Origin of the sequence: Microcystis sp. 49638_E5, assembly GCF_021300285.1 — a bacterium.
In the GTDB taxonomy this organism is placed as follows: domain Bacteria; phylum Cyanobacteriota; class Cyanobacteriia; order Cyanobacteriales; family Microcystaceae; genus Microcystis; species Microcystis aeruginosa_C.
In genome coordinates, this window is sequence record NZ_JAJTDH010000040.1 from 1 (window position 1) to 57,156 (window position 57,156).

56 protein-coding genes, 1 tRNA gene and 1 pseudogene (1 of these 58 only partly in view) are annotated in these 57,156 nt (G+C 42.3%); 22 read left to right on the forward strand and 36 right to left on the reverse strand.

The window, feature by feature from the left end; translation table 11 throughout:
* Positions 1-21: 21 nt before the first annotated feature.
* The 4 genes from LW728_RS12730 to LW728_RS12745 form a co-directional block, all read right to left on the reverse strand.
* The gene (locus tag LW728_RS12730) at positions 22-909 is read right to left on the reverse strand and encodes a lipid kinase (RefSeq protein WP_287766874.1); all 888 of its coding nucleotides are present in this window, start codon (positions 907-909) and stop codon (positions 22-24) included.
* A gap of 132 nt (positions 910-1,041) precedes the next feature.
* Positions 1,042-1,113 (reverse strand) — tRNA-Thr (locus LW728_RS12735).
* 331 nt (positions 1,114-1,444) lie between these two features.
* Entirely contained in the window at positions 1,445-3,343 is a 1,899-nt protein-coding gene (locus LW728_RS12740; protein WP_287665660.1) for an NAD(P)H-quinone oxidoreductase subunit F, read from the reverse strand.
* 215 nt (positions 3,344-3,558) lie between these two features.
* Entirely contained in the window at positions 3,559-4,242 is a 684-nt protein-coding gene (locus tag LW728_RS12745; RefSeq protein WP_190723073.1) for a PHP domain-containing protein, read from the reverse strand.
* 369 nt (positions 4,243-4,611) lie between these two features.
* On the opposite strand from LW728_RS12745, the gene LW728_RS12750 reads away from it, so the two are divergent.
* Together LW728_RS12750 and LW728_RS12755 are read left to right on the forward strand one after the other, a co-directional pair.
* Positions 4,612-5,349: a PEP-CTERM sorting domain-containing protein gene (locus LW728_RS12750; RefSeq protein WP_287766876.1), complete on the forward strand. Its 738-nt coding sequence runs from the start codon at positions 4,612-4,614 to the stop codon at positions 5,347-5,349.
* Positions 5,350-5,872: 523 nt separating this feature from the next.
* Complete coding sequence (locus LW728_RS12755) at positions 5,873-6,571, forward strand: Uma2 family endonuclease (protein ID WP_287766878.1); 699 nt, start codon at positions 5,873-5,875, stop codon at positions 6,569-6,571.
* Positions 6,572-6,577: 6 nt separating this feature from the next.
* Here the strand turns inward: LW728_RS12755 and rpsF are convergent, their stop codons facing one another.
* On the reverse strand, positions 6,578-6,967 hold the full coding sequence (gene rpsF / locus LW728_RS12760) for a 30S ribosomal protein S6 (RefSeq protein WP_004163403.1): 390 nt from the start codon (positions 6,965-6,967) through the stop codon (positions 6,578-6,580).
* A gap of 145 nt (positions 6,968-7,112) precedes the next feature.
* On the opposite strand from rpsF, the gene LW728_RS12765 reads away from it, so the two are divergent.
* On the forward strand, positions 7,113-7,895 hold the full coding sequence (locus LW728_RS12765) for a fumarylacetoacetate hydrolase family protein (protein WP_043997825.1): 783 nt from the start codon (positions 7,113-7,115) through the stop codon (positions 7,893-7,895).
* Here LW728_RS12765 and tpiA read toward each other — a convergent pair.
* Positions 7,892-8,617 carry a triose-phosphate isomerase gene (tpiA, locus tag LW728_RS12770; protein WP_080506938.1) on the reverse strand — a complete coding sequence of 242 codons (726 nt, stop codon included), beginning with the start codon at positions 8,615-8,617 and terminating at the stop codon, positions 7,892-7,894. The genes LW728_RS12765 and tpiA overlap by 4 nt on opposite strands.
* Before the next feature lie 274 nt (positions 8,618-8,891).
* Between tpiA and LW728_RS12775 the strand changes: the two genes are divergently transcribed.
* Positions 8,892-9,656, forward strand: a complete 765-nt coding sequence (locus LW728_RS12775) for a metallophosphoesterase family protein (protein WP_002801964.1) — start codon at positions 8,892-8,894, stop codon at positions 9,654-9,656.
* Here the strand turns inward: LW728_RS12775 and LW728_RS12780 are convergent.
* The 3 genes from LW728_RS12780 to pgl all read right to left on the reverse strand — a co-directional run bounded on the left by LW728_RS12780 (position 9,575) and on the right by pgl (position 12,460).
* Entirely contained in the window at positions 9,575-10,822 is a 1,248-nt protein-coding gene (locus LW728_RS12780) for a site-2 protease family protein (protein WP_287766880.1), read from the reverse strand. The two genes, LW728_RS12775 and LW728_RS12780, sit on opposite strands and share 82 nt — an antisense overlap.
* Positions 10,823-10,971: 149 nt before the next feature.
* Positions 10,972-11,604, reverse strand: coding sequence for a double zinc ribbon and FHA domain-containing protein (locus tag LW728_RS12785; protein ID WP_287766882.1), 633 nt, complete (start codon positions 11,602-11,604; stop codon positions 10,972-10,974).
* A 133-nt stretch (positions 11,605-11,737) separates the two neighbouring features.
* Complete coding sequence (pgl, locus tag LW728_RS12790; RefSeq protein ID WP_002801967.1) at positions 11,738-12,460, reverse strand: 6-phosphogluconolactonase; 723 nt, start codon at positions 12,458-12,460, stop codon at positions 11,738-11,740.
* Between the two features lie 394 nt (positions 12,461-12,854).
* On the opposite strand from pgl, the gene LW728_RS12795 reads away from it, so the two are divergent.
* Together LW728_RS12795 and LW728_RS12800 are read left to right on the forward strand one after the other, a co-directional pair.
* A complete protein-coding gene (locus tag LW728_RS12795) occupies positions 12,855-13,646 on the forward strand; it encodes an HpsJ family protein (RefSeq protein ID WP_002801969.1) in 792 nt (263 codons plus the stop codon).
* Positions 13,647-14,325: 679 nt separating this feature from the next.
* Positions 14,326-15,057 carry an undecaprenyl-phosphate galactose phosphotransferase family protein gene (locus LW728_RS12800; protein WP_287766884.1) on the forward strand — a complete coding sequence of 244 codons (732 nt, stop codon included), beginning with the start codon at positions 14,326-14,328 and terminating at the stop codon, positions 15,055-15,057.
* Positions 15,058-15,932: 875 nt separating this feature from the next.
* Here the strand turns inward: LW728_RS12800 and LW728_RS12805 are convergent.
* From LW728_RS12805 to LW728_RS12820, 4 genes are all read right to left on the reverse strand, one after another.
* Complete coding sequence (locus LW728_RS12805) at positions 15,933-16,172, reverse strand: DUF2442 domain-containing protein (RefSeq protein ID WP_287766886.1); 240 nt, start codon at positions 16,170-16,172, stop codon at positions 15,933-15,935.
* Between the two features lie 560 nt (positions 16,173-16,732).
* Complete coding sequence (locus LW728_RS12810) at positions 16,733-17,140, reverse strand: ferredoxin (protein WP_190358638.1); 408 nt, start codon at positions 17,138-17,140, stop codon at positions 16,733-16,735.
* Positions 17,140-17,526, reverse strand: a complete 387-nt coding sequence (locus tag LW728_RS12815) for a DUF1257 domain-containing protein (RefSeq protein WP_002762644.1) — start codon at positions 17,524-17,526, stop codon at positions 17,140-17,142. Before LW728_RS12815 ends, LW728_RS12810 begins: the two co-directional genes overlap by 1 nt.
* A gap of 44 nt (positions 17,527-17,570) precedes the next feature.
* A complete protein-coding gene (locus LW728_RS12820) occupies positions 17,571-17,786 on the reverse strand; it encodes a DUF2997 domain-containing protein (protein ID WP_002752708.1) in 216 nt (71 codons plus the stop codon).
* A gap of 310 nt (positions 17,787-18,096) precedes the next feature.
* Between LW728_RS12820 and bioU the strand changes: the two genes are divergently transcribed.
* On the forward strand, positions 18,097-19,098 hold the full coding sequence (gene bioU, locus LW728_RS12825; RefSeq protein ID WP_287666099.1) for a (S)-8-amino-7-oxononanoate synthase BioU: 1,002 nt from the start codon (positions 18,097-18,099) through the stop codon (positions 19,096-19,098).
* Here the strand turns inward: bioU and LW728_RS12830 are convergent.
* Together LW728_RS12830 and LW728_RS12835 are read right to left on the reverse strand one after the other, a co-directional pair.
* Positions 19,095-20,021 (reverse strand): RluA family pseudouridine synthase, encoded by a 927-nt coding sequence (locus tag LW728_RS12830; protein WP_002801974.1) that lies wholly within the window; start codon positions 20,019-20,021, stop codon positions 19,095-19,097. The two genes, bioU and LW728_RS12830, sit on opposite strands and share 4 nt — an antisense overlap.
* A gap of 306 nt (positions 20,022-20,327) precedes the next feature.
* Positions 20,328-20,669 (reverse strand): phage holin family protein, encoded by a 342-nt coding sequence (locus LW728_RS12835; protein ID WP_002762655.1) that lies wholly within the window; start codon positions 20,667-20,669, stop codon positions 20,328-20,330.
* A 294-nt stretch (positions 20,670-20,963) separates the two neighbouring features.
* Between LW728_RS12835 and LW728_RS12840 the strand changes: the two genes are divergently transcribed.
* From LW728_RS12840 to LW728_RS12855, 4 genes are all read left to right on the forward strand, one after another.
* On the forward strand, positions 20,964-21,353 hold the full coding sequence (locus LW728_RS12840) for a DUF8738 domain-containing protein (RefSeq protein WP_002801976.1): 390 nt from the start codon (positions 20,964-20,966) through the stop codon (positions 21,351-21,353).
* A 300-nt stretch (positions 21,354-21,653) separates the two neighbouring features.
* Positions 21,654-22,010, forward strand: coding sequence for an iron-sulfur cluster assembly accessory protein (locus LW728_RS12845; RefSeq protein WP_002747572.1), 357 nt, complete (start codon positions 21,654-21,656; stop codon positions 22,008-22,010).
* Positions 22,011-22,183: 173 nt separating this feature from the next.
* Positions 22,184-26,176, forward strand: a complete 3,993-nt coding sequence (locus tag LW728_RS12850) for an Eco57I restriction-modification methylase domain-containing protein (protein WP_287766888.1) — start codon at positions 22,184-22,186, stop codon at positions 26,174-26,176.
* 253 nt (positions 26,177-26,429) lie between these two features.
* Positions 26,430-26,771: a type II toxin-antitoxin system HicB family antitoxin gene (locus tag LW728_RS12855; protein WP_002767352.1), complete on the forward strand. Its 342-nt coding sequence runs from the start codon at positions 26,430-26,432 to the stop codon at positions 26,769-26,771.
* 137 nt (positions 26,772-26,908) lie between these two features.
* Here LW728_RS12855 and LW728_RS12860 read toward each other — a convergent pair whose 3' ends face one another.
* On the reverse strand, positions 26,909-27,829 hold the full coding sequence (locus LW728_RS12860; protein WP_287688612.1) for a LysR substrate-binding domain-containing protein: 921 nt from the start codon (positions 27,827-27,829) through the stop codon (positions 26,909-26,911).
* 146 nt (positions 27,830-27,975) lie between these two features.
* Between LW728_RS12860 and LW728_RS12865 the strand changes: the two genes are divergently transcribed.
* Together LW728_RS12865 and LW728_RS12870 are read left to right on the forward strand one after the other, a co-directional pair.
* Positions 27,976-28,659, forward strand: coding sequence for a cadmium resistance transporter (locus LW728_RS12865; protein ID WP_002801979.1), 684 nt, complete (start codon positions 27,976-27,978; stop codon positions 28,657-28,659).
* A gap of 330 nt (positions 28,660-28,989) precedes the next feature.
* On the forward strand, positions 28,990-29,424 hold the full coding sequence (locus LW728_RS12870) for a YidH family protein (protein WP_061432697.1): 435 nt from the start codon (positions 28,990-28,992) through the stop codon (positions 29,422-29,424).
* A 10-nt stretch (positions 29,425-29,434) separates the two neighbouring features.
* Here LW728_RS12870 and LW728_RS12875 read toward each other — a convergent pair whose 3' ends face one another.
* Positions 29,435-30,232 (reverse strand): sulfite exporter TauE/SafE family protein, encoded by a 798-nt coding sequence (locus LW728_RS12875; RefSeq protein ID WP_287666109.1) that lies wholly within the window; start codon positions 30,230-30,232, stop codon positions 29,435-29,437.
* A gap of 285 nt (positions 30,233-30,517) precedes the next feature.
* On the opposite strand from LW728_RS12875, the gene LW728_RS12880 reads away from it, so the two are divergent.
* On the forward strand, positions 30,518-31,522 hold the full coding sequence (locus LW728_RS12880) for a sulfate/molybdate ABC transporter ATP-binding protein (protein WP_287666111.1): 1,005 nt from the start codon (positions 30,518-30,520) through the stop codon (positions 31,520-31,522).
* A gap of 109 nt (positions 31,523-31,631) precedes the next feature.
* Here LW728_RS12880 and LW728_RS12885 read toward each other — a convergent pair whose 3' ends face one another.
* The 5 genes and pseudogenes from LW728_RS12885 to hypE form a co-directional block, all read right to left on the reverse strand.
* Positions 31,632-31,865, reverse strand: coding sequence for a DNA adenine methylase (locus tag LW728_RS12885; RefSeq protein WP_287766890.1), 234 nt, complete (start codon positions 31,863-31,865; stop codon positions 31,632-31,634).
* A gap of 17 nt (positions 31,866-31,882) precedes the next feature.
* Positions 31,883-32,116, reverse strand: a pseudogene (locus LW728_RS12890) (helix-turn-helix domain-containing protein); the annotation flags it as partial.
* Positions 32,117-32,416: 300 nt separating this feature from the next.
* Positions 32,417-33,229 carry a hydrogenase nickel incorporation protein HypB gene (hypB, locus tag LW728_RS12895; RefSeq protein ID WP_287766892.1) on the reverse strand — a complete coding sequence of 271 codons (813 nt, stop codon included), beginning with the start codon at positions 33,227-33,229 and terminating at the stop codon, positions 32,417-32,419.
* Positions 33,220-33,564, reverse strand: a complete 345-nt coding sequence (locus tag LW728_RS12900) for a hydrogenase maturation nickel metallochaperone HypA/HybF (protein WP_002801994.1) — start codon at positions 33,562-33,564, stop codon at positions 33,220-33,222. The genes hypB and LW728_RS12900 overlap by 10 nt, the downstream gene beginning before the upstream one ends.
* Positions 33,565-33,702: 138 nt before the next feature.
* Positions 33,703-34,773, reverse strand: coding sequence for a hydrogenase expression/formation protein HypE (hypE, locus tag LW728_RS12905; protein WP_287766894.1), 1,071 nt, complete (start codon positions 34,771-34,773; stop codon positions 33,703-33,705).
* Positions 34,774-35,122: 349 nt separating this feature from the next.
* On the opposite strand from hypE, the gene LW728_RS12910 reads away from it, so the two are divergent.
* Together LW728_RS12910 and recG are read left to right on the forward strand one after the other, a co-directional pair.
* Positions 35,123-36,022 carry a hypothetical protein gene (locus tag LW728_RS12910; RefSeq protein ID WP_287766896.1) on the forward strand — a complete coding sequence of 300 codons (900 nt, stop codon included), beginning with the start codon at positions 35,123-35,125 and terminating at the stop codon, positions 36,020-36,022.
* 67 nt (positions 36,023-36,089) lie between these two features.
* On the forward strand, positions 36,090-38,558 hold the full coding sequence (gene recG, locus LW728_RS12915) for an ATP-dependent DNA helicase RecG (protein WP_287766898.1): 2,469 nt from the start codon (positions 36,090-36,092) through the stop codon (positions 38,556-38,558).
* Positions 38,559-39,038: 480 nt separating this feature from the next.
* Here recG and LW728_RS12920 read toward each other — a convergent pair whose 3' ends face one another.
* The 11 genes from LW728_RS12920 to LW728_RS12970 form a co-directional block, all read right to left on the reverse strand.
* Complete coding sequence (locus LW728_RS12920) at positions 39,039-39,587, reverse strand: NADH-quinone oxidoreductase subunit B family protein (RefSeq protein WP_002740992.1); 549 nt, start codon at positions 39,585-39,587, stop codon at positions 39,039-39,041.
* A 77-nt stretch (positions 39,588-39,664) separates the two neighbouring features.
* On the reverse strand, positions 39,665-40,126 hold the full coding sequence (locus LW728_RS12925) for a hypothetical protein (protein WP_287766900.1): 462 nt from the start codon (positions 40,124-40,126) through the stop codon (positions 39,665-39,667).
* Positions 40,127-40,128: 2 nt separating this feature from the next.
* A complete protein-coding gene (locus LW728_RS12930; protein WP_287670775.1) occupies positions 40,129-40,524 on the reverse strand; it encodes a hypothetical protein in 396 nt (131 codons plus the stop codon).
* An 8-nt stretch (positions 40,525-40,532) separates the two neighbouring features.
* Positions 40,533-41,249, reverse strand: a complete 717-nt coding sequence (gene hoxU / locus LW728_RS12935) for a bidirectional hydrogenase complex protein HoxU (RefSeq protein WP_287766902.1) — start codon at positions 41,247-41,249, stop codon at positions 40,533-40,535.
* Between the two features lie 85 nt (positions 41,250-41,334).
* Entirely contained in the window at positions 41,335-42,963 is a 1,629-nt protein-coding gene (gene hcp / locus LW728_RS12940) for a hydroxylamine reductase (RefSeq protein ID WP_287766904.1), read from the reverse strand.
* 874 nt (positions 42,964-43,837) lie between these two features.
* A complete protein-coding gene (locus LW728_RS12945) occupies positions 43,838-44,224 on the reverse strand; it encodes a type II toxin-antitoxin system VapC family toxin (RefSeq protein ID WP_287766906.1) in 387 nt (128 codons plus the stop codon).
* Complete coding sequence (locus tag LW728_RS12950; protein ID WP_002796475.1) at positions 44,221-44,484, reverse strand: type II toxin-antitoxin system Phd/YefM family antitoxin; 264 nt, start codon at positions 44,482-44,484, stop codon at positions 44,221-44,223. The genes LW728_RS12945 and LW728_RS12950 overlap by 4 nt, the downstream gene beginning before the upstream one ends.
* A gap of 305 nt (positions 44,485-44,789) precedes the next feature.
* Entirely contained in the window at positions 44,790-45,002 is a 213-nt protein-coding gene (locus LW728_RS12955; RefSeq protein ID WP_104396960.1) for a hypothetical protein, read from the reverse strand.
* A 36-nt stretch (positions 45,003-45,038) separates the two neighbouring features.
* Positions 45,039-46,967 carry a tetratricopeptide repeat protein gene (locus LW728_RS12960; RefSeq protein WP_287766908.1) on the reverse strand — a complete coding sequence of 643 codons (1,929 nt, stop codon included), beginning with the start codon at positions 46,965-46,967 and terminating at the stop codon, positions 45,039-45,041.
* Between the two features lie 2 nt (positions 46,968-46,969).
* Positions 46,970-48,313, reverse strand: coding sequence for a P-loop NTPase fold protein (locus LW728_RS12965; RefSeq protein WP_287766909.1), 1,344 nt, complete (start codon positions 48,311-48,313; stop codon positions 46,970-46,972).
* A 192-nt stretch (positions 48,314-48,505) separates the two neighbouring features.
* Entirely contained in the window at positions 48,506-49,501 is a 996-nt protein-coding gene (locus LW728_RS12970; protein ID WP_287766910.1) for a hypothetical protein, read from the reverse strand.
* Between the two features lie 159 nt (positions 49,502-49,660).
* Between LW728_RS12970 and LW728_RS12975 the strand changes: the two genes are divergently transcribed.
* The 5 genes from LW728_RS12975 to LW728_RS12995 all read left to right on the forward strand — a co-directional run bounded on the left by LW728_RS12975 (position 49,661) and on the right by LW728_RS12995 (position 53,560).
* Positions 49,661-49,951, forward strand: a complete 291-nt coding sequence (locus LW728_RS12975; protein ID WP_149978304.1) for a YiaA/YiaB family inner membrane protein — start codon at positions 49,661-49,663, stop codon at positions 49,949-49,951.
* 70 nt (positions 49,952-50,021) lie between these two features.
* The gene (locus LW728_RS12980; protein WP_287766912.1) at positions 50,022-50,675 is read left to right on the forward strand and encodes a Coq4 family protein; all 654 of its coding nucleotides are present in this window, start codon (positions 50,022-50,024) and stop codon (positions 50,673-50,675) included.
* 401 nt (positions 50,676-51,076) lie between these two features.
* A complete protein-coding gene (locus LW728_RS12985; protein ID WP_002802011.1) occupies positions 51,077-52,216 on the forward strand; it encodes a SpoIID/LytB domain-containing protein in 1,140 nt (379 codons plus the stop codon).
* A 93-nt stretch (positions 52,217-52,309) separates the two neighbouring features.
* Positions 52,310-52,789: a 3-hydroxyacyl-ACP dehydratase FabZ gene (gene fabZ / locus LW728_RS12990; RefSeq protein ID WP_002734156.1), complete on the forward strand. Its 480-nt coding sequence runs from the start codon at positions 52,310-52,312 to the stop codon at positions 52,787-52,789.
* 3 nt (positions 52,790-52,792) lie between these two features.
* Entirely contained in the window at positions 52,793-53,560 is a 768-nt protein-coding gene (locus tag LW728_RS12995) for a TspO-related membrane protein (RefSeq protein ID WP_002802021.1), read from the forward strand.
* Here the strand turns inward: LW728_RS12995 and LW728_RS13000 are convergent.
* From LW728_RS13000 to LW728_RS13010, 3 genes are all read right to left on the reverse strand, one after another.
* A complete protein-coding gene (locus LW728_RS13000; RefSeq protein WP_002802022.1) occupies positions 53,557-54,021 on the reverse strand; it encodes a VOC family protein in 465 nt (154 codons plus the stop codon). The genes LW728_RS12995 and LW728_RS13000 overlap by 4 nt on opposite strands.
* An 87-nt stretch (positions 54,022-54,108) precedes the next feature.
* The gene (locus LW728_RS13005; protein ID WP_287664429.1) at positions 54,109-54,927 is read right to left on the reverse strand and encodes a SirB1 family protein; all 819 of its coding nucleotides are present in this window, start codon (positions 54,925-54,927) and stop codon (positions 54,109-54,111) included.
* A gap of 78 nt (positions 54,928-55,005) precedes the next feature.
* Positions 55,006-55,800, reverse strand: coding sequence for a metallophosphoesterase family protein (locus tag LW728_RS13010; protein ID WP_287664427.1), 795 nt, complete (start codon positions 55,798-55,800; stop codon positions 55,006-55,008).
* 364 nt (positions 55,801-56,164) lie between these two features.
* Here LW728_RS13010 and nagA point away from each other — a divergent pair, with 364 nt between their 5' ends.
* Positions 56,165-57,156, forward strand: the 5' portion of a protein-coding gene (nagA, locus tag LW728_RS13015) for an N-acetylglucosamine-6-phosphate deacetylase (RefSeq protein ID WP_287664425.1). The gene runs 160 nt beyond the window's last position; only the first 992 of its 1,152 coding nucleotides appear in the window; it begins with the start codon at positions 56,165-56,167; its stop codon lies off the right edge, out of view.

A 57,156-nucleotide genomic window follows, 5' to 3' on the forward strand; every position in this document is an offset into this window, starting at 1 on the left:
TTCTCCTCCTTTTCGTTAATTTTAAAATTGTGTTTCCTGACGGGGAATATAGACTCCTAAGGCGGCCGGAATAACTCGAAACATGGCGGGAGTAGTGCTAGTAATTTCGCCATCTGTGTTAATACTATGGGGTTTACGAGTCTGAATTTGAATTTCTTTCCCCTTAAGAGTTCTCACCCAAGATAATAAACCCTGTTGTCCTCGCGGTAATGTCCATAAAAGCGGGAAAATTTGCCACCAGTGTTCAATTTCTAGGCTATATAAATCTAATCTTTGATCGTCGATTTGGGCATCATGAGCGATCGGCATTCCTCCCCCATAATAACGACCATTTCCGATCGCTATTTGTAGGGTTTTAACTTTGATATTTTGGCCATCAATACCGATCATAGCGGTAAAAGGACGAGTTTTACTTAATACCTGTAAAGCTGTCCAAGCGTAGGCCAAAATCCCCAAACGTCGCTTTAAACCCTTGTTCAGTTTTTGGGTAATTTTCACACTTAATCCTAAACTAGCCACGTTGAAAAAGTATTTATTATTTACCCAACCTAGATCGATATATTTTAAATTACCTTCCGCAATAATTCGACAGGCTTCGGCAATAGAATTCGGTATCCCTAAAGTCCTGGCTAAATCATTAGCCGTTCCCAAAGGTATAATGCCTAGGGGCAGTTGAGTTTCTACCAACACATCCACCATAGCATTAAGAGTCCCATCGCCACCACCGACGATAACTAAATCAATATTAGAGCGATATTTTTCCATCAAAAAAGGTATATCTTCTACCTTTTTCAAAGGGACGCTGATAATTTCAAAATCCCAATGATTGAGCAGATCGACAGTTTGAGCAAAGTTTTCTTTACCCTTGCGCGAGTGACGATTGATTAGCAGTAAAGCTCTTTTAGTCATAGGTAAGTTTCTCAGTAGCATCAATATCTGAAGATAGACCAACACCAGCTTTTTGAGAGATTGTATATAGACTTGGCCGCAACCCGAGCCACCAAAGCCTTGTAGGGACTGAAAACAGTTGGTTTTCCCACAAGCTGGTGATGGGATTTGAACCCGCGACCGGCTGATTACAAATCAGCTGCTCTACCACTGAGCTACACCAGCATTTTTTACCAACCCATTATAACATAAATAGGGTCTGCTGAAAAAGTTTTTCGTGGGGGCAGGGTGTGGGGTGTAGGGTTTTACCCATTTTCAGGGAAAAAGTGCCTAAATTTCCCCCCCGATCACCCCAAAGTCTGGCACTTTTTGATGGGAAAAAAGTCTAAAATTCTTATCCAACAAGGTTTTTAGATTTATTCAGCAGACCCTAAATAGACCAAGTGGTCACTGAGCCTTGTCGAAGTGTGGATATTTTTTCTTGTCGAGCATATTCATCACCCTGCTTTCCTTCCCCAGTCAGCTGCCCGGAGACTAGGGACCGATACACAGACATTCAATGAGTCAAAAGGGATGACCAATAATTAGTTATCACTGACCATTGACCGTTTAATAAGAGCCAGATTAATCCCCCTATTCCGAAGAGAATAGTCAAGACATAAAATTGTGATTGACCGGAAACATTATACTTTAAGGCACTGCCGCTAAAAATCGTCGCTAAACTGACCAAATTAACCAGACCATCAATAATATAACGATCGAGCCAAGCGGTAATTTTGGACAGGCTGCCCACCGCCAAAACCACGGTAAACTGATAGATGCGATCGAGATAAAAGTCATAAGCGAACAAATCTTGCAGGAATCGCAGTATTAACCCGGTTGGTCTGGCCCAAGCTCGTCTTAACTCTACCATTGACCCGATAACTAGGCCAATTACTCCAGAGGCCATCAGTAAGGGAAAACCCCAGACAATAGTGAAACTCCGGTTATTAAGGAGGGGATTGGTGAAAGATAGCCAAAAATCCCAACGTAGGGGAATAATCGGGGCCAATAAAACGATTAAAATCAATGATACCATGGGCAAAGCCATTGGCCAAGCCACTTCCGGGGTGCGATGGGTTTTACTTTGGGTTTGTCCCAAAAAGACTAAACGAAAGACCCGAGTAAGATTGACGATGCTAAGACAATTAACAAAGATTAAAACCGCTAATAACCACCAAGGAATCGCCCATTCGCCACTTAACCACCGTTTTAACGTCCAAAACATCCCTAGGGGCATTAAAACCGTCATCCCCGCGGAACCTCCTAAAAAAGCCGTGGTCGTGGCTGGCATTCTTGACCAAATTCCCCCCATTTCCGTGATATTTTGGTTACTGGTGGTGAGAATTAATGCTCCTGCGCTCATAAACAATAAGGCTTTTGCCACCGCATGGGAGAATAAAATTAGTAAAGCGATATCCACATGACCTAATCCCACCGCCACAAAGACCAAACCGAGATAGGCACTGGTGGAGTGGGATAAAGCGCGTTTAATATCAATTTGGGACAAGGCCATCAGAGAAGTCCCAATGGCCGTCATTGTCCCCAACACTATTAAAACATTGGCAGCGATCGGAGATAGGGTAAACACCGGCTGCAGCTTAATTAAAACATAGGCCCCCGCCGAAACCACGATCGAATTCCGCAGGATTCCGGCTGGATTTGGTCCCTCCATCGCCTCATCTAGCCACAAATTCAGGGGAAATTGGGCGCATTTACCCGTTGGACCAGCAATAAGGGCTAATCCTAACAAAGTCGCCGTCAGAGGCGGTACAGGGTTATTTACCGCCCAATTTTCTAACTGAGAAAAACTCAATCCCTCTCCGTAACTGGACAGAGCCACCAAACCCATCAATAAAATAATATCGCCGACGCGCTTGGTTAAAAAGGCATCTCGGGCTGCGGTTACTACCAAAGGTTGGGCATACCAAAAACCGACGAGGAGATAGGTAGAGACTGTTAACATCTCTAGGAAAGCGTAACTGAATAGTAGGGAGTCACTCAGGGCAATTCCCCCCAAAGCTGCCTCAAAAAAGCCCATTAAGCCATAAAATCTCGCCAAAGACCAATCCTTTTCCATGTAGCCAAGGGCATAGATTTGGGCCAAGAGACTGACGAGGGTAATCACTTCCAGCGTCCCCAAACTGACGGGAGAAAGTTCGATCGAAAGAGATAAACTAAGATCGGCCACTTTTACCCATTCAAAAGCCAGTTTAATCGTCTCTCGATGCCAAATTTGATTAAAAGCGATCGTTCCGTGTATTAACCCTAAGACGGTCATCAATAGATTAATATAAGCCGCCGGCCGCGGACCGGTGCGACTAATAATGCCTAAAGACCAAGGTAGGGTTAAAATCGAACCAATTAAGCCATAAATGGGAATTAACCAGCAAGTGTCAAGGAATAAATCTTTCATTCGGGGGGTTATTCAGTTATCAGTTATCAGTTATCAGTGATCAGGTTTAAGTTTTAAGTTATCAGGTTTAGGTTTTCAATTTTCAACAAATTTAGGCTCTTTCACTGGTTACTGATTACTGATCACTGATCAACGGCCATAAAAAACCAATACTCGATCGAGAAGGGAGCGAGTTTAGTCAATTTAGTTATTTTACAGTTAATCCCGCGATCAGGCTAAATGCGCTGTAATAAAGATTTACCGTGGGAATCGGTGCTACAGGTGGCGAATAATTGATATTGACGACTAAGAGCGAGTGCTTGTTCGGTTTCCCGTTGACTCGGTAGCCAGGGTTTGGGATTGCCGTAGGCATAAAAGGCCTCAATACCATCAATACCCAATTCTACCGCCGCCGCTACTAAATCGGCTGCGGGGCGATGGTAACGAAAGGGATGGGCGAGAACCACTAGGGCCCCCGCTTGCTGTAAACTGTTAATGACTCTAGAGGCCAAAGCTAGATCTCCTTCCGGTTTGGCTCTTTGCAGATAGGGAGTCAAAACGGTATGAGTAGGATCGAAACCATAGCCAAGAATATGCACTTCTGTCTCTAAGAGATTCGCCGTAATTTCTACCCCTGTCCAGAGATGGGGTAGAGAACTCTTTAAATGCTGATTTTCCAGCCAAATTTGGGCTTGTCGATAACCTTCGATCGAGTGATGATCAGTAATTGCTAATCCTTTTAGTCCGATATCTAACGCTTGTCTCATCAAGTCTTGGGGACTCATTTGACCATCGGAACAATGGGTGTGGAGATGGAAATTGTAATGGTAGGGACAACTATCATAGCCGACATTTGCCCACACCGCTTTCAGGGCGAGGGTATCTTGAGCTAGGGGTGGAATTGTAGCAGAAACGACCATGCAGTATTGAGGAAATTTCCCAAAGATTACAAATTGTTAACAATCAGCATAGCAAATACCAAAAAAAATTGGGTAGCTGCTGTTACCACTAATACTAAATCCTCTTTCAAAGGTGTGGGGAAGTGGGGAAGTAGGGAAGTGGGGAAATGGGGAAATTAGCCGAACGTGCAGAGATGATGCCCAATCCCGTCATACTTGATCATTACCTGCTGGAAAAAGCTGTATCTATCGGTTGTTAGGAAATCTTTAGGAGATTTGGCTTGAATTTAGACGTCAATAACTTGACATTTCATCTGGCCGAGGTTATAACTAAACTAGAGTGCGTAGTCTACGTACTTTGCCCTAATAAAAAGTAACAAACCACTTAAAATGATCACAAACATCTCTAGACGACTAACCACTGGCGCTCTTGCTATCGCTGGCAGCGTTGCCGCTTTCGGCTTTGCCGGTGCTGCCCCCGCCCAAGCGCAGGCGGAGTGTTCTCTACCATTAGGACAATTGTTTTCTAGTTTCAAGAGTACTCCTTGCCGGGTGGGAGACAAGTTGTTTACATTCATAGACGCATCTCCAGCGTCTGGTCCCATAAATAACGGGGTTCTTCTCATAGATCAACTCGTGTCATCGACGGTAGACAGACACACCTTCAACTATAGACCAACTCCTGCTCTAATGCAATCTTCAGGTACTTTCATCATAGACTACACGATCGAGATCGTTGATGACCCCGCCACTCCCGGCGAAAATGAACTTTTGACGAAGATGTTCAAAGAATTCAGTATTGGCTATGATGCAACTGGCGCAGGTAACTTTGGTATCTCTACGGAGAAGAAAGTTTGGTCAGATAGTATCAATGGGGCGGGTTTGATCGGAAGTTCGATGGCTTCGACCGCGTTGGGTTCTTCTGGTAACGTAGTTACAGTTCCGTCAAACCTCAAGAAACTTTTCGTCAGAGACACTTTCAGTGTCTCTGATACCAGGGGTTCCCTTAACAGTGTCACCAACGACTTCACACAAACAACAAAATCAATTGACATCCCCGAACCCTCTGCTATCCTCGGTATCTTAGCCGTTGCTGGTGTTGGTGCTTTCGCTCGTCGCAAGATCTAGTCACTGCCATTAGAGCAAAAATAATGGAAAAAATAAGCGTTAAAGTCAAACTTAACGCATTTTTTCTTGTCTAGAGACGGGAGTGGGGAGTCTGAGCATTTGTATTAAAATATCCATTGACATCCTCCCCGACGTAAACGAGCGGTGATTCCTCACCACGCCACCTTTTTAGGATGGTCGTTGAATGGGGTTGACGCTTCACAGGATACTGCTACCTTAGCGGTAGTCTTACGCTTTCCGACCCGTCCGTTTTGATTGTCCGAATGCCGGACGGCCACTTTGAACAAGTCGAGAAAATCTCCTGTTCAACCTTATTTCCTAGAAAGTTTTACTCGTTCAAGGCCGAATTTGACTTCTTTTCTGAACGAAACCCCCTACTATCTGTGGTCAAGGTTCAGTTTTTAGCTTGGTTATCGCTTTTTCCATTGTAGCTTAAAGCCGTCCTAAAAGGACGGGGTTTCAATCCGAGGATTTGCGATGATACAATAAAGTTAGGCCAAAATGCGATCGCAAGAGATAAAGCATGGTTCAAGCACCCATCGAACCCCAACTTTTCTATCCTGACTCCGACGGTAAACCTATGGCCGACAACACAGTTCAATATCGCTGGATTGTTCGCTTGGTTGCCAATCTCAGGTATTTATTTAAGGAGCAAACCGTCTTTGTCGCCGGAGATTTGCTCTGGTATCCCCAGCAGGTAACTGTACCACCCGCTCCCCGTCAAGCTCCCGATGCCATGGTAGTTTTCGGCCGTCCACCTGGTGAGCGCGGCAGCTATAAACAATGGGAAGAAGACAATATTGCCCCCCAGGTAGTGTTTGAAATCCTCTCTCCGAGCAATAGTGCCAGGGAAATGCTCAAAAAGCAGTCTTTCTATCGGGAGCATGGGGTATTAGAAATGTTTTTCTATGACCCAGACTCCCATGATTTCTGGGGATTGGTACGGGCCAATCAGCAAGAGGATTTTTTCCCAGTAACGGCCTTGAATTTTCCTTGGACTTCCCCAATCCTAGGGATTCGGTTTGAGATGTTTGAAGAGGGTTTAGAGGTCTTTTATCCCAATGGGGAACGATTTAAAGACCCTGAAACCCTCTTTGAGGAACGCAACCAAGCACAACAAGAACGCAACCAAGCACAACAAGAACGCGACCAAGCACAACAAGAACGCGATCGCGCTTTTGCCCGATTACGCGAATTGGGCATTGATCCGACACAGTTGTGACTATAATTAATCTTCAGCGGAGATGCCGTCATCTTCCACCACCGCTTCGGTGATAGGAGAGGGGGGAATTTCCGTTAAGGGAGATAAATCGGCAGGGGGGGCCACCACGCGATCGAGTTTTAGGGTTAAATAACGAATAACCTCATCACTTAAACGCATGGCCCGTTCCATGGGGGCGACTTGTTTGCCGCTGGCCTGATAATTCATCTGCACATAGACACCATCATTGAGTTTTTTGATGGGATAGGCCAGACGTTTTTTACCCCACACCTTAACTTGAATGTCTGTGGCGCTGTGTTCGGTAATCAGAGTCCGATAACGTTCCACTTGTTGCTGAACGACTTCTTCCCCTAAATCGGGACGGAGAATGTAAAGAGTTTCGTAGTTATTGCTCATCTCAGAATCCTTATGGACTAGAAGGCTTCTTTGTCAAGGCCAAGAGTCAATTGATTTTAATAACTCTCTAGCTTTTAATAAAGAAGCAAGGATATATGATCATACTACTATCCGAGAGTCGATCGCTAGTCATTCCCAGAAAAATATGGCGCAACGCTATGTACGAGTGAAACATCGTCAAGGACAAATCTTCTACGGACTGTTACAGTTAAACCGTAGCGTTGCCGTCTTTGATGCCCCTCCCTGGCAAGGAGGGCAACTAACCAAGCTAGAATTAGAACCTGATAGCTACCAACTATTAGCCCCCTGTTTCCCGTCGAAAATTATTGCCGTGGGCAAAAATTACCGCGCCCACGCCGCCGAGATGGGAACACCTGTACCGGAAGAACCGCTTTTATTTCTCAAGCCACCGACGACAATTATCGCCGACGGTGAAACTATTTTTTATCCGCCCCAATCGGAAAGAGTGGATTATGAGGGAGAATTGGCATTAATTATGGGAGAAACCGCCAAAAACTGCACCACAGCCCAGGCCAGAAGTAAAATCTGGGGTTATACTATTGCTAACGATGTCACCGCTAGGGATTTACAGAAAAAAGATAGCCAATGGACGCGGGCGAAAGGATTTGACAGTTTTTGTCCCCTCGGCCCCTGGATTGTCCGGGAATTGAGTATCGGGGCCCAATTAACCACTTTTCTCAATGATGGCAGCGAACCCAAACAAAGCAGTTATCTCAGTGATATGGTCTTTCCCCCCGATGTCTTGGTGGCTTATATCTCCCAAGTGATGACCCTGCTGCCGGGGGATGTAATTTTAACGGGAACTCCCGAAGGAATCGGACCGCTGCAGGTGGGGGATAAGGTTCGGGTGGAAATAGAAGGCATCGGGGTTTTGGAAAATAGCGTCATGGCAGCAGAAATCGATTAACGATAATTAACAATCCTAGCGAATACGGCGGGGTCTAGACTCGCCCCACCGACTAAAGCCCCGTTTATCTGCGATTGAGCCATAATTTCATCGATATTATCGGGTTTTACCGAACCACCGTACTGAATGGTTACTTCGGGATTGTCTAATTGTTGCCGAATCAAACCGATAACCCGATTAGCTTCCTCGCTTTCGCAGGTTTCCCCGGTGCCAATCGCCCAGATGGGTTCGTAGGCGATAACGAGGTTTTTTTGGTCAACATTGACTAAACCTGCTTGAATTTGCTTGATAATTACCTTTTCCGTTTCTCCAGCATCTCTTTGGGCTTTACTTTCTCCCACACAGATAATCGGGATTAAACCTTGTTTTTGGGCAGATATGACCCTTAAATTGACGGTTTCATCGGTTTCGCCGAAATATTGCCGGCGTTCACTGTGACCGATAACCACATAGTGAACCCCAATTTCGGTTAACATATCCGCCGAGATTTCGCCCGTATAAGCCCCCGATTTTTCCCAGTGGACATTTTGCGCCCCTAAGCGAATACGACCACCGTGGAGGGTTTTAGAGAGGACAGCTAAAGCTGTGAAAGGCGCACAAAGAACTACTTCTCGGTCGTCCGGGGTTTCCTCTAGATGGGATTTAAAATCTTGCAAAAACTCCAGAGCTTCTCTCTGGGTTTTGTGCATTTTCCAGTTACCTGCAATAACAACTTTCGGCACAGCTTAATTAATTTAGTAGATTTGATAATTTATGGTACATTTTACTGTAAGCCTTTTTGTTACCCTAAGCAAGATCACCGATAATCGCTGTTTGTCGTGAACAGATTTCTTGAATACTTTTACCTCTACCTAGGGTTTGCTGAATAAATCTAAAAACTTTGTTTGATAAGGCTTTTAGACTTTTTTGACCTCAAAAAGTGCCTACCATTGGAGGGATCGGGGGTAAAATTCCTGGACTTTTTCCACCTATGCCCTAATCCCCTACCAAATCCTCATGCGAACCTTAGCGATCGGCGATATTCATGGTTGCTCGAAAGCTCTAGATCACTTGCTAGAGATCGTCAATCCCAAACCGCAAGATACTTTAATCACCCTCGGTGATTACGTTAATAAGGGCAGAGACTCGAAAGGGGTGATCGATCGCCTGATTTCCCTACACAAACAGGGAAATTTGATTCCCCTCAAGGGTAATCACGAGATTATCATGCTGCAAGCCCGTAACAACCCCCTCAAACAGCGTCTCTGGTTAGAAAAAGGCGGTAAAGCTACTCTAAAATCCTATAGCGAAGGCCAACTGATTAAAATTCCCGAATCTCACTGGGATTTTTTAGGAAAAGTCTGTATAAATAGCTACGAAACTGCAAATCATTTATTTGTTCACGCTGGTCTCGATCCCAATCTACCCCTAGCCAGACAACCAGAATACAAACTCTTTTGGGAGAAATTTCAATATCCCGCCGCCCATAGTTCGGGAAAAACCATGATTTGCGGCCATACCAGCCAAAAAAGCGGGAAACCGATTAATCTCGGCCATGCCATTTGTATTGATACTTGGGCCTACGGCCAAGGCTGGTTAAGTTGTTTAGATGTGGAAACGGGGAAATTGTGGCAGACTAACCAGCGAGGAAATTTTCGGATTAGCCATATTCAAGATTATTACCGTCCATCCTCTCTAGGTCAGGACATTAAGGACGGTTCGCCGATTTTTGGCGGTTCGCTTTTGTCGAGAGCGGCAGCAATGACATTCAAGGGCAAATAACTGGGATAAACTCCCTCGCGAGCGCGTTCAATATCCGTTTCCTCTAGGGGAATTTGGTATTTAATCGCAATTGCCTTGAGGATATCGCCGCGATCGATCACTCCCGCTAAGGCGGAGGCTGGTGTTAACACCGTGATCATTCGGTCCGGGATGGTTTCCAATTTTTGCACCACTGTCACTAAGGGGGTTTTTTCCTCAACACTGGGAATTTCCGTGAGGGGATGGGCAATATCAAGCAGGTGTTTTTCTGACCAGAAACTCCGCTCGATCGCCTGTAAATCTTCCACCCGAATTAATCCCCGATAACGTCCCTCGGAAGCGGCAAAATAAGCAGTATTGGCAGCCGCTCGGTCTAAAACGTATTCTTGGGCGAATTCCTGTAGGGTTTGATGGGCGTTTAAAACCCGCAAATTTCTGCTCATCACCTCTCCCGCTGTAAAATTGAGGAGACTTTCCTGTAAATTAGTCAAATTATCGTAGGCGCTGGCATTTCTGAGGATAAACCAGCCCATTAATCCTAACCAGGCACCCCCCACATCTGCCGTCAAGAGAACCAAGAAAATCCCTAAAATAATCCCCAACCAACCGATGAATTGACCACTGATCGCAGCCCAATGTAAACCCTTCCAGCGATCGCCGGTCGCTTGCCAGACCATTGCTTTTAAAATTTGACCCCCATCGAGGGGTAAACCGGGGATAAGATTAAATAGAGCCAAAAACAGGTTAATTATCGCTAAATGCCCGCATATATAAGTTAAATTGGCGTTTAAATAGGGTAAGTGACTGGCTAGGGATAAGAGACAAAACAGGAGAAAACTAACGACCGGTCCAGCGATCGCTACTTGCAGGGCCTCTGGAGGAGTCCGCGATTCTCGCTCGATCGAGGCCATACCCCCAAAAAGAAACAGGGTAATGGAATTGACCTCGATGCCTTGGCAACGAGCCACTAAACTATGACCTAATTCGTGGAGTAAAACCGAGATAAACAGCAATAAAGCCATGATTAAACCAAGTAACCACGCTAAACCGAAACTCTGGGCGGCCAGAGACTGAATTTCTGCATCGGTGGCATTGATCAGGGTGACAAAAGCCAGAATCAAAAACCACGAGGAATCAATATAGAGAGGAATGCCCAATAAAGAGCCGAGTCGCCAATTTGTACGCATAATTTTCAGTGGGGAAGTGGGAATTATGAATTATGAATTATGAATTATGAATTATGAATTGGGGAGTGGGGAGTGGGAAGTGGGAAGTGGGGTAGTGGGGGAATTCAACTAAAACCCTAAAACCCTAAAACCCTAAAACCTGTCTCCTTTTAAGACATTTGCCAAATAAAAGTCATTTTGTCGCCTTTACCGAGGGAAATGCGATCGCCAGCCCGGAGACGATGACGATTGCCGGGGGGTAGGGGAGTGTGATTAACGTAGGTTCCGTTAGCGCTGCCGCTGTCTTCGAGGTAATAGATGCCCCCTTCGACGCGGATATCGGCATGAACCCGGGAGACGATATCAGAATCGGGAAAACCGGAAACATCGATATCGGGGGGAATGCGATCGTTAGGTTTGCCGACATGAATTACCGATAGATGTAGGGGTAATTCAATTTTGCTATCGGTTTGCAGGTGCTGCAGACTAGCTATTTCCGTCTGTAAGCGGGTGGCAGCCGGAACCGGTGGAGGAGCAACAGGAGGAGGTGCGATCGAGGCGACAGTGGGTGTCGAGACTGGTGAGACGGGTTCAGGTTCCGATTCCGATTCGGCCTCGGCTGCCACCATGGGGGCAGAATTAGGCTGTAAATTGTAGCCACACTGACCGCAAAAGGTGGCATCAGTTTGGATGGTTGCCCCACAACTAGGACAGGAAGACATCCTCGGTAAGGGGGTATAACAGGCCTCGCATTGACTGGCCTCATCGGGGTTAATATGTTCGCAATTAGGACAAACGATCATTTTTAAGGAAAAAGTAAAAAGGAAAAAGTAAAAAAGCAGATCAGGGGTTGGGTGTTAGGGTGTTAGGGTTTTGGGGTGTTAGGGTTTTAGTTGAAATTCCCCATTACCCCTATTCCCCAATTCCCCCTATTCTCTAGACAAACGAGGAACCGGCCGCCGCATCGAGTAACCAATATAATTCCCCGGCCGGGGGGTGGATGAGACGGGAAGGATAGGAGAAAGAGTCACCATAGGCAGAGAAAATCTCATGTAAAGCGGGGCGTTTACTTTCGCCGGCAGCGATAAAGATCACACAACGGGCCTGATTGATCAGGGGAACGGTAAAAGTTAAGCGGGGATTGCCGTCTTTCTCGCCGACGGTGATACAGCGATCGCTCACCGTTAAAGCTGCCGTGTGGGGAAAGAGAGAGGCGGTGTGACCATCATCGCCCATTCCCAATAAAATCAGGTCAAAAACGGGAAAATCGGGAGAATTGACCCCAAACCATTGGCGGAGATGATCATCGTATTTTTGGGCGGCCAGCTGGGGATCGGGGTCATCCGTGGGCATAGGATGAATATTAGCGGCCGGGATCGGTATGCGATCGAGCCATGCTAATCGGGCCATGCGTTGATTACTGTCAGGATGATCGGGACTAACGTAGCGTTCATCTCCCCAGAAAACGTGAATTTTTGACCAATCGAGGGGTTGAGAGGATAAGGCTTCGTAGAGAGGTTTCGGAGTACTACCGCCGGACAGAGCGATGGTAAAATAGTCCTGTTGGTCGAGGCTGGTTGTGATTTTTTCGAGAACCAGCGCCAGAGATTTTGCGATCAGAGCTTGTTTATCAGCTAAAACTTCCACCAATTTCTGCATGGGTTTTGTTATCAACTCAGGGGGCTGTCTTTACTATAGGCTAACCATTCAGGACTCATCTGAGAGCTTGGGAAAATTTTATTCTTTGAGAGTCTCTGTCTTAGGTAAGAGATCCGGGGGAAAACCTCGTCTGAGAGCTTGGGAAAATTTTATTCTTTGACAGGGATAGGTTTACCGATGCCATATTGAGGTAATATTTCTAGAGTCGATTCTCGAGGGGGGTTGACAAGCAGAACGATTTAACGTAGGGTTTAGCGGGGGGGCTGAGCGAAAGTTAATTAGAAATTGCAGTTTGTCAGATTGCCTCTCGGCAAAATCCTTCCGCGAATCCCCAGCGAGAACTTTTAAACAGACTAATGAATCTATTCATTGACATACCATTACAGAAACAGCGATGAACAGCTTTACTTCTTTGTGCCTGAAATTAACGGGATTGGTTTTCATTCTTTCCTTCCTTTTGGATGGGTTTATCCTGCCGCTGCCCTATCAATTCAATCAATCCCAATGGCAGGTAGGGTTCGTCACCACCTTTGTTGATCGAGGAATTGTCCCTCTCCTCGGTATCATTCTCGTTTTAATCGCTTACTGGATTGACGCTAACAATAAAGATGTCATTCCTAGAAAATCCCGCTTTGAATTGCGTTGGCCGATCTTTATTTTTTCCACCCTGTTAGGTTTAGTTTTTCTGTTGATGATTCCCGTTCACATCAATAATATCAACCAGATTAAAAACAACGCTTTGACTCAAATTGAACAGGGTGTTGACCAGGGGGAGGGACAAATTCAAGCTTTCTTAGCCCAGGTAAATACTCTATCGCAAAATCCCCAACGATTAGACCAGGAGATCTCTCAGAGAACTCAAGTGATTGAAACTGGTCGTTTCCAAGGACAACCGATCAACACGGAACAGTTACAGACCCTCCGTCAACAAAGAGAGCAATTAACTAATTTACGCGATTTATCCAAAAGCCCGAAGGAATTTAAACAGAAATTAGATGAGATCAAAAATCAGCTACAAACTCAGCTGCAAGAGCGGCGAAAACAGGCAGAAAGCCAAGCCAACTTGGAGGCTTTGAAACAGTGGTTAAGAATTGGTATTCAAAGTATGTTGCTATCGATTTCCTATAGTTTGATCGGTTGGTTAGGCATTCGAGAACTAGGTAGTATGAAAAAACGCACCGCCTAAGTATGGGATTTATCTTAAATGATGAAGTATAAAGTTTTCGTTTTCGGGAGCCAGAATTCAGGACTGATGAGACGAGCGCACACAAGAGCATACTTCATCCTTAGGATCAAAGCTGTAACTACTTAAATATTCAGTCACCAAGAGCATCAGCAAATGATGCTCTTTTATTTTTTATTAAACCTCTTGCATAATTAATTTTTGGTGGTTCAAAAGCGTCCTATACTACTAAATCCTGTTTAAAAGGCATAGGAGAGCAGGGAAGCGGGAAGCAGGGGAGCGGGAATTATGAATTAGGAATTATGAATTAGGAAGTGGCAAGAATAAATAAAAGCGGTTCTTCGGTTTGTCTTATGCAACGTACAGGGTTATAAGGAATGAAACTCTTATAGAGAAAGACATTTGGCGATTTTTGTTAATTGTTTTCGATCTAGAGCGAACTAATCAATTAAGTAACGAAGAACCATAAAAGCAATCTCCTGACTCCTGAATACCGACTCCTGAATTCTAACTACTGACTCCTAACCCCAGCAACAAACTTTTTCAGTAAACCCTAATTAGAGATTTTTCAGTACAAAGGCTCTAAAATGACCAGTGCCAGTTATTAGCCCAAAGACTTGTTTTTTCAGTCTTGTGGCTTTATCATAGGTACTGTGTGGTGTGTGTGATGTGAAGGAGTAAGATGACTGCTAATAGCCAACTTATCTCCGTCAAGGCTCTACAAGCTTTGATGAAGCGAGGGTTCAAACCTTCGGTCTCTGGTAGACGGCATCAAAAATCTTGGTTAATAGCTTTAGACGGCGATACCTCAAAACGATTATTCGATATCGTTTTCTCCCTATCGGTTCTAATTTTCTTTTCGCCGCTTTATTTAATCTTAGCCTTACTGATCGCGATTAGTTCCCCCGGTCCGGTCTTCTATGTGCAGAAGCGCGTCGGTCAAAACTTCCAGCATTTCAACTGTATCAAGTTCCGTACTATGGTAATGGATGCGGATAAGGTATTAGAGAGACTGATGGAAGACTCTCCCCAACTGCGAGCGGAATTCGAGGATAATTTCAAGCTTAAGGACGATCCCCGCATAACTTGGATTGGCAAGTTTCTCCGCTTAACCAGTTTAGACGAGTTTCCCCAATTCTTCAACGTCCTGCGGGGAGATATGAGCGTCGTCGGTCCGAGGCCTTTAGTTCCCGAAGAATTGCAGAAGTATGGCAATCGCATCGACAAAGTTTTAACTATTCGCCCCGGTTTAACTGGTTTATGGCAAGTTTCTGGACGTAATGACATCCCCTATCCCATGCGGGTGCAGATGGATGTGTATTACGTTAATTCGCGCAACTGGTTAACCGATATATGGGTAATCTTTAGAACTATTGGTGTTGTGGTTTTTCCCAAAAATAACGGTGCTTACTAAAGCAGTCAATAGTAGTCAAAGATTACTCACTACTGTTCCAATCTAATTAATCGCTAGACTGGAGGAGAGAAAGGCAGAACTTGCTTTTTTCTCCTCTTTTTTTGAGAAGAAATATTATGATAGTAATTAAGTAATATTAAATCGGTTCAGCGTCATGCTACTTATGAAGATAGACAATATTTGTCGATGTTGATGAGAATTCCACCTATATCCTTTTTTAGGAAACATTGGAACTAGAGATGATGCTAAATCCCGTCGCACTCCCTTCATACCACAATTTAAGCATTTTGTCAAAAAAACTTTGACTTTGCAACAAAACTACACAAAAATTAGATCAACGTTGTTCGGGAAAAAAGGGAGAATTAGCGGGAGTGTTTGGTTTGGCTAAAAGGGAAAGTCTAGATTTAGCAATGGTTTTAAGGCAAGCTAGACCTTAACAAGTCCAAAAAAGACTACAAAAACCCACCATAGCATAATGCAAAATTATACCAGAATCGCTGGAAGTATTGCTATCTCGTAAATAAATAGAAATTATTCTCAATAAATTCTTAAGTAAAAATAAATATTACCAATTGTAAATTTAAATATTTTTAAGTATTGAAGGTATTTGCATATAAAATACTTATCATTTTGCCCCGATTGCCTCTAACTTTCCCCCCCCCACAACAATCACCGGGTAAATAGAAAATTTCTCACTCTTTCTCCTAAAGATGAAGTACAAATTAATCCTTACTCATCAAGTATTTTAGCAACAATAACTAACCTCATCTTTCTGAGAAAGACTGTAGCGAAAGAAAATCCGATCAGTGGGAGCGTTACTTTTCATACTTCCTAAATTTTATGCGAAGTTGTCGGGTTTCCTCGATCGAACTGTTCTAGGTTTGGGAAATGGAGTCAAGATAGAGAGTATCCGGACAGATATCTTGTTCGTTCGGCCAAGTTACCGTACCATCTAAAATTTTTACTTGATTAAAATACTGCTTGTTTTTAAGTTCTTGAAAGATGCCAAAATCGAGCAGTGATGAACAATCATAAATTTTCTTTTCCTCATTAGTAAAGATGAGTTGTAATTGATAGTTTGGCAAAGGGATAACTTCTTTAACTCTAGGATTCATGATTGATCTCAGTAGTTCAATTTTATACGGTTGTTGTCCTGAAATCGAAGGACTCTCGCTCGGAAATAGCCTCGATCGAATAAAATTCTTTCATCGACAATCGTGAAAGAGTTGACGATCAAACTCTCAGATAATTTCCGTTTAACCTTGCGAATATAATCGGCTATCTCCATCTAATTTGATCGTAAACTTATCTCTTTTCTGGCTGCCAATAGCATTTAATAATAAACATTCCACTCGAAATAATCCATAGCGTCCCCTAGCTCACCGGAACGAAATCTAGAAGAGAATTCTTCCGAACTCATGGGATATTGATTTTCCTATTGCTTGACACGGTTTTCTAAATCCAAAATTTGAGCGTTAATCTGCAAATTTTACCGTTGTTCGCTCTCAATTTTTCGATTCAGTAACTCTCTTTCTTCCTCGGAGAGAGAGAGAATAATTCGCGCGAGAGAATCAATCAGTTGGGTATTCATTTAAGAACTGTAGCAGATTCGATCGAGAGCCGCTGCCATGACTGCTAGGAAATAATAGGTGGATGAGGCTGCACCTATTATTTCCTAGAAATCTAAATCTGCGGGGCTAAATTTCTTGTGAATCTGAGGAAAACCTAACTGTTTAATCACTTGATGTTTGCGTTCTTCCTCAAGAGATGACAACTGATTATAATTAACCCAGTGAATACAGTTAACCGGACAAGTCTCGATCGCTTCTTGAATAATTTCTTCTTCGTCACCGTCCTGATTATAGACGCGAGAGCGACCGTATTCGCCTTCAATAAAAAAGGTATTGGGGGCAACGTGGGCGCAGTGTTTACAACCGATACAAGTGACCTCATCGACGTAAACCGCTTTCTGGCGCAGTAAACCGCCCAATTCCGGTTCAAAACCAGTGCGATCGGGGGAATCTCTCAGGAATCCCCCTAACTCTGGTTCAAAACCAGAGCGTTCGGGAGAAAAATCAGCCATTAGGCGCTCCAACGTTGTACCACTAGACGAATAGAACCATCAGTATTTTTTTCCTGTGCTGCCACCTGAAAACCCTGTTTAGCAGTTTCTGCCAGAATGGTGTGGTAGGCATAACCTTGATTTACTTTTCTTAAAAATCCTTCTACGGTTAGGGGTTGTTGCCAGTATTGCAAATCGGCAACCAACTCGTACTCGTTACCATTCCAGCGAAACCCGATATCGTAATTGTTATCTTGCTCGATTACCACCTCTGCGGTTAAAGTTTGACCTTGATAACCTTTGACGGGGTGGGAACCCTCTTTCCATTCCATCCCCATATCGCTGAGGGCGGCTTTTAGGTAGGATAGATCGCGGATTTTGGTTTTGATATTGCTAAAGTGTGACATGGTTTTTCAGTGGCTTAAATAAAGGGATTGGGAAAGATGAAAAATTACCAGTCGCTAAAAGTGGCTGCGTTGCTGACTTTCTCTGACTGGCTGACGGTTTGATGGTAATAATCCGAGGTTTTCTCTTGAGACATCAGCTGCCCGAGTTGTGCCTCGATCGCCGCCGTCACCTCTTGACAAGATGAACCGACTATGCCTGTCACCTTTTCCATGACGCGACCATCGGGATAGATGATAAACTCTAGGCTTTCCATGCTCATAGGTCTTCTCGGCGTGATCTGGGGTTTGCAAAGCTCCCTATCGTTTTAATTTACGATAGTTTGCTAATCGTAGCAATCTGGTTAAAATTTTAGCAAAACTTTATATTATCTCGGCCAACCACTTTCATTTTTTGTAAGTTTCGCGTAACTTTTCTTCATCGTCAAGGGCGAACCTGTCCCCGGAGGGCATAATTTAACAAAAGTACACAAAAAAGACGACCTGAAGCGATAAATTGAAAATAAAGGAGATGCAACGGCGAACCACGACCGCCGAGATCATAGAATTTTGTCTATAGGAATCAGAACAAATATGAATAAACAAATAGCCAGCGATCGCCTTCGGATCGGTGTTTTAGGTTTTGGTGGTTTGGGACAGGCTGCCGCTAGAATTCTCGCCCCCAAACAGGAAATGCTTTGGACTGCCGCCGCCGATAAAGCTGGTTTTGCATACCACAAAGACGGTCTAGATGTCAATACCTGTAACAAAATTTATCATGACCGGGGTTCGATCGGTTATCTGGAAAATTACGGCAGTCTCAGCGAGAACAGTATCGAGGAATTAATCAAAACTGCCGACGTAGAAGGCTATTTCCTCGCCTTACCGAATTTACCTAACAATTTCATGGCCGATATCGCTAAAACTTTCATTCGCTTAGGTTGGCGCGGAGTTTTAGTCGATGCTCTCAAACGTACCAGCGCCATGGAACAAATATTAGCACTACAAGCAGACCTAGAAGCCGCCGGCATCACCTACATGACCGGCTGCGGTGCTACCCCCGGACTGTTAACTGCGGCCGCTGCCCTAGCTGCCCAGAGTTATGCAGAGATTCACAGCGTTAAAATTACCTTTGGCGTGGGAATCGCCAACTGGGAGGCTTATCGTGCCACTATTCGCGAAGATATCGCCCATTTACCCAGTTACAACCCAGAAACGGCCCACCGGATGAGTGATGCGGAAGTGGAAATGCTGTTAAATAAAACCAATGGCATTCTCAGCCTCGAAAATATGGAACACGCCGACGATATTATGCTGGAATTAGCCGGAATTTGTGGACGCGATCGGGTTTCCGTCGGGGGTGTGGTGGATACGCGCAACCCGAAAAAGCCCTTAAGTACCAATGTTAAAGTCACGGGGCGGACTTTTGAAGGCAAAATTTCCACCCATACCTTCACTTTAGGTGATGAAACCAGTATGGCGGCTAATGTCTGCGGGCCAGCTTTCGGTTATCTGAAAGCGGGGGTTTCCCTGCATCGTCGCGGTATCTACGGATTATGGACAGCAGCAGAGATTATGCCGCAATTTGTGCGCTAGGGGTTTCTCTGCCGTAAAATAGCTAAAACTTTCGGGAAAATAGCGGGTAAGGGAGCGATCGCTTCTAGGCTCTCTCCCGTGACCGGATGTATTAAGATTAAACGATGGGCGTGGAGTAACTGCCCGGGTAGATTAATCCCGATGGAACGACCGGAACTATAAAGGGGATCCCCAAGAATCGGATGACCGATATGGCTGCTATGAACGCGAATTTGATGAGTTCTGCCAGTTTCTAGGCGAAATTCCATTAAGGTGTAGTTGCCTAGTCTTTCCTTGACTTGCCAGTGGGTGACGGCATTTCTACCGCCTTTTTCCACGGCAATAATAGCCATCTTTTGGCGATCGCTGCGGTGACGACCGATGGGCAGATCAATTGTACCTGTTTCGCTTTTGGGGACACCATGGACGAGGGCCATGTATTCCCGACGGGCAGTTTTGGTTTTTAATTGTGCCTGTAGGTGTTGATGGGCCTGGTCGGTTTTGGCAATAACGATCGCACCCGTGGTATCCTTATCTAAGCGGTGAACTATGCCGGGGCGTTGAATTCCACCGATTCCGGCTAAATTTGGGCAGTGATGCAGTAAAGCGTTGACCAAGGTTCCCGATTCGTGGCCGGGGGCCGGATGAACCACTAAATCGGCCGGTTTATTGATGATAATCAGATATTCGTCTTCGTAAAGAATATCAAGCTCGATCGCCTCGGCGGTTAATTCGAGGGGTTGACTGTCGGGAATGGTAATCTTTAAGTGATCACCTTGACCAACTTTAGTATTTTTATTAGTGCAAATTTGACCGTTTAACTGTATGTATCCCTGTTCTATCAATTTTTGCAGCCTCGATCTCGATAAATCGGGTAATTGTGACCCCATCCAAGCATCTAAACGTTCTTTTTTTCCCGCAACTTCTAAGTTTAATTGGTTCATCGATTTTTAGTGATCAGGGTGTAGGGTGGGGGGGAATCAAGAAAAACTGACTGGAGATTAGTTAATCTACTTAGCTCAACAATTCCATTTATTTTAACAGTAATTGAACTTGCTCTGGCTGCTTGAGATGGAAATCTTGGGATGAAATTTTCCTGATTTTTAACGACAAAAGCCACAGCAAATCAGTAGAGATTTACTCATCCCCAAAAAAAATAGAGAGACGTTGCTATAATCAACGTCTCTCGATCAGAAATTAATCAATCAGAGTAAGCCAAGCTGTTTTAAACAACCGAATTATTGCCCACTTTAGTCAACGAAAATGCCATTTAAAACTCCTGAAATGATCGAAACCACGATCGAACCGAATAAAGCGGCAAAAAATGATTTTACCTCAAAGCCACGGATAAAATAGGAGGCTAAAGAAAAGGAAATGGCATTGACCACAAAAATAAATAACCCTAGGGTCAAAATAGTTAAAGGCAGGGTAAAAAGAATCAACAGGGGTCTAATAATAGCATTAATTAAACCCAAAGCGACAGCAGCTATCAAAGCCACGGTAAAATCTTTAATTTCTATACCTGGTACTATTCGCGCTGTAATCAATAAAGAGACGGCGGTAATCAACCAACGGAGGAAAAAAGATAACATAAGCCCATCCATCTAAGATAGTTCATCCTCATCTATTTTAATCGCCATCGCCCCTTAAAGAGACGGAAGTTTTCAGGAGATGACAACGAAAACCGAGAGTGACTGCTGCTTCTACTCGAAAACCAGAGAGGGAACATAAGTAGCTGGTTATAATTAAATTAAAAATGGATTTTAGGTTCGATCCCCCCTGCCCCCCTTGATAAGGGGGGTGCCGATAGGCGGGGGGATCTGACACTGACAATAAAAAGGAAAATTTGATCAGACTATCACCCCCGGAAAGAGGCAGCACTAAAGATGATATCTAGAAAAAATTTTAGCCAGAGCCAGCAAGTAGAAATCGGTAAAACGAGAATTATTCAGGGAGCAACTGGCACTCTAATGCTAATGAGTCTGCTTTCTCTCCTCTTAGCGCCACCCAGTTTAGCATCTCCTGAGCCACCTAATTCAGTCATCGCGGCTGCCCGTCAAGATTTGAGTCGGAAAACCAAGATATCGGTTAATCGCTTGCAAATTCAAGCAGCACAACCACAAACTTGGCCCGATGGTTGTTTAGGATTAGCTAAACCGGGAGAATTTTGTACTCAAGCACTGGTGCAAGGATGGCGAATTATTCTGACTGATAACCAAAAAACTTGGGTTTATCGCACCGATAGCAGCGGCGCTAATCTCCGCTTAGAAAAGTGAATTTCTTTGGATATTTTCTGGCTGCTTTTTCGGCATCCCCAAGGCAGCGCTGTCCTGTCCGTTGGGTGATGAAAATCGGCTGAGAATGGCTCTAGGGTTTGTTTCAAGAATCTAGTCGTCTCTGGCAACGCTATTTAATTAATAATCCCAGTTTTTTGCTTTTTTTGCCCTATAACTCCTGCGAGACTGGGAAAAGTAAACAGTAATCCAGTCATCAGCCCTCAACTATCGTTAAGATGGATAGGAGAAGGTAAAGTTTTATATGTCCCCTTCAACTGCGTTTAGGAGTTCCTGCTAAAGATGACACAAGCTACTCAGATTCAAGGAAAAGGAATTTTACTCAGTGAGGCTGCCCTCAAACACCTTACCATGCTCAAAGAGCAACAGGGCAAGGATTTATGTCTGCGCGTGGGTGTGCGTCAGGGTGGTTGTTCGGGAATGTCCTATATGATGGATTTTGAGCATCCTAGCAATATTGGCCCCCAAGATGAGGTTTTCGATTACGATGGCTTCAAAATTGTCTCTGATAAAAAAAGTCTGCTCTATCTCTACGGTCTCATGTTAGATTACAGCAACGCGATGATCGGCGGTGGTTTCCAATTCACTAATCCCAACGCCAGTCAAACCTGTGGCTGTGGTAAGTCTTTTGGCGTTTAATTATTTCTCTGGGGTGATACCTTTCACCCCCGCCTCCCAGAGGCGATTTTTTTGGCCAAAACCCTTGACAAAATCGGAGACTTGACATATACTTTTTGTATAATGGGAATCCGTGCCTGCCTGCGAACCCTTCATTTTTAGGCTAGATACCCTCAATGTTAGGATAATCGGCCATGTCAGGACAAACGGGCAATAAACCACTTTTTTCTCAACACTATCTTGAGCATCGGCTGCCGGATTCTGGGGAATGGCAAGAGGATGTATCCGTGGCATTTGGCCGCTTAGAGAGTCTTTATCAACAAAAAAAGGCGATTTTGCCGACTCTTAACGAAGCGCAAACGGAAGCAGAATTAATACAACCGATTCTAGAAATTCTCGGTTTTAGTTATATACCGCAAGTAAGCAGTAGGGGAAAAGGAAGGTCAGAAAGGCCAGATTATGCCCTATTTGCCACAGAAAATGACCGTTATCAAGCCTATGCTCTCCAGAATAATGAAAGAGCCTTTTATAGTCAAGTTTTAGCGATCGCTGAGGCCAAATACTGGCAACGTTCTCTTAGTGACGTTTCTAAGAATGATCAGCGAGATATCTGGAAAAATAGTAATCCTTCCTTTCAGATCACCAATTATCTCACGGGGACGGGAGTAGATTGGGGTATTCTCACTAATGGTCGAGAATGGCGCTTATATTACCGTCAAGCGTCCTCCACAGCCACGGAATTTTATCTAGTGGACTTGATGGAACTATTAGAAGGGGGAGACCGGCAAAAATTTCCGTATTTCTGGTTATTTTTCCGTCAAGAGGCTTTTATTAAGGATATTCACGGTCAGAATTTCCTTGAACGGGTCCGGGAGGGAAGTACCACCTATGCCACCAGAGTGGGTAACGAGTTAAAAGAGTTAGTCTTCGATCGCATTTTTCCCGATATTTCTCAAGGTTTTGTATCATTAAATACAGACATACAGCCAGATTTATTGTATGAGGCGAGTTTATCCCTGCTGTATAAATTATTATTTCTGCTCTACGCAGAAGCGCGGGACTTGCTGCCGGTGAGGGGAGACTATCGCGATTACAGCTTATTGCAAAAGACGCGAGAAATTGCCGTTAAAATCGATCGTCAGCAGGTCTTTAGTGGCACCTCGACGGGAATATACGATGCTCTCCTCAGTTTATTTCGCATTGTCGATCGAGGGGATGCTAATTTAGCCGTACCTCGTTACAACGGGGGTTTATTTGACATGGAAGAAGGCCGGGTGAATTGTTTTCTCGGTCAATATAAGTTATCCGATGCGGTTTTAGCGCCCATCCTAGACAAGTTAGCACGTTTTGAGGGACAGCCGATCGACTATAGTTTTTTAGGTGTGCGACAGTTAGGATCAATTTACGAAGGATTACTGGAATATCGCATCGTGATTGAGGGGGAATCGGTGCATCTGGAAAATGATCGGGGAGAAAGAAAAGCCACCGGTTCCTATTACACTCCCGATTATATTGTTAAATATATTGTCAGTCATACCCTCAAACCAATTTTAGAGCAAAGAGCGCGACAGTTCGGGGATGTGATGACAGAAATCGCCACCCGAAGACAAGAAAGCAGCGATAGACGTTTAGGAAATCTCAGTCAGCAGGGATTAGAAAAAGAGCTACAACGCTTAGAAAAAAAAGCGATCACCACCTTACTTGATCTTAAACTCTGTGACCCCGCCATGGGAAGCGGACATTTTTTAGTAGAAGCAGTGGACTATCTCACCGATGAGTTAATCCAGATTCTCAATCTTTATCCCGAAGATAATCCCGTTTTAACCATGTTGGAAACCACCCGACAAAATATTATCGACAATCTCCGACAACAGGGAATTATTCTCGATTCTCCCACCCTTGAACCAACGCAATTATTACAGAGAGTGGTGATGAAGCGCTGTATTTATGGGGTAGATATCAATCCGATGGCTGTAGAATTGGCCAAAGTTAGTCTCTGGTTACATTCTTTCACAGTGGGCGCACCTTTGAGTTTTTTGGATCATCATTTACGTTGTGGTAATTCTCTGATCGGAACTACCGCCAAGGACGCAGAAGCCGCTATGATCGAGGAAGAAAGTGGTCAATTAACTCTTTTAACGGGCCCTTTTGTTGGGTTACTTCGGGCCGCGGAAATTATGCGGGGAATTAGTACCCTCAGCGATGCGACTTTTGCTGAAGTGGAAACAAGTGAACAGTTATTCCGTGATTTTGATAGTCAAGCTAAACCCTACAAGCGTTTATTAGATGTTTTCCTTTCTCGCTTTTTTGGGGTTAAAACTGCTATCGAGTTTCTGCAGCGCTACGGTGGTAATATATCGGCAATTAATTGGGATAAGATACCCCGATCAGATCAAGGAATTTTAGACCAAGCAGCTAGTTTATATAAAAGTAAGCGTTTTTTTCATTGGGATCTGGAATTTCCTGAAGTTTTTATCGATCTTGATTCCGCTTCTTGGAAGGATAACCCCGGTTTTGATGCAGTAATCGGTAATCCTCCTTATGTTCGACAAGAAGGATTAAAAGATATTAAACCCTTTCTAAAAGAAAATTATCAATCTTTTCATGGAGTTGCCGATTTATACGTTTATTTTGTCGAAATGGGGTTACTATCCTTACAGCAAGGAGGTCACTTGGGTTTGATTATATCAAATAAATTTATGCGTGCTAATTATGGAACGAAATTAAGACAATTTCTAACCCAGCAAACAACTATAAAAGAAATTATCGATTTTGGAGAATTGCCTGTTTTTTCGGAAGCGGCAACTTTTCCATCTATTCTACTGATTGAAAATAATATTGTAGGTCAACAAAATGTTTTAGTATCAAAGATTAAGTCTCTCAAATTCAATAGTTTAATTGATGTGATTAATGATCTGTCATATTATGTATGTGAAAATAGCTTGTCTGTGGAAGGTTGGTCCTTAGCTAAAAATCAGATTGCTACAATTGTCGAAAAATTACAAAAAAAAGCTGTTTTTCTGAGTGAATATGTAAACAATCAGATTTATCTGGGAATTAAAATAGGATGTAACGAAGCATTTGTGATTGACAAAAATATCAAAGAATATTTAGTAAGAACTGACCCAAACAATCAACAATTTATCAAGTCTTTAATAGTAGGAGATGATTTAAGGAAATATGAAATCAAGAATCGGGACTTATATTTATTATTGATTCCCTGGGGATGGACAAAACAAAAAATAGATACAGATCAGGAAAAATTAGCTTGGAATTATCTTTCTTCATTATACCCTTCTCTTACTAAACATCTTGAGGGTTTTGCAGAAAAAGCTAGAAAAAGATGTGATCAAGGACAGTTTTGGTGGGAATTAAGATCTTGCACTTATTATGATATTTTTGAAAAACCTAAAATTATTTATCCAGATATTGCTAAAGAATCGCGCTTTACTTTAGATAATAATGGCTTTTACTCAATCAATACTACCTATTTAATTCCTAGCCAAAGTTATTATTTACTAGCTCTTTTAAATTCCAGCTTAATTTTCTTTTATATGTCTCAAAACAGTGCTGTATTGGGGGATACAGAGAAGCAAGGTAGATTAAGATTTTTTGGTCAATACATGGAGAACATCCCCATCCGAAAAATATCTTTTAACACCAAAAGCGATCGCCGTCAACAGAGTTTAGAGAAACTTATCAAAAGTTATCAAGAAAAGCAAGAAATATTAAAAGAAATCGAGGAACATATTAGGAGAGAAGAAACCGATATAGTCCATGATATTCTGGCCTACTTAGCAGAACAGATGATCGAGATAAATCGGGAAAAACAAAAAGAAATCAAAAGCTTTTTAAGATATTTAGAGAGAATAATCGGTAGTGCGATCGATAATTTAACCAACAAATCAAAAATCCAAAACTATCTCGGTGACTACCAAAAAAGCGAACCTCATCTTAGCTGCGATCAACTGTGGGAGATACTGAAAAAGAACAAAAAGAAAATTACCGTTAACTTGCTAGATCGTCAAATACAGGAAACCCTAGAAAAAGAATATCAAACCAGTCTAGATAAACTTTTGCCCCTAAAACAACAATTAAGCACGACCGATGAATTAATCGATCTAATTGTTTATAAACTCTATGGATTAAGCGAGGAAGAAATTAAAATTATTGAAGGGAGAGAGTGAAAAAAGAATCAGCATTACAAGTAAAGGGTTCAAACCAATCCTATTGATAGATTAAATAATACCGTAGAGAGTCTTCCTTTTTCTAAAAATACTGATATAATACGAAAAAAAGTTACTGAACCTTACTCAATGAAAAAAAAGCAACAGCGAGTTCTGAATGCAATTCAGACAAGGATATACGCCTCTTTTTAGAAAATGCTAATATCATTTAATTGCCTCAATTATTGATTATTTATTGAGAGAAACAAAAACTATGTACACCACAACTTATAAAGGATATACAGGTAAATTTGAAATTGACTTTGACGATAATCTGATCTCTGGAATCGTCATTGACATTAAAGATGTGATTACTTTTCACGGCAAAACTATTGAAGAAGCTGTACAGTGTTTTCATGAATCTGTTGATGACTATCTAGAATTTTGCCAAGAATTAGGAGAAGAACCCGATCAACCTTTTTCAGGAAAGCTACCTTATCAAACAACCCCCGAAATTCATCGTAAAATCTATTTAGCAGCAACTAAAAAAGGTAAAAGTATCAATGCTTGGATGGATGAGGTTCTTTCTCAGAAAGCCCAAGAACTTGTCGGCTAAAAATATTATAGATGACAATTTTTGAGAGTTAAAAGGAGAGATTTATATTACCTCATTCCCCATCTCTTTTGCCAAAAATAATTTCCCCTACATATCTTTATTTTTGCTCTAGTTAATTTTCGGTGATTGCTATCAGATTACAACATCTGCTCGAAAACTTGACAGACCCGGGGTTGAAAGCGCTGACGGTGTTTTATTTTTAAAAAAGGGCGCATAAATTCGAGATAACGAGGGTATGAACTGGAAGTATCGATGACTCGAATCGATCGCAATGTGCCTAATTCTAATTCCTTTTGAACCATTAATTCGGAAATGCCGGCCGCTGCCAAACTATTCTCGATGATTGCTTTCACCATTTCCCCCGTATTTAACAGCAAAGTCACCTTTAATGTGCGTAAATCGATGCCCCAATTCTGTAAAGCTTCCTCGAATCTTTGTTGAGTTCCCGATCCCGATTCTCGCATTACCCAAGGGGTTTCCACTAATTCCGGCAATTCGATCGCCTCTCTTTTATACCAGGGATGAGAACGTCCGACAATGATTAATAAGCGATCGCTGCCGACGATCTCCTGTTCTAAACAATGTGTTAAATCACTCTTGACTTCTCCCTCGATTAATGCTAGGTCAAAACGTCCGTTAGCCGTACCCAGACAGATTTCTTCCGTATTAGCTAGGGTGCAGTTGATCTTAATTGCTGGATAGCGCTCCTGAAAATCGCTAATTTTTGCCGGCAGCCAATAGTTACCAATAGTCAAACTCGACCCTAATTGTAGTTCTCCCCGTTGCAAGTCGTTGAATTCCGCCAATCCCCTTTCTGTCAAAGTTACCTGGGTGAGAATGCGTTGCGCTTCTAATTGCAGTAAACGTCCTGTTTCCGTGATCTCGATGTGACGACCGACGCGATGGAATAATTTCACCCCGTATTCATTTTCTAGGGAGGCAATGGCGGCACTGACGGCCGGTTGGGTGATATATAAAGCTTCTGCTGCTTTGGTGAAGTGGAGATGTTCAGCAGTCGCTAGAAAGATTTCCAGTTGATCTAGGGTCATTCTGGCCATGGCAATGGGTTTTCCGTCTCTATTGGTCTTTCCATCATTTTAATTTATTAAATCAACAAGAAAGAATATTTGATTTTATTAATGGCTCTTTCTAGAGTAGAAGTAGGGCGATCGAGATCAGAAGAGCCGATTAAGAAAAAAATCCTATGACCACCATGATTACTGCCATATCCACAGCAATAGCGGCCTTTATTGCCACTAATCTCGATGACATCCTGATTTTGACGATTCTTTTTACCCAGGTCAATAAACTTTTTCGCCGTCGTCATATCGTTATCGGTCAGTATTTAGGCTTTATCCTGCTGATTTTGGCGAGTTTAACTGGCTTTTTCGGGAGTTTCTTGATTCCGGCTCAGTGGATTCGTTTTCTCGGTCTGTTACCCGTGATTTTCGGGATTCGGAGTCTCTGGCAGCGAGAAGAAACCGAGACGGATAATAATGTGGAGGTCGCTGTAGAATCAGCACCTTATTTTCCCTTGGCGGCCTGGTTTTCCCCTCAAACCGGCGCTGTGGCGGCAATTACCATCGCCAATGGCAGTGATAATATAGGGATTTATCTGCCTCTGTTTGCTAGTAATACTTGGCAAAATTTAGTCACTATCGTCAGCGTTTTTCTGATCTTGGTGGGTGTTTGGTGTTTTACTGCTCATCAGTTAACCCAATTACCGGCGATCGCTAATTTAATTACCAGTCACGGCAGCCACTTTGTCCCCTGTGTGTTGATCGGTTTGGGTGTGTTTATAATCAAGGAAAGTCTTCCCCTCGCTTTCTTGGCCCTATCCTTAAGCTATGGATGGGCGCTTTTCCAGCAACAAGCAGAATCTATTTAGGGTTTGCGGCAAAAAGTTTTTCGGTGGGGGCAGGGTGTAGGGTGTAGGGTGTAGGGTGTAGGGTTTTAGCGATTTTCAGGGAAAAAGTACCTGCATTTTCCCCCCGATCACTCCCCAATCTGGTACTTTTTGGTTGACAAAAAGTCTAAAAGTCTTACCCAACAAGGTTTTTAGATTTATTGAGCAAACTCTATTTGATTTTTGATTCAATACAAATACATCTAAAAATATATTTTAGATTTTTTCCATACCATCTATAACTCAAGTGCCATAGAATAACATCATCTTATCAAGCGGTCAACTTGAAACCGACCCCTAGCCATCTCGATCATGTTATTTTTTCTCAAATCGCCAGTGACGGAAAGCAAGACCAGCATTACACCGAAAAAAGTCAATCCCAATCGAGTCCGCGATCATCTGGCCAATGAACGCACCTATCTGTCTTGGATGCGAACAGCGATCGCATTAATGGGTTTTGGTATGGTTATCCTGCGTTTACGGGCCTTTCATCCTCCTCTGGTTCCCCGGCCCGGTTATGGTTGGAAATTGGGCTTAATGTTTGCTTTAGTGGGTTTATTGACCGTATTTTTGACCACGGCCCATTATTTTACAGTCAGACGAGATATAGATGAAGATACCTATGAACCAGCCGATCGATGGGTGGTACTATTTAGTTTAGCGATCGTTATTCTCGGTGCGGGAATTATCTATTTTGTCGCCACCAGTCCCGATCTGTTGATGGGTAGTATGATGACTTTCGAGTGAACTATGGGGGTTAGGTGGGTTGGAGTAAGCGCCAACTGACCGTGACTAGAATAGTATAAAGCAGTATTTTTAGGGCATTTTTGGGGAAATATTCCGATAATCTTGCTCCCACTACCACCCCCGGTATTCCACCCAACCAGATAGGAAGTACCAGATTCCAATCTACCGTTCCTAATCCCAGATGACCAATGGAAGTACAGGTTAAGAGGATGGACGCTTGCGATAGATCTGTGCCGACTAATTTGCGAGAATCAAGGTGAAAAAAGGTCATCAAGACCAATGCAAATAAGGAACCACTGGAAATACTGGTTAAACCGACCAAATAGCCTAAAACTGCCCCTAATATCGTTGTTTTTATCTGACCGGAGCGAGTGGTTAAATCTAATTTTGGCCAGGACCAAGGGGACAAATCGGGAAAAAATAAGGAGATTAGTAGTTCTAGGGCCGCTAGGACAGTCACGATCATCAAGACAAGACCGATGATAGGAGGCAACCATTGATCGAGATTGAGGGAGCTATTCTGCTGAAAATAGCGAAAACCGACTAATCCTAACAGAGAACCGGGTACACTGCCAATTACTAGCCATTTTACCACTTCTAACTCGATCGTTTGCTGTTGCCAGTGACGAACAGTGCCGACCACTTTCATCAATCCGGCCGCTACCACATCGGAACCCACTGCGGTGGTAGCGGGAACCTGAAATACAAAGATCAATAGGGGTGTAATCAAGGATGAACCGCCAATTCCCGTTAATCCCACGATAATTCCGATAAAAAAGCTAAATATTGTCAATAAAGAATAGTCCATTTTTGCCTCAGTCGTCTCTTTTCTCCGGTGTGTTTCTGGTAGTTAAGGGACAAAATTAGTTAATTAAGCCTTTAGAACCGACTAAAAGAGTAAAAAAGAGTAATAGTAAGCTTTTATCGCTGTTTAATCTTTTTAGTCTCGGTTTATAACCAGTAATCTCCCGAATCGAAACTTAATTTTTTCGCTATATTGTAAAATGTAATTGTATTTTAATACGATTGAGATTGAATTGTAGTTAAAATACGGTCAAACCCTATACATTTTTTTGCCAGAGGATTAGCTACCGTGAGTATCATCATCGAGCAAGTATCGAAAAAATTCGGCACCTTTACCGCTTTAGACCACATCAACCTAGAGATCAAATCGAATCGTCTGGTGGCACTGCTGGGGCCGTCCGGTTCGGGAAAAACCACCCTCCTGAGAGCGATCGCAGGATTAGAACCCCCCGACACAGGCAAAATTATCATCAACGGCAAAGACACAACCCATTTAAATGTCAGAAAAAGGAATATTGGCTTTGTTTTTCAGCATTATGCGCTTTTTAAACACCTGACGGTGCGTCAGAATATCGCTTTCGGTTTAAATATCCGCAAAGCTACCCCCGACTACATTCAAAAACGAGTGGACAGTCTCTTGAGTTTAATTCAATTGCAGGGATTAGGCGATCGCTATCCGGCCCAACTATCCGGGGGTCAACGTCAACGGGTTGCCCTGGCCCGGGCCTTAGCGGTAGAACCGGAAGTATTATTATTAGATGAGCCTTTTGGGGCCTTGGATGCCAAAGTTAGAAAAGAGCTGCGGGTTTGGTTGCGACAGTTACACGAGGAAGTCCATGTCACCAGTGTTTTTGTCACCCACGACCAAGAGGAAGCCATGGAAGTGGCCGACGAGATCGTAATTTTCAATGAGGGTAAAATCGAACAGGTGGGGACTCCCGATCAGGTGTACGATCATCCTGCCTCTGCTTTTGTGATGAGTTTTATCGGCCGGGTGAATGTTTTACCACCGACCTCGGCTGCACTGTTCGAGCAGCTTGGGGGGGGTACTAACGGAGTCAAGATTTTTATTCGTCCCCACGACCTGGAAATTCTCTCTTCTCCCAATGGGTCTAGTATTGCGGCAAAAGTCGAGCGCATTATCCATCTGGGTTGGGCCATCGATGTGGAATTAATTCTACCCGATCGCTCTCTCCTGATTGCCCATCTGAATCGAGAACAACTGGATCAATTGCATCTCAAGGTCGGGGAACAAGTTTATGTTCGTCCTCGGGATGCTCGCGTTTTTGCCTAAAAGTCAGCCTTATTGTTAGTGCCTGACGAAGGTCCCAATAGGTGTAGGGTCATGAATGCACAAGGCTGCTACTAGCTTCGCATCATGTCCCTACACACCCCTAGGAGTCTTATGCAAATAATACTAAATCCGTTGAGTATAGGCTACATATCAGGAGAGGCAATAAATAATCAGTTTTTAATAACTGGATTTCGTATAAATTAAAAGCTACCAACTCCAGGCCACAAAAGGGTTCTATCCAGCGATCAAAGTTTTGATGATCTGCTAAACTTTTGATTGATGATACCAGTTTAGTTTTGATACCTTGACATTTAATCGGGGGAACAATGACGGTTGTTTTCATTAACAACTAATAGATAATTAAATGAATACACTGGGGGAAACATTGAAAATCTCTCCTAAAATTTTCCCTTGAGCTTTACTAATCGATCGCTTGCCTTTAACAATTTCTGAAACCACACCCTTAGAACCAATTTTACCAACTAAATCAGCTTGTTTCATGTTGTTAGCTGACATTAAGTGTAATAATACTTCCCTCGGTGAAGCTGGTTCGGGTTGAGGTTGTTTGGCATCAAAATCCTTAATAATTGTAGCTGGTTATAATTAAATTAAAAATGGATTTTAGGTTCGATCCCCCCTTAGTCCCCCCTTGATAAGGGGGGTGCCGATCCCCCCTTAGTCCCCCCTTGATAAGGGGGGTGCCGATCCCCCCTTAGTCCCCCCTTGATAAGGGGGGTGTCTGATAATTTTTAACGCCTACCTACTTATTCTTCCTCATTTTCAATAATCTTGGGTTGAAATTTAGTCAACAGTTGATTATAAATATTTTGATCAAGTGCTAGGGTCATTTTTCCTTGGGTTAGACTGAACTTTTTTGGTGTGTTACTGCTTAACTTAAACCAGCGATTTTAACCAGCTGTACCAAGCATCTAAACCTTCTCCAGTGGTAGCGGAAACTTGAAAAACTTTCAGATTGGGATTAACTTGATAGGCGTAATCTAAACAGCGATCGAGGTTAAAATTAACGTAGGGTAGTAGGTCTATTTTTGTCAAGATCATGACTTGAGAAGCGTGGAACATATAGGGATATTTAATCGGTTTATCTTCTCCTTCGGTGACGGAAAGAATGACAACTTTGGCATTTTCTCCCAAATCAAATAAAGCAGGACAAACTAGATTACCGACATTTTCGATCATCACTAAAGAATTCATCGGTGGATCGAGTTCGATTAATCCTCTCTCTACCATTGATGCTTCTAAATGACAACCTGTTCCGGTATTAATTTGAACGACTTGGCAACCGGTTTCACTAATTTTTTGGGCATCATTAGCTGTAGCTTGATCTCCCTCAATCACACTGATAGGAATAGCGGTTTTTAAATCGGCAATTGTGCGAGTTAACAGGGTAGTTTTTCCCGAACCGGGGGAAGAAACCAGATTAAGGGCAACAGTTTTTCTCCCCTTCAACCAACCGCGATTTTGTGCCGCTAATAGATTATTTTTTGCCAGCAGATTTTGCTCAACTTGGAGAATGTTACCATGAATTTGAGCGTGAATTTCCGCAGGATGATGGGGATGCTCATGATCGTGATCGTGATGGCTATGACTAATAACAGTACCATCGGCTAAAATATGTTCATGGGTTCCCGTTTGCGGATTAGTTACCGTCACTTCCGAGTTATCAGAACAACCACAGGTTACACACATAAGGATTCTGTCTCCAACGATTTAAGATTTAATTCTTGACCCTGTAAAATGATTATATTACGACTACCACATCGCTCGCAGATTCCGTAGGGATATTCTAGTTCTAGCTCATTTCCGCAATCTTGGCACTGTCCTAAACCAGAAATTTCCAGAATCTCTAACATTGCCCCCTCTATATTAGTACCTTGACAACAGGTATCAAAACAAAAAGCGATCGATTCTGGCATAATTGCCGTTAGTTTACCAATCTCTAACACCACGCGCTTAACTTTCATTCCTCGGGAATGTTCTAAGGCAAGTTCGATAATATTTTGGGTGATTCCTAGTTCGTGCATTTTCAGTTATCAGTTATCAGTTATCAGTTATCAGTTATCAGGGAGAAGAGAGCAGGGAAATTTCAACTAAAACCCCAAAACCCCAACTATCTGTTTTTTTAGTTTTCACTTTTTCCTTTAAAACTGTCTTCTGTCTAATTAACATATTCTCGGTAATTGTTCACCGACTAACATATCGAGAATCCTTTTAGTGCCGAAAGCGGTTTTTAAGTAAACTAAATTGGGGGGAGAAGCGACGACTTCCCCGATAGAAGCGGCATTTTTACCGTCAGGATGGGAGCGCATCACTGCTAAAACGCGATTTTCCGCCTCTGGTGGCACGACAAGGACTAATTTGCCCTCATTTGCCAGATAAAGCGGTTCTAAGCCCAATAATTCGCACATTCCTCGCACTTCTTCCCGGATGGGGATCGCCGTTTCCTGTACCTGTATTCCCACCCCTGAACTTTGGGCAAATTCGGTTAAAACCGTGGCTAATCCGCCCCTAGTGGCATCCCGCATCGCTTTAACTTCCGGGCAAACGGCCAGAATTGCAGAAATTAAAGAATTCAGGGCTTGACAATCGCTTTCGATTGTGCATTGTAGGTCTAATTCGCCCCTAGCAATCAGAATGGCGGCTCCGTGATCCCCCAGAAAACCGTTAATCAAAATGCGATCGCCAACTTGTAAATTATTCGCCCCGGAATTGATTCCGGCTGGAATTACCCCCACTCCAGAGGTATTAATAAATATTTGATCCCCTTGTCCCTTAGAAACGACTTTTGTATCCCCAGTGACGATTTTTACCGCTGCTTTTTCGGCGGCTATTTTCATGCTAGTAACGATGGTTTTTAGGGTGTCGATAGATAAACCTTCTTCGAGGATAAAACTACAACTGAGATAGAGAGGAATTGCCCCACCGACAGCCAAATCATTAACGGTTCCATTGACTGCTAAACTGCCAATATCACCCCCCGGAAAGAATAGGGGAGAAACCACATAGGAATCGGTGGTAAATGCCAAGCGATCGCCTATTTTAGCCAAATCTTTAATCTCAAATCGTGCTTGATCTTCAAGGGTTGCCAGTAAGTTATTATCAAAATTATTAACGAATATCTCGTTAATTAAATCCCGCATTGCTTTGCCACCACTGCCATGGGAGAGAGTGATATTTGTGTCGGTAATTTTTGTTTTTTTTAATTTTAAAGAAGCTGAAGGATTGCTAGTCATAAATTTAAGTAGAGCAGTTATCTTGATGGTGAGGTAGAAAGTTTTCGTTTTGGGGAGTCGGTGGTCGATAGTAAATTAGGTTACACTTGATCTTGATCAGAAACGCTGTCATAGCTTACTGCTAGATTATCTTTATGGGTTTCTGGTATTTCTCGCACTTTTTCTACAGTTAAGTCCAAGACTTGAGCAATTCGTTCTACAGTGAAATTTAAAGACGATCAACGCGGCACAGATTCCAGTTTACCTTCTTTTCGTCTGAGCATCTCCCCCATGTCAGGGTGCTATAGCTGACAGTGAGTCGCTATAATAGAATTCGCCGATCGCTAACTTCTCCCTCGGTAAAATTTCTATGACTGGAAGACTGAACAAGCTACAACAAGATTTAAAGAACATAGAAACGGAAGTGGCAAATTTAGCCGAAAGAATGCGAGAAAAATACCGAATTTATCTTGATTTACTCGGTGAATCTCTCTATAAACAGGCGATCGGGGCAGTGTATTATATCTGTACCCGTTACTATGGGGGGGAATTTCTGGCCCTCTCCCACAGCAATCGTCAGAAACTACAAGAGGAGATCAAAGCTCTAGGACAAGAGGCTAAAGCCAGTTTACAGCAATTGGGCGAACAGAGCTTCAATCGAGGGGCATTTTCAGGGGTAGGATTCTCTAAAAGTCCAGCAGAGACAGTTAACACCCCAGATTTCTTGAAGCTTTTTCTAGACAAACGGGAAAATCTAGCCGCAACTGGAGAGATTAATAACCCCGATATTTTGCTTTATTGTTGTCGAGTCCTGGAAAAAAACTGTATCGAGATTCTCAATCATCTCTCTAAACAAATTAATCAGCAACTACAAAAAGCCTATATTATTCCCCCTCATCTACCCAGTCAAATTATCGATATGGCAATTCAAGCGGGAGAAGAGGGACAATCCCTAGGTGGAGGAAATAATATGTTAAACATTTTAGTAGAAGCTAAAAACCCTGAACCAGAGGAAGAAAAAGATGAAGATGAAGATGAAGATGATGGGGATGATCATGATTTTTCAAGTGGCAAAGTCACTAAAGTAACGGCGATTCATCTACGAATGGCTGAACTAGAATTTGCTGATGCGCGCTTAAGTGTCGAAAGAAATCAAATTCGCTCCCTTTGGGAACAATTAAATCGTCTAGGTAAACAATATCATCACCTTCGCAAAGAATATACTATCGCTCAAGCGGAAGCGGCGTGGCGCAGTAGTTGGTATGATTAATCAGTTATAATTAAACAGAGGTATTAGGGAAACATAACACTAGGAAATTTGGAATCAAGAGGCAATTATGAAAGGGGAAATACCCGACTGGGTGAGATTACAAAAAGCCTTATCTGTAGAAGCGGAAAAAGGTTATCCAGATCTTCAGGGAAATCAATACCGTTTTAGCGAGTTTTTGTGTCTTAGTTTCGGGGATAATCCTCCCGTGGGAATTGCCACCAGTGAGAGAAATCGCTGGCGAGAATTAGCCCAAAAATTTGCCCAATATTCCCAGTTTAATCCCAGACAAAGACAACAATTAGTCACCGAAACTCGCAATTTTTTGCAACAATTACGGCAAACTTTAGAAGCAACCCCCACCCCAAAAGAACCAGCTGCGGCGAAAATTATTAATACCACTCCCATCACGGCAAAGACTAATTCTCCACGGCAAGTTACCCTCGAACAACCCTTGAAATATCTAGCGGAAGTGGGAGAGAGAAAAGCCAGTCTTTTAGAAAGATTAAACCTCCACAAAGTTGAAGATTTATTATATTATTATCCCCGGGATCATGTGGATTACAGTCGTCAAGTCAATATCGCTAATTTAACCGAGGGGGAAACGGTAACTTTAGTGGGGAATGTCAAGCGCTGTAATTGTTTTAATAGCCCCAAAAATACCAAGTTAGCTATCTTTGAATTGCTCTTACAGGATCGCACTGGACAGATAAAATTAAACCGTTTTTATGCGGGAACTCGCTATAATAATCGTGCTTGGCAAGAAGGACAAAAAAAACTCTATCCCGTCGGTTCTGTGGTGGCGGTTAGTGGTTTAGTCAAAGCGGGAAAATATGGGTTAACTTTAGAAAATCCTGAATTTGAATTATTAGACAGTTCTGGGGCAAGTATTGAGTCCTTAAAAATCGGGCGTATTCTGCCAGTTTATCCCCTCACCGATGGAGTACCCGCCGACCTAATTAGAAAGGCTGTAGTCGCCGCTTTTGGGGCAGTAGAGGCGATAAAAGATCCCTTGCCTTTCGGTCTAAGAAAACAATACGGATTAATCGATTTAAAAACAGCAATTACTAACATTCATTTCCCTAATAATGCCGAGATTCTCAGTCAAGCGCGACGGCGATTAGTCTTTGATGAATTCTTCTTTTTACAATTGGGTTTTCTGCGGCGGCGGCAACAGTATCGTCAGACACAGAAAAGTGCTATTTTTAGTGCTAGGGGTCAACTAATTGATCAATTTAATCAGATAATTCCCTTTCAATTAACCAATGCTCAAAAACGAGTTATTGAGGAAATTTTAGAGGATTTAGATTCTAGCACCCCGATGAATCGTCTCGTGCAGGGGGATGTGGGTTCTGGCAAAACAATTGTCGGAGTTTATGCTATTTTAGCAGCCCTACAATCTGGTTATCAAGCGGCATTAATGGCTCCCACGGAAGTTTTAGCAGAACAACATTATCGTAAGTTAGTTAGCTGGTTTAATCTCTTACATTTACCCGTAGAATTATTAACTGGTTCCACAAAAACCGCTAAACGGCGAGAAATTCACGCCCAATTAGAGACAGGAGAATTACCACTTTTAGTGGGAACTCATGCCCTAATTCAAGATGCAGTTAATTTCCGCAAATTAGGTTTAGTTGTTATTGATGAACAGCATCGCTTTGGGGTACAACAAAGGGCAAGATTATTAAGCAAAGGAGAGTCTCCCCACGTTTTAACCATGACAGCAACACCGATTCCCCGTACTTTAGCTTTAACCCTACATGGGGATTTAGATGTGAGTCAAATTGACGAATTACCCCCCGGCAGGCAACCGATTCAAACCACCGCTTTAAATGGGAATCAAAGAAGGGCTGCCTATGATTTAATTCGCCGTGAAATTGCCCAAGGCAGACAAGCTTATGTGATTTTTCCCTTGATTGAAGAATCGGAAAAATTAGATGTTAGAGCTGCGGTGGAAGAATATCAAAATTTATCAGAAAAGATTTTTCCCAATTTTAATATCGGTTTACTCCATGGTCGCATGAGTTCCGCCGAAAAAGAGGAAATCTTAACAGCTTTTCGCGATAATATTCTGCAAATTATTGTCTCAACTACGGTTATCGAAGTGGGGGTGGATGTTCCCAATGCCACGGTGATGTTAATTGAAAATGCCGAACGTTTTGGCCTTTCACAATTGCATCAATTACGGGGGCGCGTGGGCAGAGGTTCCCATCAATCCTACTGTTTACTTTTAAGTGGGACTAATAGTGCTAATTCCCGTCAAAGATTGACGGTTTTGGAACAATCCCAAGACGGCTTTTTTATCTCGGAAATGGATATGCGATTTCGCGGTCCGGGGGAAGTTTTAGGACAACGACAATCGGGTTTACCAGATTTTGCCCTCGCTAGTTTAGTCGAGGATCAAGAGGTGTTAGTTTTGGCAAGAGATGCCGCCGAAAAAATTATGTTAGATGATCCCCATTTAATCACTTTGCCCAATTTGAAACAAGCCTTAGAAGCTAAATATCAACGGATGTTGGGAGCGGATATTTTAACTTGATTTAGATGTTCAGTGATCAGTAAACAGTAATACTAAATCCAGTTATTAAAAACTGATTATTTATTCTCCGTTTTGCAGGAGTGCCTCTCTTGATATGTAGCCCATACTCAACGGATTTACTATTACTTCCGATTTTCTCACTCAATCCAAGCTTTTGGGGGGTTCTACCCCCCAAACCCCCCGTTGGGGGCGTGGCGCCGCCCCCAAACCCCCCGCGCATTAGTTTTTCGGTGGGATGCTTACACGCGGCTGCTTTAGGAGTCACTGATAATTGCTGATTGTCGGTATTTCTACAAATGTGAGATGCACCCAATCAGTAATCAGTAAACAGTAATCAATAATCAGCGAAAAGACAGCAGCAAACTGGCATTTGATGAGGCTCACTTAATACATACTGCTCACTCAAAACTTAAAACTCAAATCTTATAACTGATAACTGATAACTGATAACTGATAACTGATAACTGATAACTGATTCAATTAACCAAATTTAATCATTTCTCGTCCTGCCATCACCGGTAATTCCCCTTTTAAAATCGGAATCAATGTCTCGCGAATTCTGTCCGCATCGGGGGGACATCCCGGCATAAAAATATCGATGGGAATGACTTGATGGACGGGCAGCACTTGATCTAATAATTCGGGAACGATACCGGGTTCTTCTGGTAGTTGAGGGGTGTTATCTCCTAACTCTAAATAAGCCCTTTTTAGCACGGGATCGGCAGTTCCTAACATATTCCGCATAGCGGGAACGTTAGCAGTTACGGCGCAATCACCAAAAGAAACGACGGTTTTGGTATTTTGACGGACTAGATGAATTAGTTCTAAATTATCCTGATTAGCGATCGCTCCTTCCACTAAACAGACATCGACATTTTCCGGATAGGTTTTCAGATCGCAGCCGACGGGACTATACACCACGTCAACTTTTTCGGCTAATTCTAACAGCCATTCATCCAAATCGAGGAAGGACATATGGCATCCCGAACAACCAGCTAACCAGACAGTAGCGAAGCGAATTTTAGACATAATTTTAATTCCTTGATTGGTATTTTTTGGCTGAGTTGCAATTTCGTCAAAAGGATCAAACGAAAAGAAATACTCTTTTAAGCTATTTTTGCCTCCTGGATAAACTCTTGCATTTTTTCCTCAAAGAAAGGAGCTATATCTAGATTTTTCCAGTCTTTAAGTAGCTCAAAAATAATCGCCTCTGATGCAAAATTTCCCGTATAAGAAATAAAAGAAAAAGGACGTTTACTGAAATTGAGCAAACAGCTTAAAATCGTGCAATGGTCTTTCACTCCAAAACCAAGAGAACAGGTTTTATCTCGATCTTTTACTCGCCAATTATCAGCATTTTTGGCATAAATATCTAGGGCAACTAAAGCACAATCCACCTCTCTAGAATATTTAATTAAGAGCGAATACAAAACCCTAGGCTCTTGACTGACATCAGACAAAATTTCAATTACCCGACAAGGAATACTAGAAAATTGCGCCGTCAAATTGGAGAGAGACTGACACATTTCTAGGGCTTGCAGAAATTGCGATTCGGGTGATGTGGTCATAATTATCTCGTTTGCTGAATTGAATCGGACCAAGGATATTGTTTTTGTGCCAGTAAATGCGCTTGTTGCTGCGAAAAGCCTCGATTAATCACTAAGTCAGATTCGTAGATTTCATGATTGAGAAACATCCGATCAAGATTATTCCCTTGAGCGCCAGCGAGTCTTCGCCAAGCTGCTACCATTAAACCTTCGGGAAAAAATTGATATCGAGACACTCCCGATCCAAAAGCATAATCCTTGGCGCGTCGGATATCGATCTCCGATATTTCGTATTGGGCAGCAATCTCTAGGATATCTTGATTATTACCCATAATCTGATCATAGTCCTCCCTTACCTTGACGGTTAATTTCTGCTCGTAGATATCTAAATGCGCCCATCGATCATTATCACCCTCCATCGATTACTTTAACGCGTCCATTGGTGTTGAGTCCTAGCATTAACTAAAAATTCCAACTTTGATCGATCTTCCTCTTTTTCATAAACGGCGGAACCCTTGCGGAATATGGCTCCCGTTGGACAAGCGGCAACACATTTGCCGCAGGAAGTACAGGCAGAAACGCTGCCCCAAGGCTGATCCATTCCCGCGATAATTTTATCTTTTTCGCCGCGATAAGCCAGATCCCAAACGTGCGCCCCTTCAATTTCATCACAGACTCGCACACAACGGGTACAGAGAACACAACGATTATGATCGATACCAAAAAGATGATGGGAAATATCGACTTCTCGCTTGGGAAAACGGTAGGGAAAACGACTATGATCCATACCCACTTCGATGGCTAAATCTTGCAATTCACAGTTACCATTAGCCACACAAACCGCACAAACGTGATTACCTTCAGCGAATAATAATTCCACCGTCATGCGGCGATATTCTTTCAGTTTTGGGGTATCGGTATGGATCACCATTCCTTCCGCCACCTCCGTTACACAGGCGGGTAATAATTTATTAATACCTTCAATTTCTACCAAACATAAGCGACAGGCAGCCACTTCAGAAACCCCATCGAGATGACAGAGGGCAGGAATTTTTATTCCTACCTGACTAGCGGCTGCGAGAACTCGCGAACCCGCTTCGATCGCTACATCTTTACCATCAATGCTTAAAGTGATTACGGACATAAAAATTATTCTCCTTGAGGATAATATCCCTCTCCTTCCCATAGGCCACAATTTGTGGCCAAGAGTGGGATTTTTACAGAAAGTTTTAACTTAGACAATCGGCTAAGTCTTTGGCGGGGGTGGTAATCGGCCGCAGGTGATAGGTATCGGAGAGGAATTTGAGGACGTTGGGGGAGATAAATGCCGGTAAAGTTGGTCCCAGACGGATATTTTGCATCCCTAGATGTAGCAGGGTGAGCAGTACAGCGATCGCTTTTTGTTCGTACCAAGAGATAATTAGGGAGAGGGGAATCTCGTTGACGCTAACGTTAAAAGCGTTGGCTAATCCTAGGGCGATTTTGATGGCACTATAGGCATCATTACATTGTCCCACGTCCATCAGCCGGGGTAATCCTTCGATAGTACCTAATTGTTTGTCGAAAAAGCGGAATTTTCCACAGGCAAGGGTTAAAACGATGCAATCTTCGGGGACTTGTTCCACAAATTCGGTGTAGTAATTGCGATCGGGTTTTGCCCCATCGCAGCCCCCAACTAGGAAGAAGTGACGGATTTTACCCTGTTTAAGGGCATTAACCACCGTATCAGCGACACTGAGAACGGTATTGTGGGCAAATCCCACCATTACCTGCCGAGGTTCGCTTATTTCAGTAAATCCGGGCAATGATTGCGCTTTAGCAATCACGGGACTAAAATCGATCGCACCGTCCACTGTTTCTAAGCGGTTAATATGGGCATAACCCACAGGTCCGAGGGTAAAGAGTTTACTTTCATAGTTTTCGTGGGGGGGCATGAGACAATTAGTAGTTAAAACTATTGCCCCCGGAAACTTAGCAAATTCTTTAGTTTGATTTTGCCAGGCGGTGCCATAATGACCGTAGAGATGGGGATATTTTTCTTTGAGTTTTGGATAACCGTGGGCGGGTAATAATTCTCCGTGGGTGTAGACTGTTATCCCAGTATTGGCAGTTTGTGCCAGTAAAGCCGCTAATTGTTTAATATCATGGCCGGAGACTAAAATGGCTTTACCTAGACGCGGATTTAAGGGAACATTTGTCGGTATGGGATGACCGTAGGTTTCGGTATGACCTTGATCTAATAATTCCATGGCTCGCAGGTTTGCGGCCCCGACTTTTAGACAGATTGCCACCCAATCATTAAGGTTTAAATCTCCCCGGTCAATCGCCGCTAAAGTCTCTTGGATAACCTGATAAACTGAGTCATCCTCTTGACCTAATTCCTGAGCGTGGAAAGTATAGGAAGCCAGACCTTTAACTCCGTAGATAGCGGTTAACTTTAGGGAAAAAATATCGAGGTCTTGCACTTTTTCAATTAGTTCTAAGGATACTTCTTGACCTTGGCTGACTAGACTCTCATTAAAATTAGGCTGATAGTTAGCAAGTGCAGACCAGTCCAGCGATCCCAATTGTGCTTTTAAATTTTCCCGAATCTCTAAACAACGCTGAATATAATCGGTAAAACGTCTTTGATCGAAGTTAACATTGGTCATGGTGGCGAAAAGCGACTCGCAGGTAAAAATATCGGCTTCGCGAGTAGATATCGCCGCTTCTTTGGCTTTTAAAACCACCGATGCTAATCCCCGCAGACAATAAACTAATAAGTCTTGAACGGCGTTGACTTCGGGACTTTTTCCACAGGCTCCCCACTGATGACAACCATTACCACTAGCGGTTTGTTCGCATTGTTCACAAAACATAAGTTTTCTCTCTTTTTTCAGTAGATTGACAGATTGTTGCGATTTTTTTCTACTAAATTGAATTCTGCTTTTTTGAAAGTTAGTTATCGGCCTTCACCCGGCAGGAATTATGGATTTTACGACTGGAAAGCTTGTCTTGACAGCCTCTACTCTCTGAACTATGTTTTTATTCTCTCACTTTTTTTGCCAGTTGGGTTCTGATTTTAGATTTCCTCAAGAATTACTGATTAAACAATTATTTAGTTGTCTTATTAAATTAAGTATTTTTTGTGATTTTTATGATATAATGAGCGAGATTTTCGATTTTTAGGTGGGTATTTGCCAGTGTCATAGCAATCGGTCTCCTGATTAGGATAGAAAGTTGGAACTTAAGAGTTATTATCGCCTAACTGTGATGATGGGATTGCTTTCGACATAGATAGTTATCTCTTTTTTTATTTACTTAACTTAACCGATTATCTCGCCGAATCTACTCAAAATTTTTATCTGTTTTTGCCAGATCCTGATATTTGACATCAAGACTGATGAACGATTTATTTTATTAGTGGTATTCCGATATCTTTGCAGATTTTATTAGCGAGAATATCCCTAATTTCCGTATGTCTTGGAATCGCAGATCTTTTATTTAATTGGGGGTTAAACCACCAAGAATGGCTAGGACTTGCTGAAAAAGTACGGGCGAAGCATTCGGATAGAAAATCTACGGTTTCACCGATAGGTTATTGTCCGAATGCTTCGCCCCTACAGGACGCGGGCCGATGAAGACGCAAGGTTTTGAACGACGATTCTCTCAAAATCTTGCACCTGTGAGAGCAAAACAGAACCCTAAAACTCTTACCTCGTCTATATTTAACATTTATTCAGCAAGTCCTATCTACCAATCTATCTGAACAGGATATTTTGCTAATATTGAATCATGGCTAATCAGTCTAGCATTTTCAAGATTAGCTTGAGCAACTAACAAGCGGTCAAATGGATCTTTATGGATGTTAGGTAAAGTATTTAAAGCTAAAACATGGCTGACTGTAATTGATAAAAGGCCAATTTGGTTAGTTTCCTGCTGAGTATTAATCATTTCTGCTAAAGGTATCTTGAGTGATAGTTTACCTAGTTGTAGTTTGATTTGCATTTCCCAAATACTTGTAATACTAAGTAATAGCGTATTACTAGGATTTCTACACAGTTCTAAAGCTCTTTGAGAGAGTTTTTCTGGTTCGCTATCCCACCAAATAAATGTATGGGTATCTAAAAGAAATTTCATGATTCACCTGTCCAAAATTCTTCAGGAAGTGGCTCATCAAAATCTTCGCTAGTCCCAATTTTTCCAGCGTGTAGTCCTGGTTGTCGTAACTTAGGAGAAGGAGTTTCAGACGTTGTTTTTTCAGTATCTCCCCAAGGAATTAGACGAGCTACAGGCTTGTTTCCTTCGGTTATAATAATTTCAGTATCTACCTTTATTAAGGCAAGTAGTTCTTGTAAAGTTAACTGTACTTGATTGAGATCAATAGTTTTGTTTGACATGAATAATTTTCTCTCTTTATTTACTTCACAAAATAAAACAGGATTCAGTGATAACTGCCTCACAAGTTAATAAAGGTTTGGCAACTTTTTCCCATTGCTGAATTGACCAATTGTGATAATTATCACTCCGGTATGTCTTGGAATCGCAGATCTTTTATTTAATTGGGGGTTAAACTACCAAGAATGGCTAGGACTTGCTGAAAAAGTACGGGCGAAGATTCGGGCAATAACTTATCGCTGAAACCGTAGATTTCCTATCCGAATGCTTCGCCCCTACAGGACGTGATCAATAAACTGTTTGCGTTTCATACAACAATTTTCTCTTCTTGGTAGTTTCCCCTAGTAGCGGAAATTGCTTCCTGTTTATTCAATTCTAATGCTTCGCTAAGAGTAATTTTTAGGGTTTCTAATAACTGATCACGAGATGCTTCTTGACAGTTAACTCCCGGAATTTCTTCTATCCAACCAATCCACCAATCTCCGTCTGGCTGAATGATAGCTGTGTAGGTGTTAGTCATAGAATATCTCCTTAGCTAAAATACAAATATATATTATTATACTCGATTTAGGAAACTCTGAAACCGCTCATCTCCCCGAATCTGCTCAAAATCTTTATCTGTTTTCGCCATATCTTGATATTCGACATCAAGATTGATGGCGCTTTGTAAGTTTTCGATAGCTAATTCCACATTATTTTGTAAGCCATAACAGCAAGCTTTATTGTAGTAAGCATTAGCATGATTTGGATTAATTTTAATAGCACGATCACAAGATTCTAGTGCATCTTTATATCGTCCCATACAACTTAAAACATATCCTCGATTATCCCAAGCTTCATGCTTATCGGGTTTAATTTCTAAAGCTCGATCGTAGGATGCGATCTCTTCTTCAAATCTGCCTAAATTACCTAACGCAACCCCTCGGTTGTACCAAGCTTCATGCAAATCGGGTTTAATTTCTAAAGCTCGATCGTAGGATGCGATCGCTTCTTCAAATCTGCCTAAATCATCTAACGCACTCCCTCGGTTGTACCAAGCTTGATGGTCATCGGGTTTAATTTCTAAAGCTCGATCGTAGGATGCGATCGCTTCTTCAAATCTGCCTAAATCATCTAACGCAAACCCTCGGTTGTACCAAGCTTGATGGTCATCGGGTTTAAATTCTAAAGCTTTGTCGAAGGATGCGATCGCTTCTTCTAATCTGCCTAAATTACCTAACGCAAACCCTCGGCCGTACCAAGCTTGATGGCAATCGGGTTTAATTTCTAAAGCTTTGTCGTAAGAGGCGATCGCTTCTGCAAATCTGCCTAAATTACCTAACGCAAACCCTCGGTTGTACCAAGCTTGATGGTCATCGGGTTTAAATTCTAAAGCTTTGTCGAAGGATGCGATCTCTTCTTCAAATCTGCCTAAATTACCTAACGCAATCCCTCGGTTGTTCCAAGCTTCATGGTAATCGGGTTTAATTTCTAAAGCTCGATCGAAGGAGGCGATCGCTTCTGCAAATCTGCCTAAATTACCTAACGCAAACCCTCGGCCGTACCAAGCTTCATGGTCATCGGGTTTAATTTCTAAAGCTTTGTCGTAAGATGCGATCGCTTCTGCAAATCTGCCTAAATCATCTAACGCAACCCCTCGGTAGTTCCAAGCATCATGGTCATCGGGTTTAATTTCTAAAGCTTTGTCGTAAGATGCGATCGCTTGTTCGTATTCTTTTCCCATTGCATGAATTAGGCCTTTTTTATGCCACAATTCAGATGCTTGAACAGGATCGAGAGATGGGGAATCGCTTAAATAGGCTTTAATTTCGGCTAACTTTTCCTGTCGTTGTTGGGGAGTAAATTGCTTATAGGTATCGAGATCGCCGTCTAAATAAACCAGTCTTCTAATTTCTCTTTCCAATATGTCCTTATCCGTCGGAAATTCATAAACTCCCGAATACCAATCAAAAAAATCCGACGCACGACGAATAAAATACCGCAAGGCAAATTCCGGCAATAGGAATACTAAAGTAAAGGGAAATTGCCGCTCAAATCGCTCACGGGATAAGTTTAAATAGCCTAAAATCTTAGGAACTCCGGCCCAGGTTCCCCCATAAACCGGACTTTGACTCGACAAGAAATAGCCTTCACTTTCCGCTTCTTCGTAGCGCAGTAGTGCATTTTCTAAACCGCGCACAAAAAGAATGTTTAGATTGGTATAATTTGGTAAATCGACAATTTTCTCATACAAATTATCGGTTTCTGAATCAAGCTGCAGGACTTGAATATTTTTATTAGGTAAATCTTGACTGACTCTCCGAATAATCTCATCAGCTTGCACGGGAGAACAGCGAACAAAGAGTAAATTAAAGCCATTTTTTCGTCTCAGCGATCGCAGTAATGCTTGATAGGATTCTGCTGCTGTTAGGGGTTGCTCTTCTCGCAATCCTTCAAAATCCGATTCCTGAAAGTTAGTTAAGGGTTTTACTTTTGGGTTTGTCATTATTATACTCCTCCCGGTGTGGGTTGGCTGAGGATTGCGTCTTTAAACTCCTTAATTTCGGTAATTAAAGGATGCACATCATACCAACTTTTCAACTCTGCATCTGCATCAAAATAAGCATATTGTAAAATACAACGATTGAATAATAATTTACGATGAGCTTCATCATTTTGAATTTCGTTGGTACGATATACCTTAGCCAGAATTTTCCACTGCTCGTGTTCTACTGTTCTCTGATAGACATCTCTAGCTTGAGTTATTGCTCTTTGAGCAGCTTTTGCGGTAATAGGTAAAGCATCCACATGATCTAAAGCGGTTTGCATTAATAAAATTAGGTTTCGTACATGACCTCCAGTCATTAAACATAATCGCTCCAGAACTTCTTGACTTTCAAAAATATCTGTTTCTAGCTTTTTCTTCGGTAAAAATTGCTGCGTTCTTTTCTCAATAATAGCCTTAATTTTTGCCATACCATCAGGATTAATAGTACGATCAAGATTGCGGATCATAATCATCGGTAAAACCATCGGGTCATTATCATAAATATCGCGTAGATCATTAGCCCGATTAGAATAGGCCATTGAAATAGGTATAGTATAAATCAAATGACAATTTAACCCCTTTAATTGATTAGCCCGATCTAAAAAAATCTCATCATGATTAGTTTTATGATCTCGCCGATATATCGGTACAATGCGATCTAAGTTATCAACAATTACCACTAATTTTGTTGAATCATCTAAGACAGTTTTGCTATTATCAATAAACTCATTTAGTGCTGTTAACAGCGTAACAGTATGAGGATTGATTTTATTTCTTATTTCTTGTCTTTGACTGGGAATTGCCCGAATCGCCGCAGACAATTTACCAAAGTATTTAATCAAGTCTCCCGTTTCTAATTTGACATCTTCCACTTTAATTTCTGTTAAAGCTAAATCAATTAAATCCTGCCAACGAGATTTTATCCAGTTTTTTAAGGGGGTTGAATTAGCCTGTTTTAGTTGTTCTAATAAATGGCGCGTACAGGCAATGAGAATATCTGTATATTGAGCATCTTCTGGATCGATATCGTCTTCATCTGCCGCAAAATAAACAACAAAACAATTTTTTTGCTCTAGATATTTTTTCAGCCGCAATAATTCCGTGGATTTCCCCCCTCCTCGATGTCCTGTGTAGAGTTGATGGGTGTACTCTGTTGGCAGCGAACGAATAATTTTTCTGCCTAAATCTTGACAAACATCAGCATCCGCTCTCACTGCTTTTAGATCCACATAAAAGGGACTATCGGCAGGTAAAGGAACTGGTTTAAAGGCATTAGCAAGATTAGCGATCAATTGTTCAGACATAGGCGACTATAGCTTAATTGATGTCATTATTATAACAATACTTATTGACAAGATGTTATACCAAATCCGCTTTTAATATTACGACTAACTCTCGATCGAACTTCAAAAACCCAGTTATGGATTTTTTCCCCCTACTCCCCACTCCCCAATTCATAATTCATAATTCATAATTCATAATTTCCCCACTCCCGATTAAAATTGAATTGCACTCATATCTAGGGATAAAAAGCGATCGAGTCCTAAATACATCCAATAAATAGAGTTTGGGGATTCCTGAATAGTTTTTTGAAATCCCAAGACGGCGGCTAATTTCTCATAATCGGGATGAATAATCAAAGTATGTAAATCGCAGAGATTAGGAAAATCTAAGGTCATTATCTGGAGAGTTTTTTGGGCATCTTGCAGGAAGATTAAACGATATTTTTCTAAATAATTAGCATCAATCATCCAACTGCGAATAAATACCGAAAGACAATTTTCATCTCCCACAGATGCCATTTTAAAAGGATCCTGTTCGTTGATCGCACTTAGATGTAAACTCTTGTTAGGAGAGGTAAAAAAATTCGCTTCCGACTCGTTTGCGGTGGGATAGAGGAGATAAAAACCGACGGGATTAAGATTATCTACCCGACGCAAAACTCGCATACCTGTGGTGTAATCTTTTGACCAACCCCGCAACAGACGAGAAATGCGATGGGGAATTGCTTCAGCATTGCGATTCATCCAGTTATAATTGCGTGTCAGCAAGTTAGCCACAGGAATCGCATCACAACGGGGATTAAATTGATCTAATTGCAATTCTACAGATGATTCCGAGCTATCAGGCTCTAAAATCCCCGTAATTGACTTGATTTTAATTCTGGTTGTGTTGCCGTCAAAAATTTTTTCAATTAAACCAAGGGCCGCTAATTTATCTAACATCATACCCGCCGAGCGTTCGCTGCCCTGGTCCTGATCCTGATAAAATAAATCCGATGCTTGCCGATGGGTACAGATAATGGCAGTGGTGGGAAAAATTAACTGGGATAAAGGGGGTTTTGCCTGTCCTTCCTTGGCGATCGCATAAATCCAGAGACGCAGAAAACAAGTGGCACGCACCCGGGTTAATCCCACTCTCCCCACCAAGCGCTCGATCATTTGTTCTTGTTTTTCCCAAGAATACCAAATTTTCAGGTGTTTGCTCTCCATCTTTTCGGTCCTAGATTCTGACAACGATTATACTTGATACTTCACCCCACTTCACCCCACTTCACCCCAGTTCTCAACCCTCCCCCTACTAGATAGCGCTCATTGTTGTTGCACCTCTAGAAGAGACAAAATGGGTGTAGAAACATTTAGGAGACGATTATGAACGATAAAAAATACGGTACTGCTCCCAGTCATACTCAAGCGTGGATTTTTCAAACTTGGTTATCTTTTATTGTCTCTATTTCTGCCACTTCTTTAGGAGTTATTTATCTACCAGTAGATGCGTGGATTAAAGGTTATTTAGGCATGGGTTTACTATTTACCGTCGGTTCCACCATTAATTTATCAAAAACTGTCCGTGATGTCGAAGAATCTAAACGCTTAATTAATCGCATTGACGAAGCAAAGTTAGAACGGATATTGAGTCAGTACGATCCCTATAAGGAGTAGTTTTTCCCAGTTATTGGTTATCAGTTTTTTCGATTATTCTCACTCTTTTTTCTGACTTAGGAGAGTTTATATGCTATTCACAACTAATCTAATCAGTGTGACCAAAGGAATAATTTCTCTTTTACAAAATCCCAGTAACATTATGTCTGTATATGATATTGAAGATGGCTTAAAAGAGAGTTGGTTACAGCGATTATCTTTGCAATATGTTAAAAGCGATCGAGCTACCGCCCAAATGATTGCCCAAAGATATCTAGCCGCTAGTCCCTGTTTAGAAACCTTGCTAAAACTCCCGGAAGATTCCCTAGGTTATCATTATGCTACTCACCTAATTAGTCTCAATTTTGATCCTAATTTTTATCGGTCTATTCAGGTCAATTCCGACACAGATTATCTGCTGCTTCGCCTACGGCAAACTCACGATATCTGGCATATAGTCACGGGTTTTGGTGTCGATGGCATGGGAGAATTGCAGCTGAAAGCTTTTGAATTAAGTCAAACTCGTCGCCCTCTAGCTATTGTACTACTTTTAGGGGGATTATTGGGAGCTTTATTTTCTTCGCCACTTTCCTTACATTCTCTCTGCAAAGAGATTGTCATCGCCTATAATTTGGGCAAAAATACTCGACCTTTTTTAGCGCAAAAATGGGAACTAGCTTGGGAGAAATCCCTGCTAGTTTGGCGGCAAGAATTGGCAATCGTCCACTCGAACCTAGGAAATTAATTTTGCTGGACTACTTAAGTAAGTGGTTATAATTAAATTGAGGATAGATTTTGTCTTTGATTAATCCCCCCTTAATCCCCCCTTGATAAGGGGGGTGCCGATCCCCCCTTAATCCCCCCTTGATAAGGGGGGTGCCGATCCCCCCTTAATCCCCCCTTGATAAGGGGGGCATATGATAATTTTTAACGCCTCCCTACTTAGAATAATCGACTAAACCGAATAAATCCCGATTAATCGGAGAAAATAAGACGATTTGCCCATTCAGGGGTCAGAGGACAGAAAAATTCTCAGACAATCGGGAAAAAGTGACAGGGGAAAAATTTTTCCGAACCGGAGTAGCCAAAAAATCCCAGTCCGGTTAAAATTGATTATCGATCGATTGTGTGAGGAGTCCGACCCCCATGACCAATAAACACACAGCCAGGCTGCTGAGCAGTTACCTGCAGCGCCTGCCTGCTCATAGTTGGCTCGTCCTAGTTTTTTGGGCTTTGATTATCGCTCCAGTCCAAGCTGCTGTCGAATTACGCATTGCCATCAGTAAAGGTGTTAGTGCCGTCTCCGTGGGTAGTTCCACCGATGCTGTGGTGAAAGATGGGGCCGGGAGAGTCCTAGGAGAATTAACCGCCATGAATGCCCTCAATGCTAATCCCAGAGGAAAAGCGGTGGGTTTGGCCGATTGGCAGGCCAGTCAATTGATCATCGAACCGGAGAATGATGGTTACGTCTGGATTAACGATCGCTGGTATCGAGGACGCACAAGGATCATTCGGCAAGGTTCTGGGGTGACAGCCCTAAATTTAGTCGATTTAGAGGAATATCTCTATAGTGTCGTCGGTGCGGAGGCGATTCCCTCCTGGCCGCAAGAGGCCTTAAAAGCCCAATCTGTGGCGGCGCGTACCTATGCTCTCTACCAAATGAACACTTCCGGCAATCGCATCTACGATCTTGATACTACCACCCGCACCCAAGTTTATAAGGGTCTAGAAAGCGAGTTTACTAGCACCCACGAGGCAGTTAAGGCCACCGCCGGACAAATTATGAGTTTCAACGGCAAACCGATTCTAGCGGTGTTTCACTCCTCCTCTGGGGGCCACACGGAAAATGTCGAGGATGTTTGGAATTCCCCCTTACCCTACCTGCGCGGTGTCGTCGATTACGACCAAGTGGCCCCGGTATTTCAATGGTCAAAAAACTTTAGCGCCGGGGAATTAGGCCGTTTAATCGGTGGTGTCGGTCGTGTGCGATCGCTATCTCCCGAAAGGACCACTCCCCACGGACGAGTGATTAGAATGCGTATAGTGGGCGATCAAGGCTCTAAATTAATCTCTGATACCCAATTACGGCGAATACTCGAGCTGCGTAGTACCCTATTCACGATTTCAGCTAATAACGGTACTTTTGCCATTAATGGTCGCGGTTTCGGTCATGGGATCGGTTTAAGTCAATGGGGCGCTTTTTCCCTCGCTGACCAAGGGGTGACTTATGACCGCATTCTCAGCCATTATTATCAAAATGCTCGTTTAACTGAAATGCCCAATTAAAAAGGCTGTCAGCCGTTTCCAGTAAACTGATCACTTATAACTGATAACTGATTGTGAGATAATGTCTGATCTCACTTGTAATTTTTGACTTGCATGACCATCGTTACCGAAGCCTTAACCGAGTTGGAACCAGTCATAAAAACTACCTTTACCGTCGAGGAAATTCGCCAACTACTGCCCCATCGTTATCCCTTTGCCCTAGTTGATCGGATTATTGACTATGTACCAGGTAAAAAAGCCGTTGGCCTAAAAAATGTCACGATCAACGAGCCTTTTTTCCCCGGTCATATTCCCAGTCGTCCCTTGATGCCGGGGGTGTTAATTGTTGAATCCATGGCCCAAGTGGGGGGAGTGATTTTGACCCAATTACCCGGGATGAAAGGGAAATTTTTTGCCTTCGCTGGCATTGATAAAACCCGTTTTCGTCGTCCTGTGGTGCCGGGAGATCAATTAATCATGACGGTGGAATTATTATCCTTCAAGATGAATAAAATTGCTAAAATGCAAGGGGAAGCAAGAGTCGATGGGCAATTGGCCGCCCAGGGCGAAATGATGTTTTCCGTCTTTGATTGACCTATGAATTTTGATCGAGATCGTCTCCGACAAGAACTAAATTTATTTGCTATTCTAGGGGCTTTTATTACCAATATTTTCGCTAATATTTTTCCTCTCAAGGGCGAAAATATCGGGGCTATCTCGAATACAGTTTTTCAAGATGTCTTAATTGTTCCCGCTAATTATGCTTTTGCGATCTGGGGATTAATTTATCTGGGTTTAATTAGTCTGGGAATTTACCAAGCTTTGGCTTTTAATAAAACTGAACCGCGTTTGCGTCGGTTAGGCTACGAATTAGCCATCGCTAGTGCTTGTCAGATTCTCTGGGTAATTCTTTTTCAATCCCGTTTTTTTGCCCTGTCTTTACTGGCAATGCTAGGCATTTTAATTTCTCTCATCCGGCTCTATCTCCGCTTAGAAATTAATCGCTTGATTGTCAATCGTAAACAGGGTTTATTAGTTAATGCTCCTATTAGTATTTATTTCGCTTGGATTACCGTGGCCACAATTGTCAACGTCGCTTCGGTGCTAGATTGGATCGACTGGCAGCGATGGGGTCTAACTGACCAGATCTGGACGGTAATAATCCTGGTTATCGGGGCGATAATCGCAATTTTAGTCGGTTTAAACCGAAAAGATCGGGCTTTTATCGGGGTGTTTATCTGGGCTTTCTTGGCGATCGCTGTTAAACATATTTCTCTGCCTCTAATTGCGATAACGGCGATTATATTAGCGATTATCCTAACTTTTCTGGTTTTTAGTGGCAGTTTTCGTCCTCTGAGTCGTTAAAATGCGGGGTCACAGCGAATTTCGACGATAAAGCCATCGGGATCGTAGAAGTAAACCCCTCTCCCAGTCGGCCGGGTCACGGGTCCACTAGCAATAGTAATTCCCTGACTTTGTAGCACTTCTAGGGCAAAATCGAAGCATTCGGGGACAATATCGAAGGCTAAATGGTTGGCACGGGTAAAAGCGATTTCGGGATTGTCGTCGGGAGGGTTTAAATCTGGTTCCCAAAATAGGTCAATTACTGTACCATCGGGGGTGATAAAATTGGCCACTTTTCCCTGGGCAACTAATTCTTTTAAGGTGGTGGGAATTTTTTCCCCCACTAATTCCTCTAAGCCTAATATTTCCCCATAAAAATGACGAGAAGCCTCCATATCTTTGACGTTGAAAGCGATATGATGGACTTTTCGCAGTTGACCAATTTTGAGTTTTTTTGTGGTTAAGGAAGGGCTAATAGTCATTTTAGTTAGGGTTTGCTGAAAAAGTTTGTTGGTGGGGTGTGGGGTGTGGGGAGAACAAATAAAAATAATCTCCTGACGATGGGCAACTTAAGAGTTAATTTTTTGCAATAATTGCCGAATTGATTCCGCATCTTGGGCGTTGGGTAGGAGGGCAAGATAGAAGCCTAAATCCTGTTGCGCTCGGCTGAATTGTCCAATTTGATAGTAAACTAAACCTCGATCGCGCAGCTCTAGGGGATGATTAGGAATGAGCAAAAGTAGTAGATCTATTGTCCGAATTGTCTGAGACCATTGTTGACGATTCAGGTAAATATATTTTAAATTAGTCAACAAACGTAATAAAATTTGCTGATTGGTAGCAATATTGAGAAAATGTTCTTCTAATTTAACTGGCTGTTGATAAACTTGACTTAATCTTTCTTGACAGTCCTGTTTAAATAAGATTTCACCACCGTGAAAGGGATCGACAAAAATTTCCACTTCCTCGAAATCGGGACGGATAATAAAATGGCCCGGCATACCAATTCCTACCATGGGAAAATCGATCTGTTTGGCAATCTCTAAGTAGATAATCGAGAGAGTGAGCGGAATACCCGTGCGGCGCTCGATTACGTCATTTAAGTAGCTATTGCGGGGGTCATAGTATTCTTGGGTATTACCAGTAAATTGTAAATCTTCAAACAAATATTGATTGATAACCTTGACTATTTTTAAAGGATATAATCTATCGGGTAAGCGTTTTTTTACCTCGTCAGCCATTAAATTTATTCTATTTAAATAGTGATCAATCTTGAGGCGCGGATATTCAAAATTGGCTATTTGTAGGGCTGCCCGAGCTAGATTTATCTCAGGGTCAGGATGTTGAATTGTTTCGATGAAGGCTTGGTATAATAGTTCAAGGGTCATTAGAAAAGGGTATTAATCAGATTATCAACTATTTTAACTGATGCTTCCGGTTTTATCGCTTCTCTTTTCCGATCACCATTAAAGGTTCAGTGATTTAGATGAGCTTTCCCTGGAGAAGTAGCGAGAAATCTTTTCAATATCTAGATTAACCACGGCTTTTTCTAAAGGGATCGTGCGACAATTTTTATTTTGAGACTGCACTTGATAAACTAATTGATTTGTCCAATCTAAAGCAGTTAACCAACCACTTTGAGGATGATAAACCCCAGTTTCAATGTCTAGCCAACCGTTGCCGCGAGCTAGTTGTCCCGGTTTGACATCGGGAAAGGTAAAGGTTAAAGTATGACCTGTGATAATTAGTTTATCCTTGAAATAGGGTTGGGTCATGGCATGAAATTCGTTTCTAATCCAACAAAACTGCTCGTTTGTTTGCTGTTCAAGGGGATATTCTGGGTGTACTCCCGCGTGAACTAACCAAATATCTCCTAGGTCTAAATAAGCGGGTAGAGATTGGAACCAATTGATATGCTCGGCGGGTATATTGTTATTATAACTTAGTAGTGTCGCCGCCCCGCCACTCTCGATCCAGCCGTTAAACCATTTTTCAGAAACTTCTTTTCCTGCCAGAGCTTTTAAGAGCATATATTCATGATTTCCTAGGAGACACTGATAGTTATTTTTGATCACCAAATCCACCACTTCCAAGCTCTGCTGTCCTCGATCGATTAAATCTCCCAGAAAATAAACCTCATCCTTACTATCGGGAGCAACTCGGTTTAATAGTCGTAAAAGTGCCTGAAAACTGCCATGCACATCTCCGATAATAATACGGCGCGGTTCTTGAGTCTGTTTCCTTATTTTTCTAAAAAACACACACCCCTCCCTAATCACTGAGATTGCTACTCTTTTATCGCTAAAAAAGTAGTTTTTATAAAGTCTTAATTTTATTATAGGACAAAGCTTTCCTTCTGACAGTCACTCCCTCCTAAGAACTGCGGCAGAAAGGCTGTAATTGTTTTGTAAAGTATTTTTGCAATTTCTGGACAGGAAGCGGGCAGGTTATGGTATTATCTTTTTATGATCAGTTTTTATATAATCGGACTTAAGGGTATGACAGCAGGCACAAATATTCCCATTATATAAAAAAGTATCTCAAAAAAATGCACACTTGTCAAGCATTATCAAAAAAAAAGTTTTTTTTCGAGATTATAATAAAAAAAATTAGTTTTCTGCTTCTATGATAACCCTAATTAACGCTAGAATTCCCGCCCATCAGGATCGACAACAAATAGAGATAAATGCTGCTGGAAAGATCGAGAGGATAACGGAGATGGAGAGAAAGACAAGAGGGGAAAAGATTATCGATATGGAAGGGGATTGGCTATCGTTAGGAGGAGTAGATTTACAGATCAACGGAGGATTAGGATTAGCATTTCCCGACTTAGAAATAACAGATCTAGAAAAGTTAGATAAGATTAGCGATTATCTGGGGAATCAAGGAATTGATGGTTATCTTCCCACCTTAGTAACCACGTCCGTGGAGAAATTTCAAAAATCCCTCTCAGTAATTGCCAAATATATCGAGAAACAGCAACAGGAAAATCGAGCGAGCGCGCAGGTTTTAGGAGTACATTTAGAGGGACCATTTCTAAACTATGAAAAAAGGGGAGCGCATCCGGCCCAATATCTTGTAAACCCAAGTATAGAAACAATAGATAAAATCTTTGGGGACTACTTATCGATCGTAAAAATTATCACCCTAGCCCCAGAATTAGATAGTAGCGGTACGGTGATTAAATACCTAAGCGATCGAGGGATTACCGTCAGTTTAGGACATTCGCAAGCGAGTCAAGAAATAGCCAAAAAAGCCTTTTTACAGGGGGCAAAAATGGTTACTCATGCCTTTAATGCCATGCCTCCTTTACACCATCGTCAACCGGGGTTATTAGGGGAAGCAATTATCAATCGCGATGTGTATTGTGGGTTAATTGCCGATGGTCAACACATCCATCCAACCATGATAGAATTATTACTAAAAGCCAGTAATTATCATCGAGGAATTTTCTTAGTTAGTGATGCTTTAGCGCCGATCGGTTTAGAAGATGGTGTCTATCCTTGGGACGAGAGAGAAATTGAAGTTAAACAGGGAACAGCAAGACTTTTTGATGGTACTTTAGCGGGAACAACCTTACCCTTATTACAAGGAGTAGCCAATTTAGTTAACTGGGG

Bases quoted from the DNA above. Each gene is read 5' to 3' on its own strand.
- LW728_RS12730 (WP_287766874.1), bottom strand. From the start codon at position 909: ATGACTAAAAGAGCTTTACTGCTAATCAATCGTCACTCGCGCAAGGGT.
- LW728_RS12740 (WP_287665660.1), bottom strand. From the start codon at position 3,343: ATGAAAGATTTATTCCTTGACACTTGCTGGTTAATTCCCATTTATGGC.
- LW728_RS12745 (WP_190723073.1), bottom strand. From the start codon at position 4,242: ATGGTCGTTTCTGCTACAATTCCACCCCTAGCTCAAGATACCCTCGCC.
- LW728_RS12750 (WP_287766876.1), top strand. From the start codon at position 4,612: ATGATCACAAACATCTCTAGACGACTAACCACTGGCGCTCTTGCTATC.
- LW728_RS12755 (WP_287766878.1), top strand. From the start codon at position 5,873: ATGGTTCAAGCACCCATCGAACCCCAACTTTTCTATCCTGACTCCGAC.
- rpsF (WP_004163403.1), bottom strand. From the start codon at position 6,967: ATGAGCAATAACTACGAAACTCTTTACATTCTCCGTCCCGATTTAGGG.
- LW728_RS12765 (WP_043997825.1), top strand. From the start codon at position 7,113: ATGGCGCAACGCTATGTACGAGTGAAACATCGTCAAGGACAAATCTTC.
- LW728_RS12775 (WP_002801964.1), top strand. From the start codon at position 8,892: ATGCGAACCTTAGCGATCGGCGATATTCATGGTTGCTCGAAAGCTCTA.
- LW728_RS12780 (WP_287766880.1), bottom strand. From the start codon at position 10,822: ATGCGTACAAATTGGCGACTCGGCTCTTTATTGGGCATTCCTCTCTAT.
- LW728_RS12785 (WP_287766882.1), bottom strand. From the start codon at position 11,604: ATGATCGTTTGTCCTAATTGCGAACATATTAACCCCGATGAGGCCAGT.
- pgl (WP_002801967.1), bottom strand. From the start codon at position 12,460: ATGCAGAAATTGGTGGAAGTTTTAGCTGATAAACAAGCTCTGATCGCA.
- LW728_RS12795 (WP_002801969.1), top strand. From the start codon at position 12,855: ATGAACAGCTTTACTTCTTTGTGCCTGAAATTAACGGGATTGGTTTTC.
- LW728_RS12800 (WP_287766884.1), top strand. From the start codon at position 14,326: ATGACTGCTAATAGCCAACTTATCTCCGTCAAGGCTCTACAAGCTTTG.
- LW728_RS12805 (WP_287766886.1), bottom strand. From the start codon at position 16,172: ATGAATCCTAGAGTTAAAGAAGTTATCCCTTTGCCAAACTATCAATTA.
- LW728_RS12810 (WP_190358638.1), bottom strand. From the start codon at position 17,140: ATGGCTGATTTTTCTCCCGAACGCTCTGGTTTTGAACCAGAGTTAGGG.
- LW728_RS12815 (WP_002762644.1), bottom strand. From the start codon at position 17,526: ATGTCACACTTTAGCAATATCAAAACCAAAATCCGCGATCTATCCTAC.
- LW728_RS12820 (WP_002752708.1), bottom strand. From the start codon at position 17,786: ATGAGCATGGAAAGCCTAGAGTTTATCATCTATCCCGATGGTCGCGTC.
- bioU (WP_287666099.1), top strand. From the start codon at position 18,097: ATGAATAAACAAATAGCCAGCGATCGCCTTCGGATCGGTGTTTTAGGT.
- LW728_RS12830 (WP_002801974.1), bottom strand. From the start codon at position 20,021: ATGAACCAATTAAACTTAGAAGTTGCGGGAAAAAAAGAACGTTTAGAT.
- LW728_RS12835 (WP_002762655.1), bottom strand. From the start codon at position 20,669: ATGTTATCTTTTTTCCTCCGTTGGTTGATTACCGCCGTCTCTTTATTG.
- LW728_RS12840 (WP_002801976.1), top strand. From the start codon at position 20,964: ATGATATCTAGAAAAAATTTTAGCCAGAGCCAGCAAGTAGAAATCGGT.
- LW728_RS12845 (WP_002747572.1), top strand. From the start codon at position 21,654: ATGACACAAGCTACTCAGATTCAAGGAAAAGGAATTTTACTCAGTGAG.
- LW728_RS12850 (WP_287766888.1), top strand. From the start codon at position 22,184: ATGTCAGGACAAACGGGCAATAAACCACTTTTTTCTCAACACTATCTT.
- LW728_RS12855 (WP_002767352.1), top strand. From the start codon at position 26,430: ATGTACACCACAACTTATAAAGGATATACAGGTAAATTTGAAATTGAC.
- LW728_RS12860 (WP_287688612.1), bottom strand. From the start codon at position 27,829: ATGGCCAGAATGACCCTAGATCAACTGGAAATCTTTCTAGCGACTGCT.
- LW728_RS12865 (WP_002801979.1), top strand. From the start codon at position 27,976: ATGACCACCATGATTACTGCCATATCCACAGCAATAGCGGCCTTTATT.
- LW728_RS12870 (WP_061432697.1), top strand. From the start codon at position 28,990: ATGTTATTTTTTCTCAAATCGCCAGTGACGGAAAGCAAGACCAGCATT.
- LW728_RS12875 (WP_287666109.1), bottom strand. From the start codon at position 30,232: ATGGACTATTCTTTATTGACAATATTTAGCTTTTTTATCGGAATTATC.
- LW728_RS12885 (WP_287766890.1), bottom strand. From the start codon at position 31,865: ATGAAAACAACCGTCATTGTTCCCCCGATTAAATGTCAAGGTATCAAA.
- hypB (WP_287766892.1), bottom strand. From the start codon at position 33,229: ATGTGTGTAACCTGTGGTTGTTCTGATAACTCGGAAGTGACGGTAACT.
- LW728_RS12900 (WP_002801994.1), bottom strand. From the start codon at position 33,564: ATGCACGAACTAGGAATCACCCAAAATATTATCGAACTTGCCTTAGAA.
- hypE (WP_287766894.1), bottom strand. From the start codon at position 34,773: ATGACTAGCAATCCTTCAGCTTCTTTAAAATTAAAAAAAACAAAAATT.
- LW728_RS12910 (WP_287766896.1), top strand. From the start codon at position 35,123: ATGACTGGAAGACTGAACAAGCTACAACAAGATTTAAAGAACATAGAA.
- recG (WP_287766898.1), top strand. From the start codon at position 36,090: ATGAAAGGGGAAATACCCGACTGGGTGAGATTACAAAAAGCCTTATCT.
- LW728_RS12920 (WP_002740992.1), bottom strand. From the start codon at position 39,587: ATGTCTAAAATTCGCTTCGCTACTGTCTGGTTAGCTGGTTGTTCGGGA.
- LW728_RS12925 (WP_287766900.1), bottom strand. From the start codon at position 40,126: ATGACCACATCACCCGAATCGCAATTTCTGCAAGCCCTAGAAATGTGT.
- LW728_RS12930 (WP_287670775.1), bottom strand. From the start codon at position 40,524: ATGGAGGGTGATAATGATCGATGGGCGCATTTAGATATCTACGAGCAG.
- hoxU (WP_287766902.1), bottom strand. From the start codon at position 41,249: ATGTCCGTAATCACTTTAAGCATTGATGGTAAAGATGTAGCGATCGAA.
- hcp (WP_287766904.1), bottom strand. From the start codon at position 42,963: ATGTTTTGTGAACAATGCGAACAAACCGCTAGTGGTAATGGTTGTCAT.
- LW728_RS12945 (WP_287766906.1), bottom strand. From the start codon at position 44,224: ATGAAATTTCTTTTAGATACCCATACATTTATTTGGTGGGATAGCGAA.
- LW728_RS12950 (WP_002796475.1), bottom strand. From the start codon at position 44,484: ATGTCAAACAAAACTATTGATCTCAATCAAGTACAGTTAACTTTACAA.
- LW728_RS12955 (WP_104396960.1), bottom strand. From the start codon at position 45,002: ATGACTAACACCTACACAGCTATCATTCAGCCAGACGGAGATTGGTGG.
- LW728_RS12960 (WP_287766908.1), bottom strand. From the start codon at position 46,967: ATGACAAACCCAAAAGTAAAACCCTTAACTAACTTTCAGGAATCGGAT.
- LW728_RS12965 (WP_287766909.1), bottom strand. From the start codon at position 48,313: ATGTCTGAACAATTGATCGCTAATCTTGCTAATGCCTTTAAACCAGTT.
- LW728_RS12970 (WP_287766910.1), bottom strand. From the start codon at position 49,501: ATGGAGAGCAAACACCTGAAAATTTGGTATTCTTGGGAAAAACAAGAA.
- LW728_RS12975 (WP_149978304.1), top strand. From the start codon at position 49,661: ATGAACGATAAAAAATACGGTACTGCTCCCAGTCATACTCAAGCGTGG.
- LW728_RS12980 (WP_287766912.1), top strand. From the start codon at position 50,022: ATGCTATTCACAACTAATCTAATCAGTGTGACCAAAGGAATAATTTCT.
- LW728_RS12985 (WP_002802011.1), top strand. From the start codon at position 51,077: ATGACCAATAAACACACAGCCAGGCTGCTGAGCAGTTACCTGCAGCGC.
- fabZ (WP_002734156.1), top strand. From the start codon at position 52,310: ATGACCATCGTTACCGAAGCCTTAACCGAGTTGGAACCAGTCATAAAA.
- LW728_RS12995 (WP_002802021.1), top strand. From the start codon at position 52,793: ATGAATTTTGATCGAGATCGTCTCCGACAAGAACTAAATTTATTTGCT.
- LW728_RS13000 (WP_002802022.1), bottom strand. From the start codon at position 54,021: ATGACTATTAGCCCTTCCTTAACCACAAAAAAACTCAAAATTGGTCAA.
- LW728_RS13005 (WP_287664429.1), bottom strand. From the start codon at position 54,927: ATGACCCTTGAACTATTATACCAAGCCTTCATCGAAACAATTCAACAT.